This window comes from Flavobacterium sp. PS2, from assembly GCF_046250155.1.
Classification (GTDB): Bacteria; Bacteroidota; Bacteroidia; order Flavobacteriales; family Flavobacteriaceae; genus Flavobacterium.
This window is the reverse complement of sequence record NZ_CP176426.1, coordinates 1,038,087-1,095,757: the sequence shown is the minus strand read 5'-3', so window position 1 is coordinate 1,095,757 and position 57,671 is coordinate 1,038,087. Positions and strand designations below refer to the sequence as shown.

55 protein-coding genes (2 of these 55 cut by a window edge) are annotated in these 57,671 nt (G+C 32.8%); 31 read left to right on the top strand and 24 right to left on the bottom strand.

The genetic code is table 11. The features are described 5' to 3' along the window. The 3 genes in view from ACJ6WR_RS04610 to ACJ6WR_RS04600 are tightly spaced (at most 58 nt apart) and all read left to right on the top strand, a layout consistent with a single transcriptional unit that may run on beyond the window. Nucleotides 1-209 carry the end of a hypothetical protein gene (locus tag ACJ6WR_RS04610; RefSeq protein WP_409417183.1) on the top strand. 511 nt of this gene lie to the left of the window's left edge, so the window shows 209 of its 720 coding nt (coding positions 512-720); its start codon lies beyond the left edge, outside the window; it ends in the stop codon at nt 207-209. Between the two features lie 58 nt (nt 210-267). Further along, nucleotides 268-702: a transposase gene (locus ACJ6WR_RS04605; RefSeq protein ID WP_409415690.1), complete on the top strand. Its 435-nt coding sequence runs from the start codon at nt 268-270 to the stop codon at nt 700-702. A 14-nt stretch (nt 703-716) separates the two neighbouring features. Further along, nucleotides 717-1,568: an IS3 family transposase gene (locus ACJ6WR_RS04600; protein WP_409415691.1), complete on the top strand. Its 852-nt coding sequence runs from the start codon at nt 717-719 to the stop codon at nt 1,566-1,568. 96 nt (nt 1,569-1,664) lie between these two features. On the opposite strand, the gene ACJ6WR_RS04595 is transcribed toward ACJ6WR_RS04600, so the two are convergent. The 3 genes from ACJ6WR_RS04595 to bshC form a co-directional block, all read right to left on the bottom strand. After that, the gene (locus tag ACJ6WR_RS04595) at nt 1,665-2,084 is read right to left on the bottom strand and encodes a nucleoside-diphosphate kinase (RefSeq protein WP_035625955.1); all 420 of its coding nucleotides are present in this window, start codon (nt 2,082-2,084) and stop codon (nt 1,665-1,667) included. Between the two features lie 164 nt (nt 2,085-2,248). Beyond that, complete coding sequence (locus tag ACJ6WR_RS04590) at nt 2,249-3,520, bottom strand: acyltransferase family protein (protein WP_409417182.1); 1,272 nt, start codon at nt 3,518-3,520, stop codon at nt 2,249-2,251. Between the two features lie 157 nt (nt 3,521-3,677). Then, a complete protein-coding gene (bshC, locus tag ACJ6WR_RS04585) occupies nt 3,678-5,267 on the bottom strand; it encodes a bacillithiol biosynthesis cysteine-adding enzyme BshC (RefSeq protein ID WP_409417181.1) in 1,590 nt (529 codons plus the stop codon). A gap of 323 nt (nt 5,268-5,590) precedes the next feature. Between bshC and ACJ6WR_RS04580 the strand changes: the two genes are divergently transcribed. From ACJ6WR_RS04580 to ACJ6WR_RS04555, 6 genes are all read left to right on the top strand, one after another. Further along, nucleotides 5,591-6,868, top strand: coding sequence for an MFS transporter (locus ACJ6WR_RS04580; protein ID WP_409417180.1), 1,278 nt, complete (start codon nt 5,591-5,593; stop codon nt 6,866-6,868). A 508-nt stretch (nt 6,869-7,376) separates the two neighbouring features. After that, on the top strand, nt 7,377-8,150 hold the full coding sequence (locus tag ACJ6WR_RS04575; protein WP_323488966.1) for a hypothetical protein: 774 nt from the start codon (nt 7,377-7,379) through the stop codon (nt 8,148-8,150). A gap of 13 nt (nt 8,151-8,163) precedes the next feature. After that, nucleotides 8,164-9,555, top strand: a complete 1,392-nt coding sequence (locus tag ACJ6WR_RS04570; protein WP_409417179.1) for an RtcB family protein — start codon at nt 8,164-8,166, stop codon at nt 9,553-9,555. Nucleotides 9,556-9,569: 14 nt separating this feature from the next. Beyond that, complete coding sequence (locus tag ACJ6WR_RS04565) at nt 9,570-10,175, top strand: hypothetical protein (protein ID WP_409417178.1); 606 nt, start codon at nt 9,570-9,572, stop codon at nt 10,173-10,175. Beyond that, entirely contained in the window at nt 10,163-10,852 is a 690-nt protein-coding gene (gene prfH, locus ACJ6WR_RS04560) for a peptide chain release factor H (RefSeq protein WP_264206388.1), read from the top strand. The genes ACJ6WR_RS04565 and prfH overlap by 13 nt, the downstream gene beginning before the upstream one ends. Before the next feature lie 35 nt (nt 10,853-10,887). After that, nucleotides 10,888-11,412, top strand: coding sequence for a hypothetical protein (locus ACJ6WR_RS04555; protein ID WP_409417177.1), 525 nt, complete (start codon nt 10,888-10,890; stop codon nt 11,410-11,412). A 45-nt stretch (nt 11,413-11,457) separates the two neighbouring features. On the opposite strand, the gene ACJ6WR_RS04550 is transcribed toward ACJ6WR_RS04555, so the two are convergent. After that, nucleotides 11,458-15,531, bottom strand: a complete 4,074-nt coding sequence (locus ACJ6WR_RS04550; RefSeq protein ID WP_409417176.1) for a T9SS type B sorting domain-containing protein — start codon at nt 15,529-15,531, stop codon at nt 11,458-11,460. Between the two features lie 166 nt (nt 15,532-15,697). Between ACJ6WR_RS04550 and ACJ6WR_RS04545 the strand changes: the two genes are divergently transcribed. After that, on the top strand, nt 15,698-17,929 hold the full coding sequence (locus ACJ6WR_RS04545; RefSeq protein ID WP_409417175.1) for a B12-binding domain-containing radical SAM protein: 2,232 nt from the start codon (nt 15,698-15,700) through the stop codon (nt 17,927-17,929). Between the two features lie 296 nt (nt 17,930-18,225). On the opposite strand, the gene ACJ6WR_RS04540 is transcribed toward ACJ6WR_RS04545, so the two are convergent. Together ACJ6WR_RS04540 and ACJ6WR_RS04535 are read right to left on the bottom strand one after the other, a co-directional pair. Next, nucleotides 18,226-18,915 (bottom strand): response regulator transcription factor, encoded by a 690-nt coding sequence (locus ACJ6WR_RS04540; RefSeq protein WP_409417174.1) that lies wholly within the window; start codon nt 18,913-18,915, stop codon nt 18,226-18,228. Further along, entirely contained in the window at nt 18,912-20,174 is a 1,263-nt protein-coding gene (locus ACJ6WR_RS04535; protein WP_039111193.1) for a sensor histidine kinase KdpD, read from the bottom strand. The genes ACJ6WR_RS04540 and ACJ6WR_RS04535 overlap by 4 nt, the downstream gene beginning before the upstream one ends. A 170-nt stretch (nt 20,175-20,344) precedes the next feature. On the opposite strand from ACJ6WR_RS04535, the gene ACJ6WR_RS04530 reads away from it, so the two are divergent. Together ACJ6WR_RS04530 and ACJ6WR_RS04525 are read left to right on the top strand one after the other, a co-directional pair. Beyond that, entirely contained in the window at nt 20,345-20,752 is a 408-nt protein-coding gene (locus ACJ6WR_RS04530; protein WP_039111192.1) for a DUF1573 domain-containing protein, read from the top strand. 161 nt (nt 20,753-20,913) lie between these two features. Continuing rightward, nucleotides 20,914-22,494, top strand: coding sequence for a murein L,D-transpeptidase (locus ACJ6WR_RS04525; RefSeq protein ID WP_039111191.1), 1,581 nt, complete (start codon nt 20,914-20,916; stop codon nt 22,492-22,494). A 191-nt stretch (nt 22,495-22,685) separates the two neighbouring features. On the opposite strand, the gene ACJ6WR_RS04520 is transcribed toward ACJ6WR_RS04525, so the two are convergent. Continuing rightward, entirely contained in the window at nt 22,686-23,192 is a 507-nt protein-coding gene (locus ACJ6WR_RS04520; protein WP_409417173.1) for a C40 family peptidase, read from the bottom strand. Between the two features lie 292 nt (nt 23,193-23,484). On the opposite strand from ACJ6WR_RS04520, the gene ACJ6WR_RS04515 reads away from it, so the two are divergent. Then, the gene (locus ACJ6WR_RS04515) at nt 23,485-23,754 is read left to right on the top strand and encodes a DUF308 domain-containing protein (RefSeq protein WP_409417172.1); all 270 of its coding nucleotides are present in this window, start codon (nt 23,485-23,487) and stop codon (nt 23,752-23,754) included. Continuing rightward, nucleotides 23,700-24,086 carry an HdeD family acid-resistance protein gene (locus ACJ6WR_RS04510; protein ID WP_409417171.1) on the top strand — a complete coding sequence of 129 codons (387 nt, stop codon included), beginning with the start codon at nt 23,700-23,702 and terminating at the stop codon, nt 24,084-24,086. Before ACJ6WR_RS04515 ends, ACJ6WR_RS04510 begins: the two co-directional genes overlap by 55 nt. Before the next feature lie 45 nt (nt 24,087-24,131). Here the strand turns inward: ACJ6WR_RS04510 and ACJ6WR_RS04505 are convergent, their stop codons facing one another. Both ACJ6WR_RS04505 and ACJ6WR_RS04500 read right to left on the bottom strand, forming a co-directional pair. Next, nucleotides 24,132-24,470, bottom strand: coding sequence for a DUF5615 family PIN-like protein (locus ACJ6WR_RS04505; RefSeq protein WP_323488975.1), 339 nt, complete (start codon nt 24,468-24,470; stop codon nt 24,132-24,134). Next, nucleotides 24,470-24,700 (bottom strand): DUF433 domain-containing protein, encoded by a 231-nt coding sequence (locus tag ACJ6WR_RS04500; RefSeq protein WP_086894095.1) that lies wholly within the window; start codon nt 24,698-24,700, stop codon nt 24,470-24,472. Before ACJ6WR_RS04500 ends, ACJ6WR_RS04505 begins: the two co-directional genes overlap by 1 nt. A 99-nt stretch (nt 24,701-24,799) precedes the next feature. Here ACJ6WR_RS04500 and ACJ6WR_RS04495 point away from each other — a divergent pair, with 99 nt between their 5' ends. Next, entirely contained in the window at nt 24,800-25,756 is a 957-nt protein-coding gene (locus tag ACJ6WR_RS04495; protein ID WP_323488976.1) for an aldo/keto reductase, read from the top strand. Between the two features lie 129 nt (nt 25,757-25,885). On the opposite strand, the gene pepT is transcribed toward ACJ6WR_RS04495, so the two are convergent. Together pepT and ACJ6WR_RS04485 are read right to left on the bottom strand one after the other, a co-directional pair. Beyond that, entirely contained in the window at nt 25,886-27,163 is a 1,278-nt protein-coding gene (pepT, locus tag ACJ6WR_RS04490; RefSeq protein WP_086894097.1) for a peptidase T, read from the bottom strand. 125 nt (nt 27,164-27,288) lie between these two features. Next, nucleotides 27,289-28,428, bottom strand: a complete 1,140-nt coding sequence (locus tag ACJ6WR_RS04485; protein ID WP_039111186.1) for a formylglycine-generating enzyme family protein — start codon at nt 28,426-28,428, stop codon at nt 27,289-27,291. 155 nt (nt 28,429-28,583) lie between these two features. Here ACJ6WR_RS04485 and ACJ6WR_RS04480 point away from each other — a divergent pair, with 155 nt between their 5' ends. Next, nucleotides 28,584-29,603, top strand: a complete 1,020-nt coding sequence (locus ACJ6WR_RS04480) for a quinone-dependent dihydroorotate dehydrogenase (protein WP_409417170.1) — start codon at nt 28,584-28,586, stop codon at nt 29,601-29,603. On the opposite strand, the gene ACJ6WR_RS04475 is transcribed toward ACJ6WR_RS04480, so the two are convergent. Both ACJ6WR_RS04475 and ACJ6WR_RS04470 read right to left on the bottom strand, forming a co-directional pair. Beyond that, a complete protein-coding gene (locus ACJ6WR_RS04475) occupies nt 29,589-30,302 on the bottom strand; it encodes a DUF3307 domain-containing protein (RefSeq protein WP_086894099.1) in 714 nt (237 codons plus the stop codon). The genes ACJ6WR_RS04480 and ACJ6WR_RS04475 overlap by 15 nt on opposite strands. Beyond that, nucleotides 30,299-30,910 (bottom strand): hypothetical protein, encoded by a 612-nt coding sequence (locus ACJ6WR_RS04470; RefSeq protein WP_409417169.1) that lies wholly within the window; start codon nt 30,908-30,910, stop codon nt 30,299-30,301. The genes ACJ6WR_RS04475 and ACJ6WR_RS04470 overlap by 4 nt, the downstream gene beginning before the upstream one ends. A 359-nt stretch (nt 30,911-31,269) precedes the next feature. Here ACJ6WR_RS04470 and ACJ6WR_RS04465 point away from each other — a divergent pair, with 359 nt between their 5' ends. The 5 genes from ACJ6WR_RS04465 (at nt 31,270) to guaB (ending at nt 36,250) form a co-directional block, all read left to right on the top strand. Further along, nucleotides 31,270-32,136 (top strand): hydroxymethylglutaryl-CoA lyase, encoded by an 867-nt coding sequence (locus ACJ6WR_RS04465; RefSeq protein ID WP_039111182.1) that lies wholly within the window; start codon nt 31,270-31,272, stop codon nt 32,134-32,136. Between the two features lie 21 nt (nt 32,137-32,157). Next, nucleotides 32,158-32,490, top strand: a complete 333-nt coding sequence (locus ACJ6WR_RS04460) for a hypothetical protein (RefSeq protein WP_039111181.1) — start codon at nt 32,158-32,160, stop codon at nt 32,488-32,490. A 93-nt stretch (nt 32,491-32,583) separates the two neighbouring features. Further along, complete coding sequence (locus tag ACJ6WR_RS04455; RefSeq protein WP_409417168.1) at nt 32,584-33,135, top strand: hypothetical protein; 552 nt, start codon at nt 32,584-32,586, stop codon at nt 33,133-33,135. Further along, nucleotides 33,132-34,532 carry a DUF5723 family protein gene (locus tag ACJ6WR_RS04450; RefSeq protein ID WP_409417167.1) on the top strand — a complete coding sequence of 467 codons (1,401 nt, stop codon included), beginning with the start codon at nt 33,132-33,134 and terminating at the stop codon, nt 34,530-34,532. The genes ACJ6WR_RS04455 and ACJ6WR_RS04450 overlap by 4 nt, the downstream gene beginning before the upstream one ends. A 245-nt stretch (nt 34,533-34,777) precedes the next feature. Further along, nucleotides 34,778-36,250 carry an IMP dehydrogenase gene (gene guaB / locus ACJ6WR_RS04445; RefSeq protein WP_039111178.1) on the top strand — a complete coding sequence of 491 codons (1,473 nt, stop codon included), beginning with the start codon at nt 34,778-34,780 and terminating at the stop codon, nt 36,248-36,250. Between the two features lie 61 nt (nt 36,251-36,311). Here the strand turns inward: guaB and ACJ6WR_RS04440 are convergent, their stop codons facing one another. The 5 genes from ACJ6WR_RS04440 to hypA form a co-directional block, all read right to left on the bottom strand. Next, nucleotides 36,312-37,508 carry a hypothetical protein gene (locus ACJ6WR_RS04440; protein WP_409417166.1) on the bottom strand — a complete coding sequence of 399 codons (1,197 nt, stop codon included), beginning with the start codon at nt 37,506-37,508 and terminating at the stop codon, nt 36,312-36,314. Nucleotides 37,509-37,688: 180 nt separating this feature from the next. After that, on the bottom strand, nt 37,689-38,705 hold the full coding sequence (gene hypE, locus ACJ6WR_RS04435) for a hydrogenase expression/formation protein HypE (protein ID WP_409417165.1): 1,017 nt from the start codon (nt 38,703-38,705) through the stop codon (nt 37,689-37,691). Between the two features lie 9 nt (nt 38,706-38,714). Further along, nucleotides 38,715-38,951 carry a HypC/HybG/HupF family hydrogenase formation chaperone gene (locus tag ACJ6WR_RS04430; protein WP_039111175.1) on the bottom strand — a complete coding sequence of 79 codons (237 nt, stop codon included), beginning with the start codon at nt 38,949-38,951 and terminating at the stop codon, nt 38,715-38,717. A 4-nt stretch (nt 38,952-38,955) separates the two neighbouring features. Continuing rightward, nucleotides 38,956-39,819 carry a hydrogenase nickel incorporation protein HypB gene (hypB, locus tag ACJ6WR_RS04425; RefSeq protein WP_086894105.1) on the bottom strand — a complete coding sequence of 288 codons (864 nt, stop codon included), beginning with the start codon at nt 39,817-39,819 and terminating at the stop codon, nt 38,956-38,958. A 6-nt stretch (nt 39,820-39,825) separates the two neighbouring features. Then, entirely contained in the window at nt 39,826-40,167 is a 342-nt protein-coding gene (gene hypA, locus ACJ6WR_RS04420) for a hydrogenase maturation nickel metallochaperone HypA (protein ID WP_409417164.1), read from the bottom strand. A gap of 196 nt (nt 40,168-40,363) precedes the next feature. On the opposite strand from hypA, the gene ACJ6WR_RS04415 reads away from it, so the two are divergent. The 8 genes from ACJ6WR_RS04415 to ACJ6WR_RS04380 are packed head-to-tail and all read left to right on the top strand — an operon-like array spanning nt 40,364 to nt 49,263. Next, complete coding sequence (locus ACJ6WR_RS04415; RefSeq protein WP_039111172.1) at nt 40,364-41,491, top strand: hydrogenase small subunit; 1,128 nt, start codon at nt 40,364-40,366, stop codon at nt 41,489-41,491. Nucleotides 41,492-41,509: 18 nt separating this feature from the next. After that, on the top strand, nt 41,510-43,246 hold the full coding sequence (locus ACJ6WR_RS04410; RefSeq protein WP_039111171.1) for a nickel-dependent hydrogenase large subunit: 1,737 nt from the start codon (nt 41,510-41,512) through the stop codon (nt 43,244-43,246). A gap of 15 nt (nt 43,247-43,261) precedes the next feature. After that, complete coding sequence (cybH, locus tag ACJ6WR_RS04405) at nt 43,262-44,029, top strand: Ni/Fe-hydrogenase, b-type cytochrome subunit (RefSeq protein WP_039111170.1); 768 nt, start codon at nt 43,262-43,264, stop codon at nt 44,027-44,029. An 8-nt stretch (nt 44,030-44,037) separates the two neighbouring features. Further along, nucleotides 44,038-44,553: a HyaD/HybD family hydrogenase maturation endopeptidase gene (locus tag ACJ6WR_RS04400; protein ID WP_240474642.1), complete on the top strand. Its 516-nt coding sequence runs from the start codon at nt 44,038-44,040 to the stop codon at nt 44,551-44,553. Between the two features lie 3 nt (nt 44,554-44,556). Then, nucleotides 44,557-46,830 (top strand): carbamoyltransferase HypF, encoded by a 2,274-nt coding sequence (gene hypF, locus ACJ6WR_RS04395; RefSeq protein WP_409417163.1) that lies wholly within the window; start codon nt 44,557-44,559, stop codon nt 46,828-46,830. A 3-nt stretch (nt 46,831-46,833) separates the two neighbouring features. Next, entirely contained in the window at nt 46,834-47,460 is a 627-nt protein-coding gene (locus ACJ6WR_RS04390) for an FKBP-type peptidyl-prolyl cis-trans isomerase (RefSeq protein WP_052250167.1), read from the top strand. Nucleotide 47,461: 1 nt separating this feature from the next. Then, entirely contained in the window at nt 47,462-48,538 is a 1,077-nt protein-coding gene (hypD, locus tag ACJ6WR_RS04385) for a hydrogenase formation protein HypD (RefSeq protein WP_409417162.1), read from the top strand. A gap of 5 nt (nt 48,539-48,543) precedes the next feature. Continuing rightward, complete coding sequence (locus tag ACJ6WR_RS04380; protein ID WP_409417161.1) at nt 48,544-49,263, top strand: sulfite exporter TauE/SafE family protein; 720 nt, start codon at nt 48,544-48,546, stop codon at nt 49,261-49,263. A gap of 10 nt (nt 49,264-49,273) precedes the next feature. Here the strand turns inward: ACJ6WR_RS04380 and nudK are convergent, their stop codons facing one another. From nudK to ACJ6WR_RS04350, 6 genes are all read right to left on the bottom strand, one after another. Continuing rightward, the gene (nudK, locus tag ACJ6WR_RS04375) at nt 49,274-49,855 is read right to left on the bottom strand and encodes a GDP-mannose pyrophosphatase NudK (RefSeq protein ID WP_039111168.1); all 582 of its coding nucleotides are present in this window, start codon (nt 49,853-49,855) and stop codon (nt 49,274-49,276) included. A gap of 57 nt (nt 49,856-49,912) precedes the next feature. Beyond that, nucleotides 49,913-51,184 (bottom strand): adenylosuccinate synthase, encoded by a 1,272-nt coding sequence (locus ACJ6WR_RS04370; protein WP_039119937.1) that lies wholly within the window; start codon nt 51,182-51,184, stop codon nt 49,913-49,915. Between the two features lie 105 nt (nt 51,185-51,289). Further along, a complete protein-coding gene (locus tag ACJ6WR_RS04365; RefSeq protein WP_035618963.1) occupies nt 51,290-51,745 on the bottom strand; it encodes a Fur family transcriptional regulator in 456 nt (151 codons plus the stop codon). Nucleotides 51,746-51,837: 92 nt separating this feature from the next. Beyond that, nucleotides 51,838-54,060: a RelA/SpoT family protein gene (locus ACJ6WR_RS04360; protein WP_409417160.1), complete on the bottom strand. Its 2,223-nt coding sequence runs from the start codon at nt 54,058-54,060 to the stop codon at nt 51,838-51,840. Between the two features lie 241 nt (nt 54,061-54,301). Continuing rightward, nucleotides 54,302-55,846, bottom strand: a complete 1,545-nt coding sequence (locus ACJ6WR_RS04355) for a serine hydrolase (RefSeq protein ID WP_409417159.1) — start codon at nt 55,844-55,846, stop codon at nt 54,302-54,304. 10 nt (nt 55,847-55,856) lie between these two features. After that, nucleotides 55,857-56,654 carry a TrmH family RNA methyltransferase gene (locus ACJ6WR_RS04350; protein WP_409417158.1) on the bottom strand — a complete coding sequence of 266 codons (798 nt, stop codon included), beginning with the start codon at nt 56,652-56,654 and terminating at the stop codon, nt 55,857-55,859. Between the two features lie 178 nt (nt 56,655-56,832). Here ACJ6WR_RS04350 and ACJ6WR_RS04345 point away from each other — a divergent pair, with 178 nt between their 5' ends. Together ACJ6WR_RS04345 and ACJ6WR_RS04340 are read left to right on the top strand one after the other, a co-directional pair. Further along, complete coding sequence (locus tag ACJ6WR_RS04345) at nt 56,833-57,438, top strand: trimeric intracellular cation channel family protein (protein ID WP_039111163.1); 606 nt, start codon at nt 56,833-56,835, stop codon at nt 57,436-57,438. 32 nt (nt 57,439-57,470) lie between these two features. Continuing rightward, on the top strand, nt 57,471-57,671 hold the 5' portion of the coding sequence (locus tag ACJ6WR_RS04340; RefSeq protein WP_409417157.1) for a FemAB family protein. The gene runs 747 nt beyond the window's last position; only the first 201 of its 948 coding nucleotides appear in the window; the start codon lies at nt 57,471-57,473; the stop codon falls past the right edge of the window.

Sequence of the window (57,671 nt, the reverse complement as noted above, 5' to 3'; positions counted from 1 at the left end):
GAATCTCTTTGTATGATAAAACCGGAAAGAAAGTATTTGTTATAAATGAAGGGGCAAGCTCTAAAAAAACGGGTGTTATAGTAGGTGGAATTCCTGTTTTAACTCCTGAAAAAGTACTGCCTATGTGCGAAAGTGCTTTAGACGAATTGCTAAAAGATTTAGATCAAAAAATTAGCAAAATAATTAAAAAGAGTGCTGCTAATTTCTAATGTTTTTATTTTAATCTAATGTCTAGTCCTGAAATAGCGATACACAAAAAGTATCGTTATGGAATCATCTCAAGAATCACGCTATGTAAAGCGAACACAAAAAGACTATTCAATGTCTTTTAAATTACAAGTTGTTCAAGAAATTGAACACGGAAAGCTTACGGCAACCGAAGCTACAAAGAAATACAGTATTCAATGTAGAAGGACAGTTGTTCAATGGCTTCGGAAATTTGGTAACTTTGATTGGGAGAACCAAACCTCAATCAAAATGGCAAAAACACCTGAACAAAAAATTATGGAGCTTGAAGCTCAAGTCAAACTTTTAGAGAAACAAAAAGCATTCTTAGAAAGACAGGCTTTTGTTGCTGACAAAAAAGCGATCCTCTTTGATATGATGATTGATTTAGCCGAAAAAGAATATCATATTGATATCCGAAAAAACTCTGTACCCGAACAATCGCCCATTTCAGACAAAGAGAACCACAAACAATAGCATTTACCTGTTATTTGTTCGGGATAGACAGACAGGTTTATTATCGAAAAATTAAAAGAACAGTAATCAAACAAAACAAGGCTAAAGAAGTTGTTTTAATGGTTAATGATCTTAGAAGATTAATGCCTAGAATAGGTACTAGAAAACTATATTATCTTTTATTGGATAAACTCCATTTAATGAAGATTGGAAGAGATAAATTCTTTGATATACTTAGAGCTAATCATTTATTAATACAACCTAAACGTAGCTATCATATAACCACAAACTCACATCATCGTTTTAGAAAGCATGAAAATCGAATTTTAGATCTTGAAATAAATCGTCCTGAACAAGTTTGGGTCTCCGATATTACCTATATCGGAAAAAGAGACAATCCATGTTATTTAAGCTTAATCACTGATGCTTATTCAAAGAAGATAATGGGATATTATGTTGCTGAGAATCTCAATACTCAAAGTAGTTTAAAAGCTCTAAAAATGGCTCTTAAACAAAGAACGCATAATACGCTAACTCTAATCCATCATTCTGATAGAGGTTTGCAATATTGTGCTAATGAATATCAAAAAGAGCTTATCAAAAACAAAGTACTATGTAGCATGACTCAAAACTCGGATCCCTATGAAAATGCAATAGCAGAAAGAATCAATGGAATTTTAAAACAAGAATTTATGATTGATAAGTATCATCAAAAAAGAAAAATCACAAACCTAATAATAAAGGAATCTATCAATATTTATAATGAATTAAGACCACATTATTCTAATCACATGTTAACACCAAATCAAATGCATACTCAAAATAAAATCCAAATGAGAACTTATAAAACAAAAAACAGTTGCAAGAACGTTCTTGCAACTGTTTAATTAATTATTTTTATGTAATAATCCGTATCGCTTTTTTAGGACGAGACATAAGTCAGTCTGAGTAGTCTGAAAATCTAACTATCTAAGAAGTCTAAATTAGAATTGCTCTCTTCCAGCAAAATGGAATGCACCTTCGATAGCAGCATTTTCGTCGCTATCAGAACCGTGTACTGCATTTTCTCCGATAGAAGTTGCGTATGCTTTACGAATTGTTCCTTCAGCAGCTTCAGCAGGGTTTGTAGCTCCGATTAAAGTTCTGAAATCTTCAACAGCGTTGTCTTTTTCTAAAATTGCAGCAACAATTGGCCCACGAGACATGAATTCTACTAATTCTCCGTAGAAAGGTCTTGCAGCGTGAACAGCATAAAATGCTTGAGCATCAGCTACAGTTAATTGAGTTAATTTTAATGAAACGATTTTAAATCCTCCATTAGTAATCATTGCTAAGATATTTCCGATGTGTCCGTTTTGAACTGCATCTGGCTTAATCATTGTAAAAGTTCTATTTGTTGCCATTTTTATTTTTATTAAATTTTGTGCAAAAATAGACTTTTTTTATGAATTGAATTTAATAAATTCATAATTATAACTATCCAGAATACCTTTATGATAATTAATTATGAGTAATGACGTACAGCAGTAGAGACGCACCGCAGTGCGTCTTATACAAGTTTTAAAATTTAAACCTTAAAAATAAGTTTGTTCTTGTAGAAAAGCCATAAAATAAACGTCCAGATTCCAACATAAGTTAGTGCTCCAGCTAAGGAAGCTGACATTGGATTACTGAAAAAAGGTGCAATCCCAAAGCTATATAAATAATTTAAAAGATTGATTTGTTCACCTGGACTATGTGGATTCTCAAACTGAACCATTACTAATCCTTGTGGAATTATTTGTGAGAAGAAAAATACAATCATTGGGTTAACGCCCCAAATTAAAAATATTTTGATTCCTTTTTTTAAGTTTAAAATATCAATAAGGTAATATAATAATGCCAGACAAGTTGTTGCTAGTCCTGCTGTGTATAATGTGTATGTACTTGTCCAAAGTGATTTGTTAATAGGGAAAACGATACTCCAGATTTGAGCAACTATAATTAATGCGATACCTGCGATTGCCATTTTTTTGGCAATTTCAATTTTTGGTATGGCACGGTGTAATAACTGACCTATAAGTAGTCCGATAATTCCGGTTCCGATGGATGGGATAGTACTTAATATACCTTCTGGATCCCAAGTTATGGTTCCGCGATACATATGTCCTTTTAGTAAGATACTATCTAGCCAAGAAGCAAGATTGGTTCCTTTGTCAAAATTTGCTTCACCGATTCCTGGAACTGGTATTAAAGCCATTATTGCCCAATAGACTAATAATAAGATTGTGGCGACTATTATCTGTGTTCTTTGGTTTGATTTTAAGTACAAAAGGGATACTACAAAATATACGATGGCTATACGTTGTAAAACACCTGGTAATCGTACGTTTTGATACGCTTCGATACCGCTATAGGCCAAGAAGAGATAAATAAACAGGATCGAAAAGGCAAGAATATTTTTTACTCTAGAACTAAAATTTCCCATTAAGGCATAACCTACCGCAATAGTTATAATTAATCGACCTATAAGTAACGGAATTCCGTCGAGTCCAAAAAGTTGTATTTTGGCAAAAAAATTAAAGAAGATTCCTAAGCAAAACATTCTTAATGAGCGTACTAGTATTTTGTTGAATGTAGTACTATCGAAAGTTTTTGTAGGCATTGCAAATGAAACAGCTACTCCCATTATGAAGATGAAAAAAGGGAAAACCAAATCGGTTAGTGTGCAGCCATGCCACTCAGAGTGTAATAGAGGAGGATAAACAGCGTCCCAGCTTCCAGGATTATTGACAATTGTCATTAATAAAATAGTTAATCCTCTGAAGACATCTAGTGAAATCAAGCGCTCTCTGGTCATAATTTTTTTGTAATAGGTTAGTTCTCGTTTTTTAAAGTTAATAATTTGGTTTAGAGGGTAACAATCTAAGAGGTAAGTGGTTATTTGTTTCTTATGATTGTTACTTTTGTTTTTTTGCTACAAATTTCTGCGAATTAGCGAAATTCGTAGCAAACTTTTATATTGTTATGACATTAAAATTAGATTCTAATGGTTTTAATTCTTTAATAAGAAGGGGGATTAATTCCTCTCCTTTTTCCAGATAAAATTCTGAAAAATTGGCTTGACGTTCCTGTAAGCTTTTATTTGGAAATAGTTCATTTTGCAAGTCGGTAATACGTTGCAAAATGTCATTTAATTTTCTTTTTTGTGCTTTTAAGAGTCTTTTTTCAAGGTTTTCGAGTCCTTTTATTTGTTTAACTTCTTGTGCTTTTACTGCTCCGGTAAACGATTTATCTGTTTGATTTGCTAATTCATAAAGATATTCGAATTGCTTATGCAAAAGTTCTTTTTGAGGCGTTAAATCAATAGAAAATGGTGATAATTCTCTTGTGCTTTTGTTGATTAAACTGTCTTGTTTTGAGAATAAATCGCTCCATGATAAATTTAATTGATCCGCTTTTTTTGCCTGTTTTTCGGTAGCCAAAAGCACGGAATTTCTAATTAAAAGCATCGGAAAAGTAATCTTTGCAGTATCAAAGAGTGATTTTAATTCTAACCAATACGCGATTTCTCCACCTCCGCCAATGTAGCATAAATTAGGCAAGATAATTTCTTGATATAACGGACGCATAATCACGTTCGGACTAAATTTTTCGGGATTTCTTTCTAGTAAATCAAAGATTTCTCTTCCTGAAAATTCAATTTTTGTATTGTTAACTTTATATTTTCCGTTTTCAAAAATGATACGTTCACGTAAATTATCTTCAATATAAAATAAATTGATTTCGCGCGGATTTACCTGTACTGTATAATCTTTCAGTTTTTCGATAGTTTCCTGAACGGCTTTGTATGAGGTTTGAGATTCTAATTCTTCTTTTATATACGGGATAAAAGCACGTTTTAAATTGGCATTATCAGCATCTAGAATTACTAAACCTTGTGATGCAAATAAACTATTGGCAAGATAACGAGTTGCATCTGCCAGATTATCGTGTTTTAAATAAGCATCTTTAAATATTTTTTTCAAAACATTGGCATTGATGCTTGAACCTAATTCTAAAGCATATATTTCAAAAAAATCTTCAAGTCCTTTAGTCGATAATCTTCCAACAGGTCCAGTACTCTCGGCATTCCATCGAAACTTTTTGCCTTTAAAATTAAAATAATTGATTTCTTCGAAGTCATGATCTTCAGTTGCCATCCAATAAATGGGAACAAAGTTATGAGAAGGGTATTTTGACTTTAATTCGTTGGTAAGATTTATAGTTGAGATTATTTTATATAAAAAATATAATGGACCGCTAAATAAATTTAATTGATGTCCTGTAGTAACCGTAAATGTATTTGGGAGCGCTAAGGCTTTGATATTTTGTTTGGTAGAATCCGAAAGATCAATTTTAGCATATTGTTCTTTTAAGACAGAAACTAAGGGGATTCTATTGTTATTATCGAAATTTTGTTGCTTTTCGATAATTTGTTTTTCAAAATTTTCCAGAGTTGGAAAATTATTATATAATGGTTTTAAATCTGATTTTTGTTCTAAATAATCATGTATCAATGTTGAGAAATATCCTGAGTTTTGGTAGCTGATACAGTCGGTTGGCATAAGTATTGGTTTTTTTTGATAGCTGTAAATTTAATCAAAATTTATACTTAAAAATGGATTTAACTATTGCTTATGATTTGATTTTTAAAAATAGATGTAAATATTTGTAAATGAGTGTATTAATCAAATTGAAAGAAAATACTTGTTTTTTAATTTGTTTGAAAAATAATTCACAGAATTTGAATATGTTAATGGGATTTTTAGGGTTGTGAGCATCATAATTTTTTAAAACTAATTTCCTGAAAAAGCTGAATTTAATATTTGTTATTTTCAAAAAATAGAATCAATTTTATATTCTATTTTCAAAAAACTATATAAACCACATGAAAAATAATTCGACTAAGGAAAATTCCTTGAAACACGTCCTTTTCGGGAGCTTAATAGGTACAACAATTGAATTTTTTGATTTTTATATTTATGCCAATGCAGCCGTATTGGTATTTCCTCAATTATTTTTTCCAGGTGCTAGTAGTACAAATTCTACCCTAGAATCTTTGGCTACTTTTTCGATAGCTTTTTTATCCAGACCAATAGGCTCGGCTGTTTTTGGTCATTATGGAGATAAAATAGGTCGTAAAGTTACTTTGGTCGTGGCTTTGCTTACCATGGGATTATCGACAATTGCAATTGGTTTTTTACCGAGTTATGCAAGTATCGGCATTGCTGCACCAATTTTATTGATGTTATGTCGATTTGGTCAGGGAGTTGGTTTAGGAGGCGAATGGGGTGGAGCAGTTTTATTAGCGATAGAAAATGCGCCTCCGCATAAACGTGCTTGGTATGGAATGTTTCCGCAATTGGGAGCGCCTATCGGATTGTTACTTTCCGGCGGAACTTTTTTAATTTTAACGGATACTATGACCAGCGAAGATTTTATGGATTATGGATGGAGAATTCCGTTTATAGCGAGTTCACTTTTGGTAATTGTTGGCTTTTATATTCGTCTAAAAATTAGTGAAACTCCCGCTTTTGAAAATTCTAAATTGGAGCAGAAAGAAGTTAAAATTCCATTTTTTACTTTGCTGAAATCATATAAAAACCAACTGATTTTTGGAACTTTATCTGCAATTACAACCTTTTTGGTGTTTTATTTAATGACAGTCTTTACGTTGAGTTGGGCTACTTCTGACTTAGGTTTTACTAAAAGAGATGCTTTGTTGATACAGCTGTTTTCGGTATTGTTTTTTGCTGCTTTTATTCCTATTTCAGCTTTGGTTGCCGATAAAATTGGTCGCCGAAAAATTCTAATTATTACCACGATAGCTATTGCCTTGTTTGGGTTTTTCTTCTCGTATTTCCTTAATTCAGGAAATTCTATTTTAGTAACAGCTTTTGTGTGTATCGGAATGTCATTGATGGGTTTTACGTATGGTCCGTTGGGAACTTTTTTATCGGAGTTGTTTCCTACCACAGTTCGTTATTCAGGTGCTTCCTTAACTTTTAATATGGCTGGTATTTTGGGTGCTGCTTTTGCACCAATGATTGCAATTTGGTTGGCAACAACTTATGGTTTGAGTTATGTTGGGTTTTATCTGACCGCCGCTGCTTTGATTTCTTTAGTTTCATTTTTGGTGATTTCTAAGAAAGTACATCAGTTTTAAGAACATATTTGCTTACATAAATAACTAGAATATTAGAAAGCTTGATACTTATAAATATGAATTTAAGGATTTATGACTAATCTTTACTCATGATTTTGATTTTATATTGATGTTTATTTTGTTGATAATCAATATTTTGATTTTGAAATAAGAAAATACTTGTTTTTAAATTTGTTTATTTCAAAAAAAAATCACAAAATTTGCATCAGAAAATAAATCATTAACCAAATTAATAACGAAGACAATGTTTGTACCAAACTTTACCTCTCAAAACATCACATCAGGATTAGATTCTGTTGTTATGTGTCTTCGTGGCTTTTCGCAATCATAGCAAATCAATTTTAGATATATGAACAAGCCCGAAGGAAATTAACTTTCGGGCTTTTTTTATTCTAGACACTTCAAAAAATTCCCGATACCCCGAACTCAATTTATCTATTGGAGATAAAATGCTTTTGCCTTGTATTTTCTAATACTTGGCAGGAAAACTATAATTTAAATTTTCTAAATGGACAATTATCTTTTAGATGATTACATCTTGTGTAGTCGTTTAAAAAAGGAAAAGCAAAAAAAGAGCGCAGTTAAAAAAGATTTTGAAAAACAATTAATTCAGTTAGATAAGCTTGAAGATGAACTATTACGTAAGCGCAGTGCTTTACCATTAGTTCTTTTGGCAACACCTTATCAAAAAGGATGGGAACGCAATTTTGTACTTAGGGAGGATATTGCGAGATCTAAAGAAGCATTGTTTTATAAAACGGTATTGGAAAAGATAAATACGGTGCAATATTCTTCTGATAAAGCTTTTAAGAAAAAGAAAAAGAGAAAAAGAAAGCATGTTTATGTCGAAAAACTTCAAACTGTAAAAGAGTTTTCAGAATCGGAATGGAGAAGTCCAAAACTAGCATTGACGGATAAAGAAAAAATGCATTTTTATAAAAGGGAACGATGGTGTCCTAATTGTAAACGCTATAAAGTTCATTATATATTTAATGAGCCTTGGCGCTATGTATTGCGTGTTAGACCAAATATGATAACACATACAAAAATGGTTGATGGAGTTTTGGAAAGTGAAATTGATAGGATAAGTAATTATATCACGAATCGTTTTCTTCGAAATTCAATGATGAAAATTGCACACGGTAGCGCAAAATATTGGAGATGGATAGGTAACAAAGAATTGAAATACCAAAATCCATTAGACAATAAACAAATTCATACCATAATGGATGAATATTATAAAGAAATAGAATATCTAAATAAAGGAGTCATTGCACTCTAAAGATAAAAATACAATGGGAAATAAATTATCTGGAAAGGACCTGATTAAAATAGGCTTTCCAAAAAATAATAGTATCAACATTGCCTTGGGGCAGATAAACAGATACAGAAAACGAGAAAAAAAAGAAAGTATATTAAACGAAGCGAAAGAAGTTTTACTATCGCCAGAAAAGTTTACAGGACATGGTACTTGGGGCAAAGTTGCCGAAGGATTGGTAAATCCGGTTCAAGTAAGAATGCATCAGCTTAATAATACAAGAGCTCCTTTTTCCATATTTGGAGAAAATGAAATCGATGAGCAAGCTAAGTATCAGTTATATGATGCTTTAAAACTACCAATTTCGGTTGCAGGAGCTTTAATGCCTGATGCGCATTCTGGTTACGGATTACCAATTGGGGGTGTACTTGCAACAGATAATGCTGTGATTCCGTATGGGGTAGGAGTAGATATTGGTTGCCGAATGAGTTTGTCAATTTTTGATATTCCAGCCTCTTTTTTTAAAGGAAAAGAGCATCAGTTGCAAGCGATTTTAAAAGACAATACTAAGTTTGGAATGTACGAAACCCATACTATAAGAGCAGACCATGAAGTGTTTAGCCGAAGTGAGTTTCAGGATATTCCGATTATAAAAAACTTGTTAGGTAAAGCGTACAAGCAACTCGGGACATCTGGTGGTGGAAATCATTTTGTAGAGTTTGGAATTGCCAAAATAACTGATCCGCTTAATGAATGGAAAATTGGTGTAGGCGAATATTTTGCAGTACTGTCACATAGCGGATCAAGAGGTTTAGGAGCAAATATTGCTAAACATTACACGTATTTGGCAACAAAACAATGTCCGTTACCTAAAAACGTACAGCATTTGGCTTGGTTAGATTTAAATACGCACGACGGACAAGAATATTGGCTGGCTATGAATTTAGCGGGAGATTATGCCAAGGCTTGTCATGATGATATTCATCGTCGTATTGCCAAAGCTATTGGTAAACGTGTGGTTGTAACAATCGAAAATCATCACAATTTTGCTTGGAAAGAAATGGTAAATGGCAAAGAAGCTATTGTACATCGTAAAGGTGCAACTCCAGCTAATGCAGGTGAACTTGGGATTATTCCGGGGTCGATGACTGCACCTGGATTTATTGTTCAGGGTAAAGGAAATACGGAGAGTTTAAACTCTGCTTCTCATGGTGCTGGACGACTTTTTTCTCGTAGAAAATGCAAAGAATCGTTTACACAAAGTGAGATTAATAAGGTCTTAAAAGCAAACGATGTAACCTTGATAGGAGGTAATATAGATGAAGCTCCAATGGCGTATAAAGACATTAATAAAGTAATGGCCAATCAAGTTGAGTTGGTGGATGTACTAGGTACGTTTACACCAAAAATCGTGAGAATGGACAGATAAATAAATTCAAGATTATGGAAAGGTTTAAAGATGAAAATAAATGGTTAGGAAGTTTTGGAAATAGCATAAATGTAAAATGCCCAAAATGTGCTTCGCAAGCAGTTGTTAGGAGAGCTTTGAAATCTGAATTTTATTATCTAGATAAAAGAATCTTAGAATGTAAAAAATGCTATTATTCTTTAAAAGAAGGGATGGTAAAATACATTGCTTATGTAGATACTTATTGCTGTAATAATGAAGACAAGATAAAGTTTGAGTCGCAATTTCTGAATGAAAAACCAGAAACAATCAAGCTAAAATGTTCTGTATGTAATGAGATAAAAGAGTTCAAGCCGATGATTAAGGAAGTTCCTTTTGTGTTCGATACTGATAAATCATTACAAAGAGAAAGTGCTTTTAATGCTGAAATATGGTATCAGAAAGAATTTGACCAATCAATTTTTTGGGCTTATAATTTAGAACATATCAATTACTTAGAGAGATACATTAAAGCTGATTTAAGAGAGAGAAACAATAACGGAAGTGGTAACGGGACAATGGTTTCGAGACTTCCAAAATTTGTAAAAGAAGCTAAGAACAGAGAAAAACTGTTGAAAATTATAGAAAAATGGAAAAAATAATTCAAATAACATCAGGTCGTGGCCCAGCAGAATGTAGCTGGGTTGTGGCTCAGGTGCTGAAAACATTCTTGGAAGAAGCAAATGATAATAAAATAAAAACAACGTTGCTTCAGCGAGAAACTGGAATCGAAAACGGAACTGTAGAAACAGCAACTATTTTATTAGAAAGTACTAATCTTAATGAGTTTGTAAATTCTTGGATTGGAACAATCCAATGGATAGGGCAGAGTCAGTTTAGAAAATTTCATAAACGTAAAAATTGGTTTATCGGCATTTTTGAAATTGATAAAGCTACTACAACGCAAATTTCTGAGAATGATATTCAGTATCAGGCAATGCGTAGTTCAGGTGCAGGAGGACAACACGTAAATAAGGTGAGTTCAGCGGTAAGAGCAACTCATGTTCCTACGGGAATAAGCGTTGTGTCTATGGATTCACGTTCGCAGCATCAGAATAAAAAACTAGCTACTGAGAGATTATTACAGAAATTTAAGGATGAAACCGTAAAGCAGTTTAAAGCTGAATTTCAGGCACAATGGATGAATCAATTACAAATTCAGCGAGGAAATCCAATTCGGGTTTTTCAAGGTTCGGATTTTAAAAAACAAAAACAAACAAAAAATTACAAACAGGAAAGGCAAAGACTAAAAAGAGAAGATTATTTAGATAATGATTGATCTAAGGAAATTTGAATTTCTTAATAGAATAAATTATGAAAACAGTAGATAAATACCTTTTTCAGGCATTAGATAATTATCCGTATTCGCTGGAAGATACCATCGAATCATTGGATTATGCATTGTCTTATGATGATAAAAATACAATGGCTTTATGTTTATACGGGCAGGTTTTAAGTGATCAGTTATTTAAATATGAAGAAGCCAAAGAATATTTCCAGCAAGCTATCTCTATTAATATTAATGCAATCGAAGTATATTCTTTTTATATTCATACTTTAATTTTGAATGAAGATTACGAAGAGGCAATGAAGTTAATTGATTTTGCATTGACAGTAAAAGGAATCAATAAAACAGAAATTCTTTTGAAGAAAGTGATGCTTTTAGAAAGCAAACAAGAGTTTAAAAATGCTTTGAAAGCAATGAAAGAAGCTAAACTTGTAACTTTAAATTCAGCTTATGATTATAGTATTGAAGAAACAGAAAAAAGATTAAACAAAAAATTAGATAAAGGTTCTGGAAAAAATAAGTCAAATAAGAAGAAAAAGAAAAGTAAGTAAATGAGAAAAAGGATGCTGTGAGGCATCCTTTTTTAGTTTGTATAATTATCGTTTTAAAGTAAAATGACCTCTAAAGGATGTACCATCTAATCGGGTTATTGTAAACCAATAATCAGAAGCAGGCTCTTCGCGACCAATGTATGTTCCGTCCCAGACATCGTTTTTATGTAATTCTTTGATAAATTTACCATAACGGTCAAAAATTTTAATTCCAGTATTTGGCGCTAAATAATCAAAATCTATAGTCCATGTATCGTTATAACCGTCATTATTTGGAGTGAAAAATTTCGGAAAAGGAAATTCCGTCATGTAATTGATACATTCTACAGTAGTTGGTTTAAGAACTTGTATTGTAATAGAAGTTCTATTGCTTTCGCAACCATTAATAGTTTGAGAAGCATAATAAGTATTTCCATTTTCAAGTGGAGTCGATTCTGATAAATCAGTTCCAAGCGTTGCTCTATCATGCCATTTTATATTTTCGCCAGTAATTTTGATAGTACTAAGTGAAGCATTTTGTTGTTCGCAAAAAGTCTGGATTGCACTTCCAAACGGAGCTTGTGTATCTTGAATTTTTATTGCAACGGCATATCTTTCGCTTTCGCAACCATTTATGTTTTGTGTAGCGTAATAAGTACCGTTTTGTAGTATCGTAGTAATAGGTAAAATATTCCCAGCTGTTTTGGCATCATACCATGTGGTTAATGTTCCAGTTATATCAATATCATTTATAGTAGCATTTTCATAGATACAGAAAGTTTGTTTGTTATTTCCATTTGGTAAAGGAGTATCATAAACTTTGATAGAAATTGGAGTTCTCTGGCTTTCGCATCCTATATTTTGTGAAACATAATAAGTCGTATTATCTTGTAATAATGTACTATTTGCTAATGTAGCGGTCGAAGTGTTTGATTCGTACCATTTTATATTTGAACCAAAAACAGTAATATTGTCTAAAGTTCCTTTTTGATTTTTACAAAAGGATTGATTGGGATTTCCTGTCGGAGCAAGAGGTGTATTACCAACCGTCACGGTAATTCCAAATCTTTCACTTTCGCAATTATTAAGAGTTTGCGATACATAATAAGTTTTTCCGTTTTGAAGATTAGTAGTAGTTGGCAAAAGATTCCCATTTAAAGCAGCATCATACCATTTTATAAGATCTCCACTAACTTGAATACTTGCAATTGTAGGGTTTTGCCCTGAGCAAAAAGGTTGGTTTGCAGTTCCTGTTGGAGGAGGTGTATTCTGAATGTTTATGACTACTGAAACTCTTTCGCTTTCGCAGCCACTTATCGTTTGCGAAGCGTAATATGTAGTTCCGTTTTGTAGTAATGTTGTATTTAATAAAAGATTCCCAGCTGTTAGCGCATCGTACCATTTTATATTTTGGCCAGTAGAAATTGCTATGTCATTTATTGTTGGATTTTGCTGAATACAAAAGGTTTGTGGAGTATTAGCAACAGGAAGTGGTTGACTTGCAATAGTAACGGTTTGATTTTGGGTAGACTTATTCCCGTTTCCGTCATTATAATTCCAGACAATTGTATAATTTCCAGGTAAGCTATAAGACAAAGGATTTGTAGTTGTACCAGTTATTGCTCCTGCACAAACATCTGTCGCAGTAGGAATTGTTGTTATTGTCGTGTGACAATTTCCTGTTATAGTAGGAAGATTAATAATGTCTGGAATTGGAGCTTGAACGTCACCAATAACAACAGTAATTTTTTTCGTATCATCACAGCCACCAGTTCCAGTAATTAGACAACTGTATTCGCCACTATTATTAACTGTAGTATTTATTATTGTTGGGTTTTGATCTGTTGAGGTAAATCCGTTTGGTCCTGTCCATGAATAATTGGTTCCTCCTGAAGCTTTAAGTTCTAGTGTTTTGTTTGTACAGATTGGTGAATTTGATGAAATTTCTGGAATTTTAAAGGAAAGATCTTCAGAAAATTTCATTAAAAAAAAATTTTTATCGCCCAAAATATTAGATTGATAAGAACTTCCATCGGCAATATCATCATTGAAACTTGATAATCCAGCTACAAAAATTGCACCGTCAGTATGTAAAGCTATTTTTATAGTATTATCATTTCCAATATATGTTCCCCAAATAAAAAGTCCTTCTTTAGAAAATTTACCTGCATATCCATAATGACTTCTAATTCGGTTAGGTTTATAAGAGCAGGGAGTTGTGAGTTTTAAGTCAGTTCTAAAATCAATATTTCCGCCTCCAATGTAAAGTGAATTATTTTGAAAGACTATAGAAGAAATGTTAATATCTCCCACGTAAGTACCCCACATTCTTTGTCCTTGAGCATTTAGTTTTGCTAATAAACCTTTATAAAGATTTGCATTTGAGTCTTCAAATGTTCCAGATGTAGCAATGTTATCGCTACTATAAGTATATCCTCCAATATAAATATTTTCGTCATTATCAATTTCTACCGATCGAATTTCTTCCATGGGTGAGCTGCCGCCATAATAAGAACCCCAAATTCTTTCTCCGTTTAAGGAAAACTTACAAACGTATCCATCTCCGAGAAAATTAGAGTTCGGTTTTTCCTGAAAAACACCAGTAGTTGCCATATTGTTTGTACTTTTAGTAGCCCCTCCAGCAACTAAGTAAGAATCCTTTATTGTAATAGCACTTAAATTATCATTTCCGTCCCCTCCAACATAAGTACTCCATATTAAATTTCCATTTGTATTAAATTTTGCAATAAACGCGTCTGTATTTATCCCATATGGACTTGCTGAATAACTTAATTCAGTTTGAAAATTACTATTTATAGCTATATTTGTTTTACTGGAAGTTGTACCAACAATGTAAACATTATCATTAATGTCAATATCCAATTTAGTTGCATAATCGCTATCTTCACCACCAAAATAAGTTCCCCATTGTCTTACGCCATTACTATTAAACTTTACTAATATAGCGTCTGAGGATCCTCTCAAATTTGGTTGAAAAGATCCTATAGTACTAATGTTTGTCTCTGACCAGGTATAGCCTGTAATTAAAACATTGTTTTGTGAATCAGTTTTCACACCATAAAGATAAATAGCCTGTGTACCAGAATAGTATGTTCCCCATAATCTATTGCCGTTTTTATCAAACTTAAAAAGTATACCATTTGTAATTGAATTGATATACTGATGGCTTCCGCTTGTTTGATGTGCTCCAGAAGTTGCATAAGAAGGGCTTTGCGATGTTGTAGATCCTGAAACATAAGCATTGCCAAGGGAATCAGTTGTTAAATCAACTTCGTGCCAATTTGAACCAGCATTTCCAGTTTCGTCTCCATAAAAAGTTCCCCAAAGTCTTACAGGCACAGGATCAATAACAATAGTTCTTCCGGAAACAGCTTCTAAGCTATCAAACCCATAAACATCTTTTTTAATTTTTCTATATCCAACCTCAATTTCCTTTTTACGATTTCCTTCTTCAATCCAGCTTGCAGGAAGTGTTTCTTCCATTTTTCCAAAGCGGACATTCATTTGGATTTTATTATCAACCAAATCTGTTTCGGCACCGTTAAATTTTAACTGAATATCCGATATTTTTCCTTTTGGATGTATGACAAAATTATACTCTACAGTTTTTTTAGGGTCATCAGGAATTGTAAAAATAACATCAATATTAGGGTAGATATTTTTATATGTAATCTGTTTGTATTGGCAGACACCAATAATACCTTCGGGTTTGTTTGGGACATTGTAGTAATTATCGAAGTCGCTTGATTTTTGTTCAGCAATGAATTCAACTTTAGAATTTGAATTCACAAAATCAATATCTATTCGGTGGAATAAATATTCTAAATTATATTCTGGATTTTCTTCTTTTTCCGGAATTAAATAGGGAAGTGTTTTTGACGTTGAAGGATGTGTAATTGGAATTTTCTTTACTTCATAAATATCATAAGAAAAACCATTTTTCTTTAATTGAACATTTAAGCCTCCAGAATTTAGTAAATACTTTACTGCATTATTCGGTTTCCCTTTTTGATCAATTATTTGGCCTTTATTCTCTTTAAATCCAATAGATTGATTTTTATTTTGAGCAAATATTGGAAGATTAATTATTAAAAATAGAAAAAGTAAAGTATGCTTCATAGTGGTATTTTAAACGGATGTAAATGTAATTAAATATCTGTTAAAAAAAGTAGGAGTAAAATAGGAGTTTTAAAAAAAGAGAGGAATAAAAACAGCTATAAGAGTTGTCAAATCTTTTTATAAAAAGTCCCTAAATATGCCTTATTTTTGCACAAAACATTTCCCTTTGAAAACCAAGCTTTTTATAATCACTCCTCCTTTTACACAACTGAATACACCGTATCCGGCAACTGCCTATATCAAGGGGTTTCTGAATACTAAAAATATAGAATCGGTTCAGGCAGATTTAGGAATCGAAGTGATTTTAGAATTGTTTTCGAAAGAGGGATTGAAGAATTTGTTTAAAGCTTATGAAGATAAGGCAGAAGCAAGAAGCAAGAATGGGCAAGTGTTGGTCGATGCTGAAAAAATCTCAGATAATTCCAAACGTATTTTTGCTTTACAAGATGAGTATCTTAAAACGATTGATGCTGTCATTGCTTTTTTGCAAGGAAAGAACCCAACATTGGCATTGCAAATTTGTCAGGAAGATTTTTTGCCTGAGGCTTCTCGATTTGTACAGTTGGAAGAATTGGATTGGGCTTTTGGAACAATGGGAACTCAAGATAAAGCAAAACATTTGGCGACTTTATATCTCGAAGATATCTCCGATTTTATAGTGGAATGTGTTGATGAGAATTTTGGCTTTAGTCGTTATGCCGAACGTTTAGGTCGAAGCGCCAATTCTTTTGATGAATTATACCAAGCTTTGCAACAAGAGCCAACTTATATTGATGAAGTTTTAATTTCCATTTTAAAAGAGAGAATAGAATCGGTAAAACCAACTTTGTTTTTAATTTCAGTCCCTTTTCCTGGGAATTTATATAGTGCTTTTAGATGTGCACAATGGGTAAAGGAGCATCATCCCGAAATTAGAATTTCGATGGGTGGCGGTTTTCCAAATACCGAATTACGTTCATTATCAGATGCTCGTGTTTTTGAGTTTTTTGACTTTATCACTCTGGATGATGGGGAAGTACCTATCGAATTGATAGTTGATAATTGTGAATTGAAAGTTTCTGATGAGTATAAAAGAACTTTTTTACTCGAAGAAGGGAAAGTTGTTTATAAAAACAATTCATTAAAACCAGATTATAAACAATCTCATGTTGGAACTCCCGATTATTCTGATTTGCTATTAGATAAGTATATTTCGGTTATCGAAATTGTTAATCCGATGCATCGTATGTGGAGCGACGGACGCTGGAATAAACTCACCATGGCGCACGGTTGTTATTGGGGAAAATGTACGTTTTGTGATATTTCATTAGATTATATAAAGGTTTACGAACCTGTTGCAGCCAGTTTGTTGTGTGACCGAATGGAAGACATGATGAAGCAAACGGGGCAAAATGGTTTTCATTATGTAGATGAAGCTGCTCCGCCTGCGCTTATGCGTGCTTTGGCTCTTGAGATTCTTCGAAGAAAATTAGCGGTAACATGGTGGACAAATATTCGTTTCGAGAAAAGTTTCTCTGCCGATTTATGTTTGTTACTGAAAGCTTCGGGATGTATTGCCGTTTCTGGTGGTTTGGAAGTTGCTTCGGATAGATTATTGAAACTAATAGATAAAGGTGTTACGGTTGAGCAAGTGGCAAAAGTTACCCGCAATTTTACCGAAGCAGGTATTATGGTTCATGCCTATTTAATGTATGGATATCCAACGCAAACAGTTCAGGAAACGGTTGATAGTTTGGAAATGGTACGTCAGTTATTTGAAGCTGGAGTTTTACAATCGGGATTTTGGCATCAGTTTGCCATGACAGCACATAGTCCGGTTGGGATGTATCCAGAAAAGTTTGGTGTGGTTAAGGAAACCGAAGCCATTGGAACTTTTGCTAATAATGATATTAATTATACCGATAAAACAGGAATAGATCACGATAAATTCAGTTTTGGATTAAAGAAATCTTTATTCAATTTCATGCACGGAATCTGTTTTGATTATGAACTTCAGGATTGGTTTGATTTTAAAATTCCTAAAACGAAAATTGGATCCGACTTTATTTATGATGCTTTACAGGAATCTGAAGATTTTAATATAAAACCTACTGCCAAAATTGTTTGGCTGGGAGGAAAGCCTTTTACAGAAGCTTTTACCAAATCTAAAAAAGGAAATTCGTGGGAAATGCTAACGCTTACTTTTCATGATAAAAAAGAAAGCTTCAGTGTTCAGACCAATAAAAATGAAGGAGAATGGTTAGTTGAAATACTACAGAAAATTTCTTCTTCTAAAACTAAAACCTATACATTTCAGGAAGTAAAAACTGATTTCGAAACCAATTTTGAGGACTTTGAGTTGTTTTGGTATTCTAAACCTGTAAATACTTTAAGGGAATTTGGATTGTTGGTGTTGTAGTAGATTATTACGCAAAGTTTCACAAAGAGAAAACGTAAAAGGTTATTGTATAAAAGGCCTTCTTCCGTCCCTAAGTTTCGGCATTGGGACGTTCAGGATGATAAAATTGAGATGTTTAGCAAATAGACGAAACAAGTCAGCGTAAGATAGATAACGATTAGTTTTAATCGTTGTGGAATTATATTGAGAAGACGCACTGCGGTGCGTCTCTATAGGCATTGCGTAATAACTGTTGCGCTACGATTGATTTTTTTAAACCTTTGAACCTTTGTTCCTCTGCTTCTTTGAACCTTTCTTCAACAATCAACCTTAAACCTAAACCCAATTCCGTGTAAGTTCTCGATAACAATTCCTTTTTCGTTTACTAGGATTTTGCGTAGGCGTGAAATAAAAACATCCAAGCTTCGTCCCATAAAATAATCATCATCACCCCAAAGAGAAGTAAGGATTTGTTCTCTTTTTAAAACGGTATTTTTGTTGTCGATAAACAACTTCAGAAGTTCTGACTCGCGTTGTGTAAGACTTGTTTTTTCATTTTCATTGTATAAAATGAAATTTTGAATATCAAAATGGTATTTTCCGATTTTATAAACCGATTTATCTATGGTGTCATTCTTTTGCGAACGCTTTAAGAAAATTTCAATTTTAAGGAGTAATTCTTCAATACTAAAAGGTTTCACGAGATAATCATCGGCACCCAATCGTAATCCTTTTATTCTGTCCTCTTTTAGTGTTTTTGCCGAAAGGAAGATAATAGGAATATCGGAGTTGATTTTTCGTATTTCGGTAGCGAGTTCAAATCCGTCTATTTTTGGTATCATAATATCCAGAATACAAATATCGAAACTCCCTTTATTAAAGGCCTCCAAACCCAATTCTCCATCACAGCAATGCGTTACCTCATAATTATTTTGTTCCAAATTATCTTTGGTAAGAAACGCCAAGGTTTCATCATCTTCAGTGTAAAGAATTTTGAAAATACTCATTTTTTGTACGGAATTAAGATGGTTATGGTTATCCCTTTTTCGGGATTGTTAATAGCATTGATTTTCCATTGATGCAAGTTGCAAATCTTTTTCACATAATATAAGCCCAATCCAAAACCATTAGATTGCGTACTTTTTTCATTTGGAATCCTATAAAACTTATCGAAGATAAAAGAAATATTTTTGTTAGCAATACCAATTCCGTTATCTATAAAAGCAATTTTTAATAGCTGGTTTTCAGTAGTTAAACGAATTGTGATTTTTGGTTTAGTATCACAATATTTTATGGCATTATCAAGAAGGTTGTAAACAATGTTTGTAAAATGAAAAACATCGGCAACGATATGATAATTTGTAGCGACTGACTCAATTTTTATATCAGTTTCGGGATATTTTAGCTTGATGTTTTCTATTGTTTCCTCAATAGCAGGAATAATTGAAATCTCTTTTAATTCGAGCTCCAAAGGAGTGTAATCAGACTTTGCAATGCTCAAAATCTTCTCGATATGATTATTTAATTTACCACTTTGACTGATAATGATTTCGGTATATTTTTCGAGTTTCTTGTCTTCCTTAATCGGATTCTGTTTAATTAAATAATTAGATGCGATTAAAATAGAAGCCAAAGGTGTTTTAAACTCATGGGTCATATTATTAATAAAATCGCGTTGTAACTCAGAGTATTTCTTTTGCTGTAAAAGCGTAAAAATCGAATAGATATAAATTAGTAAAATGACAATAAGCATTATCGAAAGCACAAACCAAAAACGCATGGAGCTGAAGATATAGCTGGTTTCATTAGGAAAACGAACAGCGAAGTAATAGACTAGATTTTTGTGTTTCGGGAAATAAACTGACTGTTTTTCTTTTGAATTTTTGGATAAAGAAACATGATTTCCATAAACCATTTCGTTGCTTTGACAATTGTACATAGCATATTCAAAATCGGTTGTAATATTCATTTTTTTGAATTCCGATTTTAAATAAAACTCTAAGATATCCGGTTCAAAATCATTTTCGATGTTTACAACATAATAGTCATTAGATATTTTCTGGATAGGACTTTGTGCAGGCAACTCGTTACTACTACTTTCATGTAATTTTTTGGCAACTTCAAGTAACGCAATATGTGTTTTCTGATTCAGTTTTTTTTGCTCAAGCATAAAAGCTTCCTTGGTCCATAGTAATTGTGCGACCAATATGCCGATAATTGCTATAAACCCCAGAAGGATAATACTGTTGAGTCTGTTTATTTTCACTTAAATAGAATTTTCAAGGTGTAATATTAATCAAAAATATCTTTAAATATAGCGATTAACAAGTCGTTAACAAACATTTGAGATCGATTAACAGCGTTCCGTTTTTATGTCATTTACATTTGTAATGTTCAAAATATGAAAAACCAAATAATCATTTAAATCTTAGACTTATGAAAATTATCAGACCTTTATTATTAGTATTTACATTAGGATTAATGTCTTTTTCTGCAATTGCTCCAGTGCAATCATTAGTAGAAAATAATGTTGTAGCTGCAGCAGGAATTGCATGGAAAGCTGAAACGATTGATGTGGGACAGATCCCTCAGAATGTACCAAAAGCAATTGATTTTGAATTTAAAAACACAGGAAAAACAGCTGTAGTTATTACAAGTGTTCAAGGGTCATGTGGATGTACAGCAACAAATTACACAAAAGAACCAATTCTTCCTGGAAAATCGGCAAAAATTACAGCAACATACAATGCTGCCAATAAAGGTGCTTTTTCTAAAACTGTTACAGTTGTAACAAGTGCAGAAACAACACCAAAAGTACTTACTTTGAAAGGGATAGTTTTATAATAAGTAGTTTTATATCTCTGAACTCCAAACAACTCAACTTGTTTGGAGTTTTTTTATGTTTATTTCTGAAGTAATTATAGGTAGATTGTAAAGCAAAGATTAAATTTTTATAAATGGTTTGTTTCTACTAAAACTTTTCTATTTTTATTAAAAAATATATTATGAAAGTTTTGTATCCACTTGTAGCTGTTGCCATTTTTTTGGCTACTATTTCTTGCAATAAAAAGTCAGAAAAGAAAGAAGGAGAGTCAAAAAACACTTCAGAGAAAGTAGTTCCCGAATTAAAAATTACAATAGATAGTTCGAGCGTTATTACTTTTTATCAAGCATACCCTAAATTGCTGAAATTCCAGAATGATGTTTTGGCATTATACAAGAAAAATAAGTCTACTCAATTGTGGTTGGACAATAAAGGTATTGTAGAGTTCGCACATACATTATTTAATAAGTATAACGGATTGGATCAGGAAGGTTTAAAAGCTAATTTTCCTTATAGTGACAAGATTAGTCCTATTTTTGAGCATACTTCAGAAAACCAATTATCGCAGGTCGATACAGATTTAATGATTACAAATTTATACTTTTATTATGTTCAGAAAGTTTCTGGAGTAGATGAAAAAACAACTAAATCATTAGAATGGCTTTTACCTCGTAAAAAAGTGAATTATCAGGTTTTTACAGATTCAATTTATAAAAAATCTACTATAAGTGATGACAAAAAGAACAAAATGTTCAGCCAGTATTACAAACTTCGTGATGCACTTCATCAATATAGAGAAATTGAAAAAAAAGGAGGTTGGAAATCAATTGAGGCAGGTGATGATTTTAAAAGTCTAAAAAAAGGAGATTCAGCACTTGCTGTTGCGCAAATCAGAGAGCGATTGTTTATAACTGGTAACCTTAAAGAGGATAATAAGAGTTTAGTTTTTGATGATGTTTTGGTCGAAGGGGTTAAAAATTATCAATCACACAACGGGAATACTGTAAATGGGAAAATTACATCGGAGCATATTGCAGAAATGAATATTCCGGTATCTGACAGGATTAAAACCATAATTGCTAATATGGAGCGTTGTAGATGGATTGATCCTGAACTCGAAAAAGGAAAAGAATATATAGAAGTTAATATTCCGGAGTTTAAACTGTATTTAATTCGTGATAACGAAATTGCTTTTGTATCGGCTGTTGTTGTGGGAAAAATGATGACTCAAACTGTTATTTTTAGCGGAATGATGAGTTATATTGTTTTTAGTCCATATTGGAATGTCCCTACAAGTATCATTAATTCAGAAATAAAACCAGGAATGGCTAAAGACAAAAATTATTTGGCAAAGAAAAATCTGGAATGGAATAATGGAGCTGTTCGTCAGTTACCAGGAAAAAATAATTCGCTTGGTTTAGTGAAGTTTTTATTTCCAAACTCAAATAATATTTATTTGCATGACACTCCTGCAAAAAGTTTGTTCGAAAGAGAAAATAGAGCTTTTAGTCATGGTTGTGTGCGTGTAGCAAAACCAAGAGAGTTTGCAATTGAGTTATTAAAACAAGATCCTAAATGGACTCCTGAGCGAATTGATAAAGCAATGCATACAGGCAAAGAAAGTTGGTATACGCTAAAGAAGAAAATCCCTGTTTATATTGGTTATTTTACCGCTTGGGTAGATCGTGATGGGAATTTGAATTTTTATAAAGACATTTATAAAAGAGATGAAAGTCTTATAAAGCTACTTACAGAAGAATAAGGTTTTGTGTAGAATAGAACGCAGATGAGACAGATTCGCTAAAGCGAAAACACAGATAAACACAGATTTTTTTCCCTTTTATAAATTTTGATAAATCCGTTTTTATCTGCGTCTTTCTCATCCGCGTTCTATTCTAGGTAATCCTAAATTAGCACAATTTAATTAGTGAAGATTTGCAACAAAAACGTTATTTAGGGCAATACATTAATACACTTATAGAAGCGCTTGCTATAATGATCGGAGTCCAAATTACTAATGGTTACACTACCAGCTTTGCCAGAAGAGGCATGTATGAATTTTGATTTCATGCCATTGGCTTCACAAATAATCCCTACATGACCAACTATAGTTTTATTCCTGTAACCGTAAAAAACTAAAACGTCTCCAATTTTAAAGTCTTCGGCTTTTTTAGTAATTCCCAGACTTTTATAACCGCTTGAACTCCGCGGTACGCTCACATCAAAATGTTTAAAAACATAATTAACAAAACCGGAGCAATCAAAACCTTTATTTGGATTATTCCCTGCATATAAGTAAGGTGTTCCCAGATATTGTTTAGAATATGTAATAATAGAATCTCTATCTATTGCGGTTTGTATTTTCTCAACTTGATTTATTCTAATTTTTTCTTCTTTCTTTATAGTAAAAGAAGAGAATAAAATAGCTGCTGCAAATAATATATAAATTGGGGATTTCATTTTTTTGAGAGGGAAGTAATTTAATTTATAAAGATATGTGGTTACTTTTTAATATCAAAGAAATGCTAGATCAAAGGGTTGGAAAGCATTTTTTGAATAGGATTTATAAACTTATTTAAGAGAAGAATTAAAGGCTGCTTTATGAGTTATTTTTTATAAATAGGGGTTTTTATTTCTTATCTTTGAGAGACTTCGTAATAAAATAGCTTAAATATGGCTACTTTATGATGAGGTTAACCATTAAAGGTAAGCTGAAAACTTTATAGAGTAGGCGTGATTTAAAAATATACTTATGGAAAATTCTTTATTTAAAAAAGTAAAAAAAGCTATTGATTACTGGTACATTCCATTATTAGTGGGGTTGCTTTTTGTGGGAATCGGAATTTGGTCTTTTATAACTCCCTTAGCAGCTTATTTAACCCTTGCGTTTATCTTTAGTATCTCGTTTTTGGGAAGTGGAATTTTTGAAATTATTTTTGCACTTTCTAACAGAAAAAAAATTGATAATTGGGGTTGGACATTGGCTTCAGGAATTTTAGGATTAGTTGTAGGAAATTATTAATCTCTAATCCGTTAATTTCTATTACTATACTTCCGTTATATGTAGGATTTGTTATTTTATTCCGATCTATAATGGCAATAGTTATTGCTTTTGATTTAAAGAGTTATGCCGTACCTGATTGGGGGAACCTTTTGGCTTTAGGAATACTAGGGATTATATTTTCATTTATATTATTGTGGAATCCTATTTTTGCAGGACTTTCACTAGTATATTGGACCGCTTTTGCTTTTATAGCAATTGGTGTTTTTTATATTTATTTCTCTTTCAAGTTGAAAAGAATACATGATATCCCCGAAAGGTTACATGATTTAGAAGATAAAATTAATTCATAGAAGATATTAAAAAGAAACTAAGACAGAAGTTTTGGATAGAAATAACTAATAAATTTCTAAAATCATTAACTCATTATTTGATATAAATGATTTTATAATTTCCTTTTTTGAAATAAGAATTTCAGCAATTTGCTTAGTATTCTTATTGAATGTTTTTAAAATTATTACTTTTGGAGGAACTCCCTTTAAGAGTAATAATTTTTCAAAATCATCATCGTGTGTGAGTATGGTAAAGCTATTTTTCCTTGCGTATTCCCAAATTTCTATATCTTTTGCAGGTTGATTTACGCTAGTAATATCTTTTGAATGAAATGTGCCTGAAAAATCATTCTCAACAAGTTTAAGAATTCTCCATGAAATATTTGCATCAAGAAGTAATTTCATTAAGCTGCAATTATTTTGGTGATGTTTTCTCTATTTGCAGCAAAAGCTAGCGCAGCAAGAATATGCTCTTTTTTTAATTCAGGAAAATCTTCAATGATTTCATCATATGACATTCCGTTAGCAAGCCACGAAAGAATATCAGAAACACAAATTCGAGTTCCGGTAATTATAGGCTTGCCAAATCGAATATCTGAATTTATTGAAATTAAATTTTGCCAGTTAGTATCCATAATTATTATATTTATACAAATTTACAAAAATAATACGCTAATTTGCTTTAAAATAAGTTTGATTGGTTTATAAGGAATTATATCAATAAAAAGAGTAAAATGGAATATAATAGATGCGGAAAAAGCGGATTGTTATTGCCGCAAATTTCTTTAGGATTATGGCATAATTTCGGTTCGGTAGATAATTTTGAAAATGGTGAAAGTATTATCAAAGAGGCTTTTGATAAAGGAATTACGCATTTTGATTTGGCTAATAATTACGGACCAGTTCCTGGTTCTGCTGAAGAAAATTTTGGAAAAATATTGTGGCACAATTTTCAAGGAAACATGCGTGATCAAATCGTAGTTTCTACCAAGGCTGGTTATACAATGTGGGACGGACCTTATGGTGATTGGGGTTCTCGTAAATATTTGCTATCAAGCTTAGATCAGAGTTTAAAGCGCATGAAACTCGATTATGTAGATATTTTTTACTCCCACCGTTTTGATCCTGAGACTCCGCTGGAAGAAACGATGATGGCTTTGGATTATGCTGTAAGAAGCGGAAAAGCATTGTACGCTGGAATATCTAATTATAATGCAGAACAAACTCGAGAAGCAACATCAATTTTAAAACAATTAGGTACGCCTTGTTTAATACATCAGGTAAAATATTCGATGTTTGTACGTGAAGCCGAAGCTGGTTTACTAGATGTTCTCGAAGAAAAAGGAGTAGGTTGCATCGCATTTTCACCTTTGGCACAAGGGCTTTTAACGGATAAATACCTGAAAGGAATTCCAGAAAACTCCAGAGCATCAAATCCAAATGGACATTTGCAACTCGAGGAAGTATCAGAGCAAAAAGTACAAAAGATAATTGCTTTAAATGAAATTGCTCAAAACAGAAATCAATCTTTGGCACAAATGGCATTGGCTTGGTTATTAAAAGATAATCGAATTACATCAGTTTTAATTGGCGCAAGCTCAGTAGGACAGTTAAATAACAATATAGATAGTTTACAAAATCTTGACTTTTCTCAAGAGGAATTAAAAGCAATTGAAACTATTTTAGGATAGGAGTACTGTAGAGATGTATATTTTTTTAGTATTCAGTTGCAGTTTTCAATCTAAAATTAAAAGCAAAAATCCCAATCTAAATTTTTAGATTGGGATTTTTTATTGTTTTTCGGCTTAAGCCAAATAAAATTATTTCTTTTTCGCAGGTTTCGCAGGAACATCAAAAATACCTGGAATTGCAGTTAACTCAGCTATTTTTACAATAACATCAGTTGCTTTTTGCATGCTTTCTACAGGAACGTATTCATATTTACCATGAAAGTTATGACCACCAGCAAAAATATTAGGACAAGGCAATCCTTTGTACGATAATTGAGAACCATCAGTTCCACCTCTAATAGGTTTTATTAATGGTTTTATATCTAATTCTCTCATTGCTTTCTCTGCAATATCAACAATATGTTTTACAGGCAAGACCTTTTCTTTCATATTGTAGTATTGGTCATTTATTTCGGCAATTACGATTGGTTCTCCGAATTTTTTGGCAAATTTATGATTGATTTTTTTCGTAATTCTCTCAATCAATTTTTTACGTCTTTCAAATCTTTTTGCGCTATGATCTCTAATGATAAGTTCCAGAACAGTTTCTTCAATACTTCCGGTTAAGTGGTGTACGTGAAAAAATCCTTCATAACCTTTAGTTTCTTGAGGTGTTTCTCCTTTTGGTAATTCATTAATAAACTCATTAGCAATAAGCATTGAGTTAATCATTTTTCCTTTGGCATAACCAGGATGTACACTTTTACCTTTAAAAGTAATTTTTGCACCAGCAGCATTAAAGTTTTCATATTCAAGTTCACCAATTTGGCTTCCGTCCATAGTATAAGCCCATTCGGCACCAAACTTATCTACGTCAAAATGATGTGCTCCACGACCAATTTCTTCATCGGGTGTAAAACCAACTCTAATTTTTCCGTGTTTAATGTCTGGGTTTTTAATTAGGAATTCCATTGCCGAAACAATTTCTGTAATTCCTGCTTTATCATCGGCACCTAATAAAGTAGTTCCGTCGGTTGTTATTAAGGTTTGCCCTTTATATTGTAATAAATCTTTAAAGTAACTTGGAGATAGAATTATGTTTTGCTCAGCGTTTAATACAATGTCTTTACCGTCATAATTAGGAATAATTTGAGGTTTTACATTAGCTCCCGAAAAATCTGGAGAAGTATCAAAATGTGAGATGAAACCAATAGTAGGAACTGTATGTTCTACATTGCTTGGTAAAGTTGCCATTATATAAGCCTTGTCATCTATAGTAACATCTTGCATACCGATGTTTTTTAGCTCTTCGACAAGTTTATTAGCAAGGTCCCATTGTTTTGGAGTACTTGGTGTAGTTTGTGAATTTGGATCAGACTCTGTATCAATTGTTACATAACTAATAAATCGATCTATAATATGTTGCATTTTTATTTTTTTAAGCAACAAATATAGACATTTTTTTTAGCTGTCTTATTTTAGATTAAAACATCCTATTGGAAACAAAAAAGGATTCTATTTAAGTAGAATCCTTTTCGTGTTAATTTTAATTTTTAAATGCTTTTAACGCATCTAAACCCAAGATGGTTTGCAGCAGATCTTACTTCTCCTTTTCCTCTTGTACCTACCATATAACGAGTACAATATTGGTCGGTACACAAAAATGAACCACCACGATGTACTTTTTTTAGCTGTCCTGGCTCAGATGGATCATTGCTTGTAGTTGGTCCCTGAGGATTTTTAGCAACATTGCCATTTTCTGATAATGATTTGTAATAATCTACGCTATACCAGTCATTAACCCATTCCCATACATTTCCTGCCATATCGTATAATCCATATGCATTTGGGGCAAATTGTGCTGTTGGCGCAATTCCTTTAAAGCCATCTTCACCAGTATCACCATCCTTAATAGGGAAATGACCTTGATAGATATTAGCTTGAAACTTTCCTTTAGGTTTTAAAGTATTTCCCCAAGCATATAATTCTCCTGTTTTACCACCTCTTGCGGCAAATTCCCATTCAGCTTCACTAGGAAGTCTTTTTCCTGCCCATTTTGCATAAGCAGTAGCATCTTCATAAGCGATTTGTACAACGGGGTATTTTTCTTTTCCTTTTATAGTACTTTCTGGTCCCTGAGGATGTCTCCAATCTGTTCCGCCTACGTAAGACCACCATTGCAGGAAGTTGTTTAAGTTTACAGATGTTGGAGTAGGAGTAAATACAACAGATCCAGTAATTAAATCTTCTTCGTTAGCGGTAGGAAATTCTTCTTTCGTAGGTTTTTGTTCGGCAACGGTTATATATCCAGTTGCTTTTACAAACTGCTCAAATTGTTCATTAGTAACCTCAGTTTCATCCATCCAATACCCATCTACATATACACGATGTATTGGGGCGGCATCTTTGGTAACTCCTTTTATACTACACAAACTTTCGTCAGCAACATTACTTCCCATCGAGAATTCTCCACCCGGAATCCAAACCATACCTTTTGGAGCTTTAGATGGAGCTGCTTTTTTATTAACGATTGTAGGTTCAAATTTAGATTCTGATGAAACCATTTGAACTTCATTACAATCCTGAGTTGTTTTTTCTGTAGTTGGCTTTATAAATTTTGCATAGCCAAAGCTAATAAATAGAATACCAGCGGCTATTGTTCCAAATAACCAATATTTGTTTATTTTTTTCATTAATTCGACTGTTTTTGTATAGTTTGTGTTTTCAACAATAAAAATACAATAAAAAGTTAAAACAGATCAAATTAAGAAGTTGTTTTTTTATATAAATTGGGTGCATTTTAGCATATAATAGCTAAATTTGCACCCACAAAAACAACAACACACTTATGTACAAATTGCTTATTCGTCCGATACTTTTTAGGTTTGATCCAGAAGAAGTTCATTATTTTACTTTTTCATTTGTTAGATTTATTTCAAAAATACCAGGAGTTTCATCGATTATAAAAGCAATTTATAAAGAAAATGACCCTCGATTAGAGCGAGAAGTTTTCGGGATAAAATTTAGTAATCCCGTTGGTCTTGCAGCAGGATTTGATAAAGATGCTAAACTATATAAAGAACTTTCAGATTTTGGTTTCGGATTTATAGAAATAGGAACTGTAACACCAGTAGGACAAGAAGGAAATCCTAAAAAGAGATTATTTCGTTTAAAAGAAGATCAGGCAATTATTAACCGTATGGGATTTAATAATGGTGGTGTTATCGAAGCTGTAGAACGCTTGAAGCAAAATAAAGGAGTTTTAATTGGTGGAAACATTGGGAAAAACAAAATAACCCCAAATGAAAATGCAGTCGATGATTATATCATTTGTTTTGATGCCTTATTTAATCATGTAGATTATTTTGTGGTGAATGTAAGTTCTCCAAACACGCCAAACTTAAGAGCGTTACAAGATAAAGAACCATTGACGCAATTATTGCAAACGTTACAAAATAAAAATCTAACGCATGCGAAACCAAAACCGATATTATTGAAAATTGCTCCAGATTTAACCGATGAGCAATTATTGGATATTATCGATATTATAAAAACGACCCAAATTGCTGGTGTAATCGCAACCAACACTACTATTTCCAGAGATGGATTGCAATCGGTAAATAAAGAAGAAATGGGAGGTTTATCGGGTAAACCTTTAACCCAAAGATCAACTGAAGTAATTCGTTTTCTTTCTGAAAAAAGCAACAAAGCATTCCCTATTATAGGAGTAGGAGGAATTCATACTGCACAAGATGCTATCGAAAAATTAAAGGCAGGTGCAAGTCTGGTTCAGTTATACACAGGTTTTATTTACGAAGGTCCAGCTTTGATTAAAGAAATAAACAAAGAGATTTTAAAAGGTTTGTAATAACATAACTTGAGCAATCAAGCCAGTAAGTAATGCAATACCAAAGCTTAAAAGAGTTCCTATAAGAACATATTCAGTCAGTTTACGATCTTTGGCTTCTTTTAAGTCACCAAATCTAAAAATAGATTTTGCTGCCAGTAAAAAACCAATGGCTTCAAAATGTCCGGTGATTATAAAACAAAATACAAATAGACGTTCTAGTATGCCAATGTAATTTCCTGCATTGGCAAGAGAATCGTCGGTTCCATTTTTATTTTCGGGAGTCCAAATCGAGATCAGGTTTCTGATGCAAATAGAAGTTGGTTTTGTTAAAAATAAAATCCCCGTTACTATAATCCAGAATTGACTGTTAAGCCAATGCAAGTATATTCTTTGCTGACTGTATAAAAATGCAATAGCTATCAAAACTATCAAATGTGCAATTTGGTCACCAATAAACCAAGCTCTTTTGGTAGTATCTTTTTGGAAATGTAGTTTTAAAAAATCAATAAAACCATGTGTTATTGCTAATAATAGCGCATACCATCCAAAGGATAATTCACCAACCAGAATCCAGGCTATAATACCATGCAAAGCTATATGTATATATAGGTAAATGCTTTTTTGTTTTTTGGTTTCTTTATCAATAACCCACGAATTAGGCTGAAATATAAAGTCACCAAGTAAATGTGCCAAAAATAATTTTACAAATAGTATCATAAAGTAAATTCTTTTATTTGTGATCTAAAATATTGGTCTAGATCCATCATTAAATCATATTGTGCACGTTTCTGTCTTCGACTTACGGCTGCTTGGTTAATGCCTAATTTTATCCCGATTCCTTCCTGTGATAATGTTGGATTCTGAATTGCAATTACTATAAATTTAGCAGCAGGAACCAGCCAGTTATCCATAAAAGTAAGACTTAAACGTAACATTAAATTGAGTTTTGTATCAAAATCAAGATTTCCGGATTTTAATGCCAAAGTTGTTTTTTGTTTTTTCAAAGTTTCAAAAAGTTCTCCGGAATTTATAAAAGCAGTTCCATTACTTTCGGATATTTTCTTTGCTGTATAGGTTTTGTCTCCAAAACCAATACTCATTCTGGCATCCAGTTTTATAGATCTCAAATAAGCTTTTATCAATAAAGTTGCCAATAGAGCTTCTTCAGGATTTTTAATTTCTATCTGGAATTCATCACCACGATAAATCTCCCATTCGCTCGGATTTTTGCCGAATTGAGAAAATAGCTTTTTTAAATTCTCAATCCAATCTTTGGATTTTAGTTGTCTGGAACCTATAATATCCCCTGTGATTACGCTTATCATATTCAAATATAATTAAAAATTAAATAGCTTTTTTGTTTCAATTGGCTACATTTCTTTGGTTTACCTATTATAAAATGTCCCTTCGACTCCGCTCAGGTGGACATATAAAAGTTTGTCAGGCTGTGCGTCCCGATTCCGAAACTTCGGGACGGGAGAAGCCCACATTTATTATAAATGCTCAAATCGATTAACTTTACTCATAGGAGTTTTAATATTACAAATATAAGGAATATTATTTATTATTACGTTTTTGTGTAATATTTGTAATTATTACTTTTTTATGTAATAAAATAAACGAGGAAGATATTTTTTATTTATATAAAAAAGACAGTAACTTAGCATTCAGAAACAGAACTGCTTTGAGTAAAGAAATTAAGATTATCGAATGTCCGCGAGATGCTATGCAAGGCATCAAAACATTTATTCCTACCAAGAATAAAGTTTCTTATATCCAGTCTTTATTGCGAGTAGGTTTTGATACCATTGATTTTGGGAGTTTTGTTTCTCCAAAAGCAATTCCGCAAATGCAAGATACTGCTGAGGTTTTGGCACAACTAGATTTGTCTCAAACTACCAGTAAATTATTAGCAATTATTGCCAATACACAAGGAGCAGAAATAGCTTCGGAGCATAAAGAGATTCAGTATTTAGGATTTCCATTTTCGATTTCCGAGAATTTCCAAATGAGAAATACACATAAAACTATAGCTGAATCTATAATTACGCTTCAGGAAATATTAGAAATTGCTGATAAAAATAACAAAGAAGTGATCACCTATCTTTCGATGGGATTCGGGAATCCGTATGGAGACCCTTGGAACGTTGAGATTGTTGGAGAGTGGACAGAGCGATTATCCAAAATGGGAGTGAAAACACTCTCGCTTTCTGATACCGTAGGAAGTTCAACTCCAGATATTATTACGTATTTATTTTCGAATTTAATTGCACAATATCCTCAAATCGAGTTTGGCGCACATTTGCATACCACACCCAATACTTGGTTCGAAAAAATAGATGCTGCTTTCCTTGCAGGTTGTCGCCGTTTTGATGGAGCGATTCAAGGTTTTGGAGGATGCCCAATGGCTACCGATAAACTAACAGGGAACATGCCAACAGAAAAAATGGTATCGTATTTTACAGCACAAAAACAAGATACCAATGTAAGGGCTATGAGTTTTGAAAGTGCTTATAATGAAGCGTCTAAATTATTTGGAGCATATCATTAATACACAATTCAAAATAATTTCATGAAAGATTTTGAACTTTGGTTAGAGTTTGAAGAAGTAGATCCAGATAATTGGGAAATAGATAATGAGTTTAGTAATATCCATATTTATATGAAAGATGGAAGGAACTATGGGCTAAATGTTTGGACTTATAATTTTTTGAAAACTATTGTCGAATTAGATAAAAAAGAAGGAAATAATCTTAATGGTTTGTATCAAATTCCACCAGATTTATTTGTCAAGGAGTTAACCCGAAGCTGCATAGAAAAGACAATTTCTGACTTATTAAATATTGGAAATCTTGAAGAAGTCTTGAATCCAAGTATAATAGCGAGAAAAGATTCGGAAGAATAGTTTATCTAACAAAATAAAAAACACCTCATTTCTAAGTAATAACTAACAATTAAAAATCGTTGTTCTTATTAATCAAATTAAAATAATTTTGCAATGAAATTATATCAATATAATATGTTTTTCAGGCTCATAATCGTTGCGTTATTGTTTTGTTCGTGCGCTAGTGATTTAGATTTTGACCAAACTAAAGATCTTAAATTAGAGCCTGTTTTTGTTGCTAATTTAACCTACTTTGATGTTAAAGCAAATACATTTGTTGATAATGGAGAAGAACAAGATGTTGTTTTTAACGTACAGGATTTCGATGTGTTTAGAGATAGTTTTTTTAGAGACAATTTAAAGAAAGCCGAGTTCAATTTCGAAATTGATAATACGATTGCTAGAGCCTACATAGTTAATTTTGTTTTTCTTGATGTCGATAATCAGGTGGTTCATCATACCGAAATAGATGTTCCGGCTTATGTAAACACACCAAATATTGTAAAGTATACAGATGTTTTTGAAAATGAGACATTAGATTTATTAAAAAAATCAGTTAAACTAGAAATAGGAATTACCATGTTGCCAGGAACTCCATTAACTCCAGATAGCCCAGGAAGATTAAAATTACGTTCGGGAGCAACTGTTTACTTCGAAATAAAATGAGAAAAATCTATTTAATTTTCTTGTTGGTAATGACTATTTCAGGATTGGCACAGAACAAACAAGTGTTGTATAATTTCTCTTCAATTCCGCAATCGTTGCTTGTAAATCCAGGAACAGATATTTCGTATAAGTATTATTTTGGAGTCCCATTGTTATCTGGTATTTCGGCAAACCTTGGTTCAAGCAGTTTTTCGGCTTATGATTTATTTGCAAATAACGGAGTCGACTTTAATACCAAGTTAAGAAATGCAGTAAACAAAGCATCCAAAAATGATAAGGTTTCTGTTAATCAGCAAGTCGAATTGTTTTCAGGAGGATTCAAGGTTGGAGGCAGAGAAAGTAAAGCTTACGTTTCATTTGGAGTGTATCAAGAAGCTGATTTTTTTATGTATGTACCTAAAGATTTGGCATTATTAGCATTAGATGGAAATAAAAATTATATCGGAAAATCGTTTGATTTAAGTCAGTTAACCGCCAAGGCCGAAGTAATTTCTGTTTTTCATGTTGGATATCATAAAAAAGTAAGTGATAAATTAGTTTTAGGAGGTAGAGCAAAGTTGTATTCTAGCGGATTAAATGCGACTACTACCAAGAATTCAGGATATATTTATACAGGAAACTCTAATACAACAATGTATAATCAAATTATATCTTCTAATTTAGAACTAAAAACCTCAGGAATTGCCGAATTTCGTAAAGATGATTATAATGGAAGCGTAGCTTCGGATATTGCAAAAAACACTTTTTTGGGTGGAAATTTAGGACTCGGTTTTGATGCAGGAATAACCTATTATCCTAAAAAAAATATTCAGCTCACAGCAAGTGTAATCGATGTTGGTTTTATTCGCCACAGCAAAGATGTCGAAACGATTACTTATAAGGGGTATTATCAATATGAAGGAGTAAATCCTAATTTTACCAATCCCGAAAAACCAGAAAATGTATTCGATGAGTTCGAAGCAGCAATTCCGCGTGACACAGTTTATGGTAAATACACTACTTGGCGACCAGTAAAATTTAATGCATCATTTCAGTATTCTTTCGGTGAATCCAGATCCGACGAAGAATGTAATTGTGTGTCAAAAGGAGAAACTGAATATCTTAATGGGGTAGGAGCGCAATTATTTGCAATGTCTACACCAAGAACACCATTGGTAGCTTTAACGGCTTTTTATAGACGTACTCTTTTTGAAAATCTTCAAGTAAAAGCAACTTACACCATAGATTCTTTTTCTTCAAAAAACATAGGATTTGGACTTTCAACAAATCTGGGTAAGTTTAATTTATACGCCATGGTCGATAATATTCTGGAATACAAGGATATCACAAAAGCCAATAGTGCTACGTTTCAATTTGGACTTAATTTTATTTTCAAAGAAAATTCTGAATACTATTAAGTTATTTTTTATAAGAAGCTAATCCGGCTATTCGCTATAATCTTTATTGTTTTAAAGGAAAACAATAAAGGATTTCCGCTGCTATCCGGGCTAGGAACGAGGTAGATTTCAGGAGCTTTTTTTAATAGAGATTAACTGTAGGAATTTATCCCGAAGCGTCGGGACTAAAAATTTCTGAATAGTATAATGTAAAAGTTTTCAATTTATTCACTATATTTGCACGCAATTCAACTAGAAATTGCACCATGATAGCACACAACTCCAAGATTATCGGCGAAGGTTTAACTTACGACGATGTATTATTAGTACCTAACTACTCGAATGTGCTTCCTCGCGAAGTGAGTATCCAATCAAAATTTTCTCGAAACATAACGCTAAACGTTCCAATCGTATCTGCTGCTATGGATACCGTTACCGAAAGTTCAATGGCAATTGCTATGGCGCAAGAAGGTGGAATTGGTGTTTTGCATAAAAACATGACCATCGAGCAACAAGCTGCCAAAGTACGTAAAGTAAAGCGTGCAGAGTCAGGAATGATTATCGATCCAGTTACATTACCATTAAGTTCTACAATTGCAGATGCTAAAATGGCAATGAAAGAATTCGGAATTGGTGGAATCCCAATCGTTGACGAAAACAGAATCCTTAAAGGAATTGTTACCAACCGTGACTTACGTTTCGAAAAAAATGGAACAAGACCAATTGTTGAAGTTATGACAAGTCAAAACTTGGTAACTGTAGCCGAAGGAACTTCATTAGAACAAGCCGAAGTAGTTTTACAAGGTCACAAAATAGAAAAATTACCAGTTGTTAATGCAAACTATGAATTAGTTGGATTAATCACTTTTAGAGATATTACTAAACTTACCCAAAAACCAATTGCTAATAAAGATGTTTTTGGTCGTTTAAGAGTAGCTGCCGCAATTGGAGTTACTGGTGATGCAGTTCAAAGAGCAGAAGCATTAGTTGCAGCAGGAGTAGATGCCATTATCATTGATACCGCTCACGGACATACAGAAGGTGTTGTAAATACCTTAAAAGAAGTAAAATCAAAATTCCCACAAATAGATGTAATTGTTGGAAACATTGCAACTCCAGAAGCTGCTAAATATTTAGTAGAAAATGGTGCCGATGGTGTAAAAGTAGGAATCGGACCTGGTTCAATCTGTACAACACGTATCGTAGCAGGAGTTGGATTCCCTCAATTCTCGGCAGTATTAGAAGTTGCTGCAGCAATAAAAGGATCTGGTGTACCAGTAATTGCCGATGGAGGAATACGTTATACAGGAGATATTCCTAAGGCTATTGCTGCAGGAGCCGATTGTGTAATGTTAGGTTCATTACTAGCAGGAACAAAAGAATCTCCAGGTGAAACGATTATCTTCGAAGGAAGAAAATTCAAATCTTACCGCGGAATGGGTTCTGTTGAAGCTATGCAAACGGGATCAAAAGATCGATATTTTCAAGATGTTGAAGATGATGTTAAGAAATTAGTTCCAGAAGGAATTGTAGGTCGTGTTCCTTATAAAGGAGAATTAAACGAAAGTATGCTTCAGTTTATCGGAGGACTTCGTGCAGGAATGGGATATTGCGGTTCAAAAGATATTCCGACATTACAAGAGTCAGGACGTTTTGTTAGAATCACTTCTAGCGGAATCACAGAGAGTCATCCTCATAATGTAACAATTACCAAAGAAGCTCCAAATTACTCAAGATAATCAAGAGATTTCTATATAAAACAAAAGGCATAAGATTTAGTTTCTTATGCCTTTTATTCTTTTATTTAACTTGGTGTAAATACTCTTTTACTATATTGTATTGTCTATTCTTAATTGTTATTTTATAATCTCCTTTGCTCAAGATTAGATTTCCTATCTGGTTTTTATCTGAAATTTCGATTATATCAGCGGGAATCCCGTTTTGTTCAAATTCATTATTTCTATATGCTAAAACTAATGCCGGATATTCGGTTATTATAGAATTTGGAATTTTATATGTTTTTCTTTCTCCGGATAAAGTTAACCAATTCGGTCTGCCATTATTATATTTGGTAATAGGATGTATTATAGAGCAGTCAATTTTTGTATCGTTGTTGATTTTTCCGTTAAATGTTTCACCATTGTCATTAATCATAATCACAGGATAATCTAGATTAACCATTTGGATGTAAGGATTGTTAAGCTTTAATTGTCCTCTCTCTGAACTTGAAATTTGATCAATAGTAAAAGGATTTATTCCAGTTATTTCTGTTAATCTTCCAGCCATTGCTTTTTCCCAAGATTGAATTCTGGGAACTCCTTCTATAATGTGATCATATCCACAGTAAATTAAAAATTTAGCGTTTGGATTTGCTTTAATTATTTTAGCAATGTTTAAAGCTTGTTCTATTTCTCTCTCTTTTCCTGTTATGCTTTTTTCAGATGTATATTCGTAGTCAAACAGTATAAAGCCAATTTTTATTGCTTCATTAATCAAGTTAGCAAATTGAGGTTCTTTCGTATAAAAACCAGTTTCTTCAACAGTAAATTTATTCGTATTTACCAAGCTGTTCCAAAGAGCTTCTATTCCTAAGTAACGGTAACCATTATCATAAAGTCCCTGTAATAAAGATGTAGTAAATACTCTATGTCTTGAATTATTGTGAGCTTCATTTATTATGACAACTTGCTCATTTTTAGAACGATTTATAATATATTCTTTTGCATTTTTTGGTTTAAACGATTTAAAATATAAACTATCCTCTTTTGTTATTTTTGGTATTGTAGCTCCGTTTTTATCCCAAGCTTCTAGAGCTTCCTGATAGTAGCCACTCATAGAGTAAGAAACAGCTCCTGATTGATATTTCCATGCGACAGTATCTTTTTCAATAGATGTATTTATATCTTCTTTAAAATGATAAGTCTCTTTTTTTGGTTGTGAAAATAAGTTAGCAGCTGAACATATAAGGAATAAGAAGATAGTTGTTTTTTGTTTCATTAAGATTTACTGATTTAAACTAAAATTACTATTTGATTGTAATATTAAGATATTCTTACGGCATAAATGATTCTACTTAAGATAAGTATGTCATTATCGTATCATATTTTAAAAATAGTAAATTTAGTTTTTTATCTTAATAAATAATTTACAAGATGAGTATTATATTAATTTAACCAATCAACAAATTCGAGGTAATTGTTCCCCAATTAATGGAGATAAAACTCTTTTACCGCCAAATGCACTCTCGGTGATAATTTTTAAAGGATGGTCCTCGGTTATAAAACCTATGCAAGAAGCATGAGGATTCTTTTTTTGTAAAATTGCTAAAGCTCCGTCTTTAATTTCAGCATCAACAATACACACAAATATGCCTTCATTGGCAACATATAAGGGATCTAAACCCAGTAATTCACAGGCACTATTTACTTGATTTTCTACTTTTATATTTTCATCATAAAGATTCACTCCAAAATTGCATTCAGTTACAATTTCGTGTAATACTGAGGCTAGACCTCCGCGTGTTGCATCCCTTAGAAAATGAATTTTAGCACCATATTTTTCTATCAATTCAAGTGTAATCTCGTTTAAGTTTGTGGTGTCACTCAATATATCACTGTCAAACTGAAGACCTTCCCGTTCCGACATGATTGCCATTCCGTGTGATGCTATAGGACCATTTATAAGTATAGCATCGTTTTTGAGAATATTTCCAATTTTTATATTTGCTTTTTCATGTACAATTCCAACTCCAGAAGTATTAATGTAAATTTTATCTCCTTTTCCTCTTTCGACTACTTTAGTGTCTCCGGTAACAATAAAAACACCAGCTTTGTCGGCAGCCGATTTTATAGATTTAATAATCTGGGTAAATTCGTCTAAACTAAAACCTTCTTCAATTATTAATGATAAAGAGAGATATTTAGGAATTGCTCCACACATAGAGAGGTCATTTACAGTTCCGTTTACAGCAAGCTCTCCAATGTTTCCTCCTTTAAAGAAAATGGGAGAAATAACATAACTATCGGTAGAAAAGGCTAAATTTCCTTGTAAATTTATAAAGGCACCATCATGTCGAACATCTAAAATATCGTTTTTTAAAATCTTTAAAATAACATCATTTAATAATTGCGTCATATGTTCTCCACCGCTTCCGTGATGTAGATAAATTGCTTCTGAATTTTTAGAATTATTCATTTTTAGAATTTAAATTTCTTCCCCCATTTCCTTTAAAACTGCCATAGTACGTTTGGCTTCTTCTTCGTCTATAATACCTATAGCAGCACCAACATGTACTAAAACATAATCGCCTTCTTTTGCTTCGGGAACAAGCGTTAGATTGACTTCTTTAATAATTCCTTCAAATGAAACGTTTCCAATTCTAAAAGTTTCATCGAGTTGCATTGTTACTTTTTTAAGTTGACCAGGGACTGCTAAACACATACTGTTATTGGTTTATTGATTGGGTTAAATAGGTATACCATGCTTCTAACCCTTCTCCAGATGTGGCCGAAACTTCAAAGAATTCTAATTGAGGATTTACTTTTCTGGCATATTCTTTTAATTTTTCTAAATCAAATTTTAAATATGGTAATAAATCTATTTTATTGATGATGCATATTTGCGAACCATAAAACATGTCAGGATATTTTAAGGGTTTGTCCTCACCTTCGGTCACAGATATAATTACAATACGTTTAGATTCTCCTAAATCAAACATTGCTGGACAAACTAGATTTCCAACATTCTCAATCATCATAATCGAATCTTGTTTAGGTTTCAATTCTTTAACAGCTCTCGAGATCATTTCGCTATCAAGATGACATCCTTTTCCAGTATTTATTTGAATTACAGGAACATTAAGTTTGTGAATCCTGTCAGCATCATTTGTGGTTTGTTGATCCCCTTCGATAACTGAAAAAGTTATTTTACTTTTTAAATCAGTAATTGTTCGTTCCAGTAATGATGTTTTTCCTGATCCGGGAGAACTCACCAAGTTGATTGAGAAAATATTTAAAGCTTCAAAGAAACCTCTGTTTCTCTCGGCAGTTAATTGGTTTTTATGTAAAATATCTTTTTCTAATTGTATCACACTTATCTCGTGACTATGATCATGACTATGACTATGATGATGGCTGTGGTTATGATTATGGTCATGAGTATGTTCGTGGTCATGTTCATGATCATGTTGTAGTTCATTATCATGATGGTGATGATGAAAATTACTATTGTTAGAATGATTCTGTTTTTCGCCCATTTTAGTATATCTTATTTCATTCTCATCAGAGCTACATCCGCAGGTGGTACACATAATTTTCTATTTTATAATTAATTTTTTAATTTTTAGTTCTTTCCCTTCTAAAATTTCTTTAAAAGGACTGTTGCAATTGGGGCAGGAATCAAATATTTTTTTGATAATAAAGGTGTGATTACATTCTGCACATTTTGCCCTCCCGACAGGTTCTTCAACAAATAATTTGGAACCATCCAGCACACTGTTATTAGTGCACAATGGCCATACGAAATGAAAAGAATCCATCTCGACGCCAGATAATTTTCCTATTTCGAGATAAATTTCTAAGACCTTTTTTCCTTTTATTTTCTCTGCTTCTTGATGAGCAGTTTTTACAATAGAGGAGACAATAGAAAGTTCATGCATATTGAATTTGCTTTTAGGACAAAATTTAGGGGTCAATTTAAGTTTATTAAACCTTTCAGAACATGATAATTATCATAAAATTGTAGGAAAAATAAAATAAAATTTGAAGTATTGATATTTAATGAAAATATTGGTCTGCAATGTTGAGTATTCTAAATCAAATAGACCATGAAGTGTTTTAAAAACTAACTTAAGGATGGAGGATAAAGTCAAAAAGAATGAGACCTATTATAATAGTATCGAAAGACAAGGTTATAGTAGGAGAGATTTTTTAAAATTTGTAGCATATATAGGGGCATATATGGGTGTAGAAAGTTCTGCAATAGGACAGATCACAAAAGCATTAGAAAGGACACCCAGATTACCCGTTATTTGGGAACATTTTCAGGAATGTACCTGTTGTAGTGAGTCGTTTATTCGTTCGGATCATCCTATTGTTGCCGATATTATTTTAGACAAAATATCATTAGATTACACGCTAACACTAATGGCCGCTTCTGGGCATCAAGCCGAAGCAGCTAAACAAGCAACAATGAATAAATACAAAGGAGAATACATTCTTTGTGTTGAAGGCTCTATACCTCTTGGTGCCGACGGAAATTATTGTTGTATAGGAGGCCGTAGCGCTGTTGATATACTAAAAGAATCTGCTGCAGGGGCAAAAGCGATAATTGCTTGGGGAAGTTGTGCAACATCTGGTTGTGTACAAGCAGCAAAACCGAATCCTACAGGAGCAGTACCTATAAACAAAATCATTACCGATAAACCAATTATCAATGTTCCGGGATGCCCTCCTATAGGAGAGGTAATGGCTGGTATTATTGTACATATTGTTGCCTTTGGGAAATTGCCAGAACTAGATAATGCAGGTAGACCAAAAGCATTTTATTCTAAAAGAGTCCATGATAGTTGTTATCGCCGACCTTATTTTGACGCAGGATTATTTGTCGAAAATTTTGATGATGAGAATGCAAAAAAAGGATATTGCTTATACAAAGTTGGTTGTAAAGGACCTAGTACCTACAATGCTTGCGGTAATATGAAATGGAATGGAGGGGTAAGCTACCCAATTCAATCCGGACATGGCTGTTTAGGCTGTAGTGCCAAAGATTTCTGGGACGCAGGAAGTTTTTATTCAAGGGACTCTTCTGTATCAGCGGGTGATATAGAAGCAAATGCCGATACAATAGGTAAAATTGCCCTTGGTGGAGTTGCTGCAGGTATTGGGGTTCATGCCATCCTCTCTAATGTATCAAAACGAAAAGAGCTAAATCAAAGAATTAATCAGGCAACTGAAAACGAAAAACACTTAGACGATTTATAATCTATAAAATAATAAAGAATGGCAGAGAGAATAGTGGTAGACCCAATTACTAGAATAGAAGGACATCTTAGAGCCGAAGTAGAAATTTCGGATGGAACTATACAAGAAGCCTTTTTATCTTCGACTATGGTTAGAGGTCTTGAAAACATTGTAAAAGACAGGAATCCAAAAGACGTTTGGGCTTTTGTACAACGTACTTGTGGGGTTTGTACAGCTTCCCATGCTACCGCATCAATACGGGCTGTTGAAGATGCACTTGGAATTGTAGTTCCTCCAAATGCAGAAATGGTTCGTAATATTATGCTAGGAGCTTTATACTTACATGATCACGTAGTTCATTTTTATCATCTCCACGCATTTGATTGGGTAGATGTAATAAGTGGCTTGAATGCAGATCCTGTAAAAACTTCTCAAATAGCACAATCTATTTCAAATTGGCCAAAAAGTTCACCAGGTTATTTTTCGGATTTACAAAAAAGACTGAAAAAATTTGTAGAGAGTGGTCAATTAGGAATTTTTGCTAATGGTTATTGGGGACATCCACAAATGAAACTACCACCTGAAGTTAATTTAATGGCAACTGCACATTATTTGGAAGCCTTAGAGTGGCAAAAAGAAATTGTGAAAGTACATGCTATTTTTGGTGGTAAAAATCCACACCCCAATTTTTTAGTTGGAGGAATGGCTTGCTCTATTAACCTTGATGATGCAAGTGGACTAAATGCAGAAAGACTTGCCCACGTAAGACAACTTTTAGAAGAAGGAAAACAATTTGTAGAACAAGTATATGTTCCAGATGTTCTTGCCATTGCAGGATACTATAAAGACTGGGGGGCTATTGGAGGGTTTCATAATTTTATGTCTTCTAGAGAATTCCCAATGCAGGGGCATAATAATACAAACGATATTAATTTTAAATTCCCGTCGGGAGTTATTTTGAATAAAGATTTATCTAAACTTCATGACTTAGATTTAAGAGATTTAAAAACAGTAGAAGAGTATGTAAACAATTCCTGGTATGATTATGAAGGAGATGGTAACTTAGGAAGACAACCGTGGAGCGGAGAAACCAAAATAAATTACACAGGTCCTAAACCACCTTATACACATTTGAATGTTGATGAAAAATACAGTTTTATCAAAACACCAAGATGGAAAGGTCATGCGATGGAAGTAGGTCCGCTTGCTAGAATGTTAGTTGGATATGCGTCCGGAAGAGAGGAATTTAAAGAAACTATTGATTCTACATTATCAAAATTGCAAGTTCCAGCCGCAGCACTATTCTCGACTTTAGGAAGAACTGCCGCCAGAGCTTTAGAATCAAAATTAGTGGCAAACTGGAATCTGGAATTTTTTGATACTTTAATTGAGAATATCAAAAAAGGAGATACCAATATCGCAAATACAGAAAAATGGGAAACGTCTACCTGGCCAAAAGAGGCTAAAGGAGTAGGTATTGTCGAAGCACCACGAGGCGCTTTGAGCCATTGGATTGTTATAAAAGATGCAAAAGTGGCTAATTATCAACAAGTAGTTCCATCGACATGGAACGCTTCTCCCAGAGATCCAAAAGGGCAACGATCTCCTTACGAAAGTAGTTTGCTAAATACACCAGTTGCAAATCCAGAATTACCATTAGAAATCATTAGAACGATACATTCATTTGATCCTTGTATCGCTTGTGCAGTTCATTTATACGATGAAAATGGAGATATTATTAAAGAAGTAAACGATATCACAATTTGTAATTCTTAATTTAAATTGTAAAGTATGCCAACAAAAACCAACGATTATAAAAGAGCTTATATATGGCAATTACCCGTGCGTATTTTTCATTGGGTAAATGCTTGGGCTATTACAGGATTAGTCGCAACAGGATTTATTATTGCAAATCCGCCCGGAATTATCTCCAGCAAAGAAGCTACAGAACAATTTTGGTTTGGCTACGTTCGTGAAATCCATTTTATATGTGCCTATCTATTGGTAGCAGTGATGATTTTGAGGGTTTATTTTGCTTTCAAAGGGAATAAATACGCTAATTGGCGTGTATTTCTTCCTTTTAAGAAAGAAGGATTTAAAAGGATGTGGCACGTTATTAAATACGATATTTTTTTGCAAAATGAAGAAACAAATAATTCTCCTACAGGAGCTGTAGGACATAATAGTGTCGCTGCAGCTTCTTATTTGGTTATGTTTTTTATGGGACTTGTTATGATAGCGACAGGGTTTGCAATGTATGCTCCCACATCGACCTGGTTTTTACCAAAGATGTTTGGTTGGGTTGTAAACTTGTTAGGAGGAGATTTTAATGTTAGGACTATTCATCATATTACTACCTGGACTTTTATCTTGTTTGCAATCGTTCATGTTTATTTAGTATTCTTTCATGATTGGTTGGAAGGATTGGGTGAGACATCGGCTATGGTAAGTGGATATAAATTTGTACGAACCGAAAGGGTTAGAAAAGATGAAATTGCCGACGATGTAAAAGAAGTTGTGATAAATACTGGAAATCAAGAAGAAAATAAAAAAATATAAAAGCAAAGATGATTACAGAAAAAGTCAATATGCCATATAAATATGATGAGTTTCACTCTAATGGAAATGAAATTTTAGTACTTGGTATTGGTAATTATTTAATGGGGGATGAGGGTGTTGGAGTGCATTTTATTAACAGGATTGAGAAGACCGATTTTCCCGAAAATATCTCTTTTATTGATGGAGGAACAGGAGGATTTACATTAATTCCATGCATCGAGAACCATAAAAAAGTAATTATTGTAGATGCAACAATGGATGGAAAAGAAGAAGGGACTATTACACTCTTAACACCCAGATTTTCTAATGATTTTCCAATTTCTTTAAGTGGTCATAATTTTGGATTAAAGGACATGGTCGAAATTTTGACTATGCTTGATACGATGCCCGAAATTTATTTGTATACAATTACGATTTCTAAAATGGAACCAATGCTTATGGAGCTTTCTCCAAAAGTCGATGGTGCGATAAAAGAAGTAACAGAAAAAATTATTCAATTAATTGAAAATTTTAATAAAAACTAAACCTTGAATCATTCTTTTCAAATAATCATTTCTGGACGTGTGCAAGGTGTTGGTTTCCGCCCTTTTGTTTATAATTTAGCTACTGAATTTGGACTGACTGGTTATGTTTCAAATAATGAATTGGGAGTGATTATAATAGCAAGTGGAGAGCCCGAAAGAGTATTTGAATTTCACAAAACGATTAAAAAAAAATATCCTAAGAATGCAAAAATAACAGCGATTAAGATTTCAGAATTTACTACAAAAGAAAAATTCGAAATTTTTTATATAAAACCAACAGCAGAAAACATTTCGGCAAATTTACCTTTAACACCAGATTTTGCAATTTGCGAAAGCTGTAAAGATGAGGTTATAGATTCTGAGAACAAACGTTATTTTTACCCTTTTACTACTTGTACACAATGTGGTCCTCGTTACGCTATCACCAGGAAATTCCCTTTTGAAAGAGAAAATACGAGCATGAATGAATTCCGAATGTGCCAAGCATGTTCTGAAGAATATTGTAATCCGAAAGATATTCGTTTTCATTCGCAAACAAATTCATGTCCCGATTGCGGGGTTCAACTTTCTTTTACTGATAAAGAAAATCAGAAAATTATAGGTACAAATTTGCAAATTTTCAAACGTATTTCAGATGAATTAAAAAAAGGGAAAATTATAGCTGTAAAAAATATTTCGGGATATTTATTACTATGTGATGCTAGGAACTCAGAGGTTATAATGGAATTAAGAAGTCGGAAAAGACGTTTAAAAAAACCTTTTGCAGTCTTATTTCCAAATTTCAGTCAGGTTGTTGCTAATTTGAATTGTAATAAAATAGAAGAGAAACAATTAAAATCTGTTGAAGCACCTATTGTTATTTTAAATTTAAAAGATCAAAGCAATCTGGCAGTAGGTGAAATTGCTCCAGAAATGAGAACAATTGGAGCGCTGCTTCCTAATTCAGGCATTTTACAATTAATTTCATTTGTTTTTAATGCTCCTTTAATAGCTACTAGTGGTAATTTTCACGGGGCACCAATTTGCACAAACGAAAAAGAGGCTACGACTATTTTAAAACCTATTGCAGATTTTTTTCTCCATCATAATTTAGAGATAGAACATCCTCAAGATGATAGTGTAATTAAATTTTCGGAAAAGAACAAAGTAAAAATAATCCTGAGACGATCCAGAGGTTTTGCTCCAAATTTTAAAAAAGATTTTTGTAATGATACCAATCAAAAAATACTTTGCTTAGGCGGAGATTTGAAAAATACTATTACAATTAGTCCTAACAATCAATGTTATGTTAGCGAATATAATGGAGATTTAAGTAATTATGATGCTTATGATCGATTTGATAAAAAAATAAAAAAGTATCTGCAAATTTTTGATTTCTTGCCTGAGGTTATTATTTGTGATAAACATCCAAATTATCATAACAGTCAAATTATTAGTGATTTTACAGATGCGAAAAATCAAAAAGAAATTCTGAAAGTTCAACATCATGAAGCTCATTTTGCAGCAATTTTAGGAGAGAAAAAGCTATGGGGAAGAAAGAATGTTTTAGGTGTTATTTGGGATGGAATGGGTTTTGGAAATGAAAATGAAATTTATGGAGGAGAGTTTCTACGTTACAATGCTAATAAGATTAAAAGAGTTGGTCATTTAGAATATTACCCATGGATTATGGGAGATAAAATGTCAAAAAATCCAAAAATTGCTGCATTTTCTATAAGTGGGAATAATACTTTTTTTCGAAATTTTTTTGATGAAAACGAATTGAAAATTTATAAAAATGAGATAGGGCTCGCAAAAATAAAAACATCCTCTATGGGGAGATTATTCGATGCTGTTGCCTTTACTTTAGGTTTTCTGGATAATATATCATTTGAAGGAGAAGCAGGTTTATATCTTGAAAATTTGGCTCAAAGAGGATATGATAAACCTGTTTTAGAATTAGAAGATTATTTAAAAAATGAAATAATTACCAACCTGGTTCCTGTAAGAAGAATTTTATTGCAAATTATTACAGCTCGTAAAAAGAATGTTGGTATAGAAATTATCGCTCTTAATTTTCATTATACTTTGGTAAAATGTATTGAAAAAGTAGCAAATTTTTCAAAAGCAAAAGAATTAGCATTTAGCGGAGGAGTTTTCCAAAACTCAGTACTTATAGATTTGATTGTTGATCATTTAAAACCAAAATATAAGCTTCATTTTCATAAAATAGTTTCTCCCAATGACGAAAATATTTCATTTGGACAACTCAATTACTATTTACATATAAAAAAATAAATCATGGATATTTTAGAATTATTAGGGCATGTTGGTAAAACAGAAGAGAAAGATAAAATCTCTTATTCTGCGGGAGTGGTGATGGCATTAAGTCTAAAAGATATAGGTTTTGACGAAATAAAATACGAAGATTTTGTAGATGGAATGCAATCTGTATTTGGAAAAGCAAGTTCGAAGATTTCTCCTAAACGATCTATCGAGATCTTTAATAATTATGTAGCACTTTTACAAGAAGAATTGAAGATTACGAATGCAGAAATTGGAAAAGAATTTTTGGATAAAAATTCTAAAAAGGCAGGAATAATTTCGCTTTCAAGTGGATTGCAATACGAAGTTTTAGTTGAAGGAAATGGAAGTATTCCTAAAAGAACAGATACTGTAAATGTTATTTATGAAGGCTATTTGCTGAATAAGAATGTTTTTGATTCGACTAAAGAAACTGGTGCACAGAAAATTAAATTATTGCAGACTATACAAGGTTGGCAAGAAGCATTGCAATTAATGCCAGAAGGCTCTCGCTGGAAAGTTTATATCCCACATCATTTGGCATACGCCGAAATTGGAGCACCTCCGATGATTCAGCCCAATTCAACTTTAGTTTTTATAATTGAACTTTTAAATATTGTTTGACATGAAGTATCTCTCAGAGTATAGAAATCCTGAATTGGTAAAACAGTATATTACCGAATTGCATAAAATAACTACAAAGCCTTGGAATATAATGGAAATTTGTGGTGGACAAACGCATTCATTAGTTAAAAACGGTTTGTTGGATTTATTGCCTTCAAACATAAGAATGATTCATGGGCCTGGTTGTCCTGTATGTGTAACTCCAATTTCTTTAATAGATAAGGCAATACAATTGATGAAGCAAGATGTAATTTTGTGTTCATTTGGGGATATGACCCGAGTACCAGGTTCTTCTCAAAGTCTGTTGCAAGCTAAGGCTGAAGGGGGAGATTTACGTATTCTATATTCCCCACTGGAGGCGGTAAATATAGCTGCACAAAACCCTGATAGGGAAATTGTATTTTTTGCAGTAGGATTTGAAACGACAGCCCCAAGTATTGCTTTAGCAGTAATTCATGCTCAAAAATTAGACTTGGATAATTTTAGTTTATTAGTCTCGCATGTACTTGTTCCGCCTGCTATGGAGACTATTTTATCTGATGAGTTTTGTACTATTGATGCTTTTTTGGGAGCCGGACATGTATGTACAATAGTAGGATTGGAAGAATATTATCCTATTTCTGCAAAATATAAAATTCCGATTGTAATTTCTGGATTTGAACCTGCCGATTTGCTTCGGGCTATTTATCATGCTGTACTACAATTAGAAGCAGGAAAATTTGAAGTTGAAAATCAATATACCCGACTAGTAAAAGTAGAAGGGAATGTAAAAGCTAAAGAGGTTGTAGACACTGTTTTTACAATTGGAGATCAAGAGTGGAGAAGTATTGGCGTAATCGAAAATAGTGGATTGGTGATGAGAGAAAACTATAGAAAATATGATGCTAATTCTCGATTTTCGATTAACAGTAGTAATAAAAAGACAGACCAAAATTGTATTGCAGGAGAAATTTTAAGAGGAACTAAAAAACCAAACCAATGCCCCGAATTTGGGAAAAAATGTAAACCGTCTAATCCATTAGGAGCACCAATGGTTTCTTCTGAGGGGGCTTGTGCTGCATATTATAATTACTTGTAGTTGTCATGATTGGGATAATAATAACACTTTATGCAGGATTAGAGCATGCTCTTGAAATGGATCATTTATTGGCTGTTAATAGTTTAGTAACTAATAGAAAAAATATTAAGAAAGCTGCTAAAGATGGGATGTATTGGGGAATAGGACATACCCTTACCATTTTTGTGATAGGTGTTGTTATGATTGGTTTTAAGGTAATTATAAAGGAAAGTGTTTTTAGTTATCTTGAAGGAACTGTTGGTTTAATGTTGATTATGCTAGGTGTTTTTCGTTTGTTTAAGTTATTTAAAAAAAATACCCATACTCATACCTACACGCACTCACATGAACATACCCATAGTAATGGCGTTACTCACACCCATTTGCATTCTCATACATATACCCATTCTCACCCCATAGATTTGTTTGAGCATGAACATCCAGATGAGTCTAAGGGATATCGGGCAGCATTTGGTGTAGGATTAATTCACGGATTGGCGGGTAGTGGCGCTTTGGTCGTATTAGTAATCTCTCAGATGAAAACGGTTTTAGAAGGATTAATGTATATCTTAGTTTTTGGATTAGGTTCAATTTTCGGGATGTTTTTAGCCTCTGGATTATTCAGTATTCCTTTTACTAAAAATGTACTCAAATCTCAAAAACTACAATACGTATTAATTATAATCTCTTCGCTGCTTTGTATTGCTTATGGATTTAAAGTAGTGTATGAAAACTTTTTTGCATAAGGAGCAAATATTAAATTAATCCTTTTATCTTGGCGTGTTGCAATAATAAAATTGTTTTGGCATCTTTTATTTCTCCAGTTGCAATCATATTGTAAGCTTCATCAAAAGTCATTTCTAGTACTTCGATGTTTTCATTTTCGATATCCAGTCCTCCGCCTTCACTAACTTTCATACTTTCGTCATATTCTCCTGTAAACAAATATAGAATTTCGGTTACCGATCCTGGTGACATATAGGTTTCGATTACTTTATCTACATTCTTTAATCGATATCCGGTTTCTTCTTCCGTTTCACGGATGATACATTCTTTAGGATTGTCTTTGTCTAAAAGTCCAGCACAAACCTCAATCATCATTCCAGATTCATTTCCGTTAAGATAAGTTGGCATGCGAAACTGTCTTGTAAGGACTACAGTTTTCTTTTCAGAATTATAAAGTAATATTGCTGCGCCATTCCCTCTGTCATATACTTCTCGAGAATGGATTTCCTGCTTTCCGTTATTCTTTTGATAATCAAACGTTACTTTGTTTAATACATACCAATTATCAGATAATAATTTAGTCTCAGTTATATTTATTTTAGGATTGCTCATGTGTAAAATATTTTTTTGGCAAAAAAAACGCCCTGGATTTCAGAGCGTTTAATGTTTTTATTTAAGTATCGTTTGTTTTCTGTCTGGACCTACAGAAACAATCTTGATAGGCACTTCGACTTCTTTCTCGATAAACTCGATATATTCTTTTAATTCAATTGGTAATTGATCATAAGTTGTCATTCCAGTTAAATCAGCTTGCCATCCTTTAAACTCTTTGTAAACAGGAGTTACATTTTCTGGCTCAATATTATAAGGGAAATGAGAAATGTTTTGTCCTTTGTAGTTGTATTCAGTACACACTTTTAAAGTTTCGAATCCAGAAAGTACGTCACCTTTCATCATCATTAATTGTGTAACACCATTTACTTGAACAGCATATTTTAAAGCTACTAAGTCTAACCATCCACAACGTCTTTGTCTTCCTGTAACAGATCCAAATTCGTTTCCGATTTTTGCCATTGTAGCTCCAACTTCGTCAAAAAGTTCAGTTGGAAAAGGACCGCTACCTACACGAGTAACATATGCTTTAAAAATTCCGTAAACTTCTTTAATTTTGTTTGGCGCAATACCTAAACCAGTACATGCTCCTGCAGCAGTAGTATTAGATGAGGTAACAAATGGATATGTTCCAAAATCTACATCTAATAAAGATCCCTGAGCACCTTCACATAAAATAGATTTACCAGCTTTTTGAGCTTGGTACATATATTCTTCACTATCAATAAAATCTAATTTTTTTAATTCTTCGATAGCTTCAAAGAATTCTTTTTCAAGTTCTGCTAAGTTGTATTGAATAGCAACATCATAAAAAGCAATCATAGCTTCATGCTTGTCTGCCAATGCTCTGTAACGTTCTTTAAAATCTTCTAATTCGATATCACCAACACGTAAACCATTTCTACCAGTTTTGTCCATGTAAGTTGGACCAATTCCTTTTAATGTAGAACCAATTTTTGCTTTTCCTTTTGATGCTTCAGAAGCTGCATCAAGTAAACGGTGTGTTGGCAAAATTAAGTGTGCTTTTCTAGATATAATTAATTTGCTTTTGATGTCTAAATTAAATTTCTCTAGACCTTCAATTTCTTTTTGGAAAACCACTGGGTCAATTACAACTCCATTACCAATAATGTTAATAGACTTTTCATGAAAAATTCCTGATGGAATTGTTCTTAAAACGTGTTTTATTCCGTCGAATTCTAAAGTATGTCCTGCATTTGGTCCACCTTGAAAACGAGCAATAATGTCATAATTAGAGGTAAGAACGTCTACAATTTTCCCTTTACCTTCATCTCCCCATTGTAATCCTAGTAATAAATCTACGGTCATTCTGTTTTTAATTTTAATGTCGAGGCAGTTTTTACCGCCTGCTCAGATTAATTTGTTATCTATTTTATTTAAATATTTTCGAGAACAATCTTTTTTAGCGATTGTCTATTTCTGTTTTTTGTTTCCGTAAAAATATAAGGAATGATTCGTGATTTCGATATCAAATATTTCTTCGATTGTTTTTTTTATGGTCTGAATTCTAGGGTCGCAAAATTCGATTACCTCACCAGAATCAGTCATAATGATATGATCGTGTTGCTTGTCAAAATACGATTTTTCGTAGTAGGCTTGATTTTGCCCAAATTGATGTTTACGAACCAAAGCACAATCTAATAATAATTCGATTGTATTATATAAAGTGGCTCTACTTACACGATAATTTTTGTTTTTCATTTTGATATACAAGTTTTCAATATCAAAATGTTCTTCACTATCGTATATTTCCTGAAGTATAGCGTAGCGCTCAGGTGTTTTACGATGCCCTTTTTGTTCAAGATATAATGTAAAAACATTTTTTACAATTTCTTGATTTTTGTTGTTGTCAGTTGAAATGAGTGTCATATCCTGCAAAGATAATTTATTATTTTTAAATGAATAAAAGTTTCCTGTTTAAAGTTTCACGTTCAAATGTTTAATCGTGAAAATTCAGACACTTATGTTCTATATTCTCTGGTTACTTTATCTACACCATCAATTTTTTTGATATTATTAATCATTTTCTTGAGTATAGAATTATTTCGTACAATTACTGCAATCTGACCATGAAAAATCCCGGCATCGGTACTCAAAGAGATGCTCTGAATGTTCACGTTCATGTTGTTAGAAATCACTTTTGTTAATTGGTTTGTAAGTCCTAAAACATCCATTCCTGTAATATTGATAATAGCTTTAAATTCTTCTTGAGATGAATCAATCCATTTAGCAGTCATTATACGATACGCATAGTTGGATTGCATTCCGATGGCATTAGGACAGTCTTTCTTGTGAACTTTTATCCCTTCGTTTATCGTTACAAATCCAAAAACATCATCTCCTGGAATTGGGTTACAACATGGAGATAATTTATAATCTAGTTTATCGTGCTCAGTTCCAAAAACCAACATATCATAATTACTGCTGATTTCAGGTTTATGAATATCGATATCAGCTGTATTGCTGTTATTACGTTTTATTTTGTTTTTGAAGAAATTAATAAACGTGTTACCTTTTTGGGCAGCATAGTCTTTTAATTGTTGATTTTCGATTGCACCAACACCAACTCTGTAAAATAAATCTAAACTCGTTTTAAGTTTAAAGAAGTTAACCAACTCGTTTATAACTTGTTCGCTAATCGTAATTTTTAAGTGTTTAAGTTTGCGAGTAAGTAATTCTTTTCCTTCTTCGGCAATCTTTTTGGTGTTTTCGTTTAAAACGTTTTTAATTTTATTTTTAGCTCGGGATGTAGTAACATAATCCAGCCAGTTGACGGTTGGCTTTTGGTTTTGAGAAGTAATAACTTCTACCTGATCACCACTTTTTAATTCGTAGTTAAGAGGAACTAATCGTCCGTTAACACGGGTTCCACGAGTTTTTATTCCTATTTCTGAGTGAATGCTAAAAGCAAAATCTAATGAGGTTGCACCTTTTGGCAATGATTTAATTTCTCCTTTTGGAGTAAATACAAAGATTTCTTTTGAATATAAATTCATTTTAAAATCCTCAACAAAATCTACCGCATTGGTTTCGGAATTTTCTAAAGCTTCACGAAGTAAGTTTAGCCAAACATCCAGACCACTTTCTTCGGTGGCTCCGTTTTTATATTTGTAATGTGCTGCATATCCTTTTTCTGCAATTTCATCCATACGTTCGCTTCGAACTTGTACTTCGACCCAGCGTCCTTTTGGTCCCATTACTGTTATGTGCAAAGCTTCGTATCCAGTAGATTTTGGTGATGAAATCCAGTCACGTAATCGGCTAGGGCTTGGTCTGTAATGGTCTGTTACGATAGAATATATTTTCCAGGCAAGAAATTTCTCGTCATGGGGATTCGATTTATAGACGATTCGAAGTGCAAACTTGTCATAAACTTCGTCGAAGCTTACGTTTTGCGCACGCATTTTTCTTCGAATAGAATAAATAGATTTCGGACGACCTTTTATAATATAATCGATTCCTTCTTCATCCATAGATTTTTTAAGAACATCAGAAATGTCTTTGATGTAAGCATCTTGTTCTTCTTTGGTTTCGCGAATTTTGCTTACAATATCATTGTAAACTTCAGGTTCAGTATATTTTAATCCTAAATCTTCAAGTTTAGTTTTAATGTTGTACAATCCCAATCGATGTGCAAGTGGAGCATAAATGTATAATGTTTCGGATGCAATTTTGGTTTGTTTGTATTCAGCCATCGAATCCATAGTTTGCATATTATGCAAACGGTCGGCTAATTTTATCAAAATTACACGAACATCATCATTTAAGGTAAGGATCATTTTACGGAAGTTTTCCGCTTGCATTGATGCATTTAAATCCCTTTGAACCATCGAAATTTTAGTTAATCCCTCTACAAGTTGTGCAACTTTAGGATTAAATAAACGCTCAATGTCCTGAACAGTCAGTGGAGTATCTTCGACAACATCATGCAATAAGGCAGCAGCAATCGAGGTGGCTCCCAAACCAATTTCGGAAGCTACAATTTTTGCAACAGCAATAGGATGGAAGATATAGGCCTCGCCTGATTTTCGTCGTTGTTCTTTATGAGCATCAACAGCAACATCAAAAGCCTTTCGGATTAGTTTTTTATCTGTAGGACTTAAAGTCTGATAACTAATTCGAAGTAATTCTTTGTATTCCTGTGCAATTGCTTTATTCTCTTTTTCAATATCTATCTCTATCATATATTCGCCTGGTTCAATTCCCTAAAAATAAGAATAAGTTTCAATATACACAAGGGAATGAGGTGTTGATTTTAGATTTTAGTATCGAAGTTCCGGGATAAATTTTAGAAAGGACATTAACAGTTTTTATCTAAAAGGAATTATTTAGCAAAGTTTCACAAAGAGACACCAAGCTACGTAAAGTTTATTCTTTTTTTAACCTTTGTTTCCTTGTGCCTCTGTTCCTTTGAATCTATAAAATTTACGGAATTTTAATAAAGTCTAAGTCTTGAAAATCGTAACTAAAATCAGTTAATTCAGAAATTGCTTGCATTTTTAAATTAGTAGCTTTTCCGTTAGAATCATATTTAAAGAAAAGATGTGCGTCTGCATGAAAATAGGCATTATCCCATTTTACTACATAATTTCCATCTTTATAAAAGAATGCTTCACCTACTAATTGTGGAGAACGTTTAGAAGCAAAATATACTTTTCCTTTTTTCTCTGTAATGGTAACTTCTCCAAACCAATTGTCTTTGTAAGTTCCAGTAATTTTGGTAAAATCAGTTTTTAGTTTATCCTTTTTATTTTTAGCAACAACAGCCCAAACTTCATCGGTTACTTTGTCTGCTGTTTCTTCATTTGCTTTCATTTTGCTGCTGTATAATGCAACATAATCTTCAGATTTAATGCCTAAATAGCTGTCTTTTATAGTATTTGTAATTGCAGTAAATGCTGCACCTGATTGCTGATTTGTTAAGACGATAATTCCTAATTGTAGCTCGGGAATTAAAGTTACCTGAGTTACAATGCCCTCTAATCCACCAGTATGAGTAACCTGTTTGTATCCTTTTACATCGCTAAGGAACCAGCCTAAACCATATCCGCTAAAATGAGTATTGTATGGGGCTCTGGTTCTTGCAGGGATAATAGTTTGCAATTGCCACATTTCGTCATGTTCTTTTTCTGAAAATAATTGTTTATTGTCAGATCCATATTTACCGTTATTCATTTGCATAATTGCCCATTTGCTTAAGTCATTTACGCTTGAATAAATACCTGCGGCAGCATCAAAAAGTTGGTTTTTATATCTGCTAATTACTTTTAGTTTTCCGTCAATAGGTACGTGTGGAGCAATAATATTTGTAGAGTCTTTTAAGCGCAAAAATGAAGCTGCACTATGATTCATTTCTAATGGTTTCATGATGCGTTCTTCAACAAAATCGCACCAACTTTTTCCGCTTACCACATGCACAATTTCGCCGGCAACGATATACAATAAATTGTCATAATCGTATTTGGTTCTAAAGCCTGAAACAGGTTTTAAATATTGTAAGTTTTGAGTAATATCTTGTGCAGTAAAGTCACTTCCGTCAGGCCAAATCATTAAATCTCCTGCTCCAAGCCCAAGCCCGCTACGGTGAGTTAATAAATCACGAATCGTAAATTCTTGCGTCACGTATTCATTGTACATCTTAAAATTTGGAAGATATTTTATCACTTTATCATCCCATTTTATCTTTCCTTCATCAACTAACATTGCAAGGGCAGCACTTGTAAAAGCTTTACTGTTAGACGCAATTCCGAAAAGGGTATTTGCATCGACTTTTTCTTTTGTTATGATAGATTTCACACCATAACCTTGAGCCTGAACGATTTTTCCATCTTTAATAATAGCAACAGCAATTCCAGGAACGTTAAATGTTTTTAGAGTGTTTTCTACCAGTGCATCAACTTCTTGATTGGTGATTTGTGCAGAAACCGTAAAACCGAATAATAGTGTTAAAAGTGATAATTTATAGTTCATACTTTAAATTTTATAATTGATTAAAACCTCGTTGTCTTTTTGCTTCAAAAATTAATATGGCCGCTGCAACCGAAACATTCATGCTGTCTATTTCACCTTCCATCGGGATAATGATGTTTTGTGTCGCTGCATCTCTCCATTCCTGTGTTAGTCCAGTGGCTTCAGTACCAACAACCAAAGCGGTTGGAGTAGTGAAATCCTGTGTGTGATATGAAGTTGAGTTTTGTAATGTAGCACAGTAAAAATTGATTTTGTTTTCTTTTAAAAAAGTAATAATTTCAGAAGTTGTTCCCGTTGCAATCTGGTTGGTAAATAAGCAACCTACACTTGAGCGAACAATGTTTGGGTTGTATAAATCACTTTTTGGGTTGGCGATAATTACAGCATTCAAATTTGCTGCATCGGCAGTACGTAATAATGCACCAATATTTCCTGGTTTTTCAGGAGCTTCGGCAACAAGAATTAATGGATTATCAGATAATTTTAAATCAGATAATTGCAGCGATTTGGTTTTGGCTATAGCCAAAACACCTTCGGTTGTGTCTCGATAAGCTAGCTTTTGATAAACTTCTTTATTGATTTCGATTAAATTAACTTGTTTGCTGGTTAATTTATTGATTTCATTTTCTGAAATTAATTCGGGTAAAAACAGAATGGTTTCTATTTCATAACCGCCTTTTATGGCCAATGAAATCTCGCGTTTTCCTTCAATTAAAAACGTTCCGGTTTGTTTACGTGCTTTTGCTTTTTCTTGCAATAACACTAATGATTTTATAAATGGGTTTTGTATCGAAGTAATTTGTTTCAAGGGAAAAAGTGCTGAGTTTGTAAGTGGCTAAGGTAATAAGATTTTTTAAATTTTAAATTCAATACTATTTTTTCAAAATGGCTACAATTTATTAATTGGGGTTAGCACCTATTTATAATGGGGATTTCTTTATTTTTGTCAGAATACTAGAATTTCATTTCATTTTAAAAGCATATAAATGTTTAGCTTATTAGATATCATTGGGACAATGGCATTTGCAATGTCTGGCGCGTTGACGGCAATGAATAAAAGATTGGATCCGTTTGGGGTTTTTATAATTGCCTTTGTTACTGCAGTAGGTGGGGGAACAGTGCGTGATGTCTTAATTGGGAGAACACCTGTGGGTTGGATGCTTGATTTAAAGTATGTGTATGTTATTATTTTAGGATTTATTTTATCTGTTATTTTTAGAAAAAAGTTTGATAAACTAAGAACATCATTGTTTTTATTTGATACTATTGGCTTAGGAGTTTTTACGTTAATAGGTCTGGAAAGAGGAATAATTACAGGTTTACATCCTATAATCTGTATTGCATTAGGTACCATGACAGCGTGTTTTGGAGGTGTAACTCGAGATATTTTATGCAATGAGATTCCAGTGATTTTTAGAAGAGAAATTTATGCTACCATTTGTATTCTAGGCGGAATTGTTTTTTTTGCATTGAAAAAATTGAATCTCAATGATGATATTTTGTATCTCGTAACTTGCGTTGTTATTATTATCGTTCGATTAATGGCTGTAAAGTATAAATGGTATTTGCCAGCTTTAGAGCATAAACGCTAAATGATTTCTCTAATGAATTCCAATAATAAATCGTGAAAAACTATACCGTAAAATTATATCAGGAAACAGATTATGAAAAGTGGAATGACTTTATCGGTCAAGCCAAAAATGCTACTTTCTTGTTTCATCGTGATTTTATGGAATATCATAAATACCGATTCGAGGATTTTTCATTATTAGTTTTTGAAAATGAAAAATTAGTTTCAGTTTTACCTGCAAATAAAGTCGGTAAT

Coding starts and splice junctions, on each gene's coding strand:
- ACJ6WR_RS04525 (WP_039111191.1), top strand. CDS start 20,914: ATGAAAGTTTTGTATCCACTTGTAGCTGTTGCCATTTTTTTGGCTACT.
- cybH (WP_039111170.1), top strand. CDS start 43,262: ATGCCAACAAAAACCAACGATTATAAAAGAGCTTATATATGGCAATTA.
- hypD (WP_409417162.1), top strand. CDS start 47,462: ATGAAGTATCTCTCAGAGTATAGAAATCCTGAATTGGTAAAACAGTAT.
- ACJ6WR_RS04400 (WP_240474642.1), top strand. CDS start 44,038: ATGATTACAGAAAAAGTCAATATGCCATATAAATATGATGAGTTTCAC.
- ACJ6WR_RS04475 (WP_086894099.1), bottom strand. CDS start 30,302: ATGATACTATTTGTAAAATTATTTTTGGCACATTTACTTGGTGACTTT.
- ACJ6WR_RS04360 (WP_409417160.1), bottom strand. CDS start 54,060: ATGATAGAGATAGATATTGAAAAAGAGAATAAAGCAATTGCACAGGAA.
- bshC (WP_409417181.1), bottom strand. CDS start 5,267: ATGCCAACCGACTGTATCAGCTACCAAAACTCAGGATATTTCTCAACA.
- hypE (WP_409417165.1), bottom strand. CDS start 38,705: ATGAATAATTCTAAAAATTCAGAAGCAATTTATCTACATCACGGAAGC.
- ACJ6WR_RS04440 (WP_409417166.1), bottom strand. CDS start 37,508: ATGAAACAAAAAACAACTATCTTCTTATTCCTTATATGTTCAGCTGCT.
- ACJ6WR_RS04345 (WP_039111163.1), top strand. CDS start 56,833: ATGTTTAGCTTATTAGATATCATTGGGACAATGGCATTTGCAATGTCT.
- prfH (WP_264206388.1), top strand. CDS start 10,163: ATGGAAAAAATAATTCAAATAACATCAGGTCGTGGCCCAGCAGAATGT.
- ACJ6WR_RS04540 (WP_409417174.1), bottom strand. CDS start 18,915: ATGAGTATTTTCAAAATTCTTTACACTGAAGATGATGAAACCTTGGCG.
- ACJ6WR_RS04590 (WP_409417182.1), bottom strand. CDS start 3,520: ATGACCAGAGAGCGCTTGATTTCACTAGATGTCTTCAGAGGATTAACT.
- ACJ6WR_RS04390 (WP_052250167.1), top strand. CDS start 46,834: ATGGATATTTTAGAATTATTAGGGCATGTTGGTAAAACAGAAGAGAAA.
- ACJ6WR_RS04495 (WP_323488976.1), top strand. CDS start 24,800: ATGGAATATAATAGATGCGGAAAAAGCGGATTGTTATTGCCGCAAATT.
- ACJ6WR_RS04580 (WP_409417180.1), top strand. CDS start 5,591: ATGAAAAATAATTCGACTAAGGAAAATTCCTTGAAACACGTCCTTTTC.
- ACJ6WR_RS04450 (WP_409417167.1), top strand. CDS start 33,132: ATGAGAAAAATCTATTTAATTTTCTTGTTGGTAATGACTATTTCAGGA.
- hypA (WP_409417164.1), bottom strand. CDS start 40,167: ATGCATGAACTTTCTATTGTCTCCTCTATTGTAAAAACTGCTCATCAA.
- ACJ6WR_RS04365 (WP_035618963.1), bottom strand. CDS start 51,745: ATGACACTCATTTCAACTGACAACAACAAAAATCAAGAAATTGTAAAA.
- guaB (WP_039111178.1), top strand. CDS start 34,778: ATGATAGCACACAACTCCAAGATTATCGGCGAAGGTTTAACTTACGAC.
- ACJ6WR_RS04595 (WP_035625955.1), bottom strand. CDS start 2,084: ATGGCAACAAATAGAACTTTTACAATGATTAAGCCAGATGCAGTTCAA.
- ACJ6WR_RS04480 (WP_409417170.1), top strand. CDS start 28,584: ATGTACAAATTGCTTATTCGTCCGATACTTTTTAGGTTTGATCCAGAA.
- ACJ6WR_RS04410 (WP_039111171.1), top strand. CDS start 41,510: ATGGCAGAGAGAATAGTGGTAGACCCAATTACTAGAATAGAAGGACAT.
- ACJ6WR_RS04485 (WP_039111186.1), bottom strand. CDS start 28,428: ATGAAAAAAATAAACAAATATTGGTTATTTGGAACAATAGCCGCTGGT.
- ACJ6WR_RS04355 (WP_409417159.1), bottom strand. CDS start 55,846: ATGAACTATAAATTATCACTTTTAACACTATTATTCGGTTTTACGGTT.
- ACJ6WR_RS04570 (WP_409417179.1), top strand. CDS start 8,164: ATGGGAAATAAATTATCTGGAAAGGACCTGATTAAAATAGGCTTTCCA.
- ACJ6WR_RS04520 (WP_409417173.1), bottom strand. CDS start 23,192: ATGAAATCCCCAATTTATATATTATTTGCAGCAGCTATTTTATTCTCT.
- ACJ6WR_RS04470 (WP_409417169.1), bottom strand. CDS start 30,910: ATGATAAGCGTAATCACAGGGGATATTATAGGTTCCAGACAACTAAAA.
- hypB (WP_086894105.1), bottom strand. CDS start 39,819: ATGTGTACCACCTGCGGATGTAGCTCTGATGAGAATGAAATAAGATAT.
- ACJ6WR_RS04515 (WP_409417172.1), top strand. CDS start 23,485: ATGGAAAATTCTTTATTTAAAAAAGTAAAAAAAGCTATTGATTACTGG.
- ACJ6WR_RS04530 (WP_039111192.1), top strand. CDS start 20,345: ATGAAAATTATCAGACCTTTATTATTAGTATTTACATTAGGATTAATG.
- ACJ6WR_RS04370 (WP_039119937.1), bottom strand. CDS start 51,184: ATGACCGTAGATTTATTACTAGGATTACAATGGGGAGATGAAGGTAAA.
- ACJ6WR_RS04430 (WP_039111175.1), bottom strand. CDS start 38,951: ATGTGTTTAGCAGTCCCTGGTCAACTTAAAAAAGTAACAATGCAACTC.
- ACJ6WR_RS04565 (WP_409417178.1), top strand. CDS start 9,570: ATGGAAAGGTTTAAAGATGAAAATAAATGGTTAGGAAGTTTTGGAAAT.
- ACJ6WR_RS04575 (WP_323488966.1), top strand. CDS start 7,377: ATGGACAATTATCTTTTAGATGATTACATCTTGTGTAGTCGTTTAAAA.
- ACJ6WR_RS04605 (WP_409415690.1), top strand. CDS start 268: ATGGAATCATCTCAAGAATCACGCTATGTAAAGCGAACACAAAAAGAC.
- nudK (WP_039111168.1), bottom strand. CDS start 49,855: ATGAGCAATCCTAAAATAAATATAACTGAGACTAAATTATTATCTGAT.
- ACJ6WR_RS04550 (WP_409417176.1), bottom strand. CDS start 15,531: ATGAAGCATACTTTACTTTTTCTATTTTTAATAATTAATCTTCCAATA.
- ACJ6WR_RS04505 (WP_323488975.1), bottom strand. CDS start 24,470: ATGAAATTACTTCTTGATGCAAATATTTCATGGAGAATTCTTAAACTT.
- pepT (WP_086894097.1), bottom strand. CDS start 27,163: ATGCAACATATTATAGATCGATTTATTAGTTATGTAACAATTGATACA.
- ACJ6WR_RS04415 (WP_039111172.1), top strand. CDS start 40,364: ATGGAGGATAAAGTCAAAAAGAATGAGACCTATTATAATAGTATCGAA.
- ACJ6WR_RS04455 (WP_409417168.1), top strand. CDS start 32,584: ATGAAATTATATCAATATAATATGTTTTTCAGGCTCATAATCGTTGCG.
- ACJ6WR_RS04500 (WP_086894095.1), bottom strand. CDS start 24,700: ATGGATACTAACTGGCAAAATTTAATTTCAATAAATTCAGATATTCGA.
- ACJ6WR_RS04555 (WP_409417177.1), top strand. CDS start 10,888: ATGAAAACAGTAGATAAATACCTTTTTCAGGCATTAGATAATTATCCG.
- ACJ6WR_RS04380 (WP_409417161.1), top strand. CDS start 48,544: ATGATTGGGATAATAATAACACTTTATGCAGGATTAGAGCATGCTCTT.
- ACJ6WR_RS04460 (WP_039111181.1), top strand. CDS start 32,158: ATGAAAGATTTTGAACTTTGGTTAGAGTTTGAAGAAGTAGATCCAGAT.